The following is a 54484-nucleotide window of genomic DNA, read 5'->3' as shown; positions in this document are numbered from 1 at the left end:
ACGGCCAGAAGACCGGGAACACGCCGGACGGACGCCGCGGCGGCACGCCGTTTGCGCCTGGCGCGAACCCGATGCACGGCCGCGACAGAAAAGGGGCCGTGGCCTCGCTAACGTCGGTGTCCAAGCTGCCGTTCACCTACGCGAAAGACGGGATCTCCTACACCTTCTCCATCGTGCCGCAGGCGCTGGGCAAGGACGAGCTGGTGCGCAAAACCAACCTCGTAGGGCTGCTGGACGGGTACTTCCATCACGAAGCGTCCATTGAGGGCGGGCAGCATCTGAACGTCAACGTCATGAACCGGGAAATGCTCCTCGATGCCATCGCGCATCCCGAGAATTACCCGAACCTGACGATCCGCGTTTCAGGCTATGCGGTGCGTTTTAACGCCCTGACGCGCGAGCAGCAGCAGGATGTGATTTCGAGGACGTTTACGCAATCTATCTGACGACATTCAGGTCTCATGCCCCCTCACCCTGGGGGCATTTTTTTGCCCGCTAAACATACAAAATTGTTTATATAATTACTCACACATATTCATCCGCTCTTGAAAAACAATACGCCTGCTTTTCCCTATCACAGCATGTAAGGACAGTAAGATGATGAAAATGACCCGTATTGCGCTGGTCGCCGCCTCGCTGGCAGCGTGCAGTTTTACGGCACAGGCCGCGAACGTTGAGGCTGCCCCGTCTCCCTCGCAGGATCCGCTGGTACAGCACCTGAAGCTCAGCAATGAGCAGGTTAAGAAGATTGACGATCTGCATAAGCAGCTGGAACAAAATGTCAGCAAGATCCCGATGACGGGAGTGAAGGACGGCGCACTGATCGACATGTTCCAGTCGGGTAAATGGGACGAAAGCACGGTGAAAAGCCAGCTTGCCGCCTTTAGCAAAATTGAAGAGCAGACCCGCTATTACCGCGTGAAATATTACTTCGACGTCAGCCAGGTGTTGACGCCGGAACAGCGTAAGCAGATTAGAACCGATATGGCTAACGCGCTGGCAGAGTGATTTCGTACGTCGAGAACGGCGCCTGATTCTGCGGTGGCTCGATCGGTACCCTCTCCCATTGGGAGAGGGTTAGGGTGAGGGCATTCTCTAAACCGGCAAATCAATCAGCAGCGCGCGCAGCGGCGTATCCGCCACCAGGGTGATATTCGCTTCATCACGAATAAACGCCCCGTCGCCGCAGGTGAGCGCTTCTTTCTCTTCCGTGTGCGTCACCGCATGTACCGTACCGTGAATAGACTGTAAATAGGCGCGCGGACCATGAAGCTGGAAGCTCGCCTGTTCACCTTTCTTCAGTTCGATATGGTGCAGCCACACCTGCTGGCGCAGCTGCAGGCTACCTTTACTGCCGTCCGGCGATGCAATCAGCTGCTGCTTATCACCCGTTAAATCTAACTTCTGCACCAGCGGATTTTCCCGCTCGGGGCAGGCGTCCAGCCACAGCTGCATACGGGTCAGCGTTTTATCTTTGCTGAGGTTATGCTCGCTGTAGCTGATGCCCGGCTGCGTGGAAATTAACAACGCTTCGCCAGCCTTTGCCTGGACATGATTGCCCTCGCTATCGCGGTATTCTGCCTCGCCTTCCAGGATCAGGTTCAGGATATCGACTTTCGGGTACGTACGCGGCTGGAAGGAGGCGCCCGGGGCGAGCACTTCCTGGTTCAACACGCGCAGTGAAGCGTAACCGAGGAGTTTAGGGTCAAAGTAGTGTCCAAAGGAAAAGGTGTAGCGGGCCTGCAGCCAACCGAAATCGGCTTGTCCGCACTGTTTAGCTGTTCTTGTAGTAATCATAAACTTGACCTCTCTTTACACTAAAACAATGGTAAAGGTATGGACGCTGCATTGTTAGCCAGATATTCTGCCCGGTATGTTCAAATTTCCTGAATGAGAACGAGATGGCTAAAGAGAGAGCATTGACGCTTGAGGCGCTTCGCGTCATGGACGCGATTGACCGGCGCGGCAGTTTTGCGGCGGCGGCAGATGAGCTGGGGCGCGTTCCGTCTGCGCTAAGCTATACCATGCAGAAGCTGGAGGAAGAGCTGGACGTGGTGCTGTTTGACCGCTCCGGTCATCGAACAAAATTCACCAACGTGGGGCGAATGCTGCTGGAGCGCGGCCGCGTGCTGCTGGAAGCGGCGGACAAGCTCACGACGGACGCCGAAGCGCTGGCGCGCGGCTGGGAAACCCATCTGACGTTAGTTACCGAAGCGCTGGTGCCGACTGAAGCGCTGTTCCCGCTGGTGGACCGCCTGGCGGCGAAGGCCAATACGCAGCTGTCAATCATCACCGAGGTGCTGGCAGGCGCGTGGGAACGTCTGGAAACGGGCAGGGCGGATATTGTGATTGCGCCGGACATGCACTTCCGTTCCTCATCGGAAATCAACTCGCGCAAGCTCTACAGCGTGATGAACGTCTATGTTGCCGCACCCAATCACCCGATTCACCAGGAGCCGGAGCCGCTCTCTGAAGTGACGCGCGTGAAGTATCGCGGCGTGGCGGTAGCGGATACCGCGCGCGAGCGTCCGGTGCTGACGGTGCAGCTGCTGGATAAGCAGCCTCGTCTGACGGTCACCTCGCTGGAAGACAAACGGCAGGCGCTATTGGCCGGTCTGGGCGTGGCGACCATGCCGTACCCGTTTGTCGAAAAGGACATTGCTGAAGGGCGGCTGCGCGTAGTCAGCCCGGAATATAGCCACGAGGTGGATATCATTATGGCGTGGCGCCGTGACAGCATGGGCGAAGCCAAATCATGGTGTTTACGCGAAATTCCGAAGCTTTTCACGCAATACAATAAATAAAATCGTAATTTGTAGGCCCGGTAAGCGAAGCGCCACCGGGCTTTTTTATGCGCCGATCTTCGGATCCGGACCAAAGCGGTTTTCGCCCGGCGTCCCGCTCTGGCAGTTGAAGATCAAAATCACGATCCAGCCAATAATCGGGATCAGCAGCAGCAATAACCACCACGCTGAACGATCGGTGTCGTGTAGTCGACGGAACAGCACCGCCCACGATGGCAGCAGGACTAACAGGCCATAAATGGTGGTCAGCACGCCTTCACCGCCAGCCCGCTCCCAGCCAAGAATTTTATCCACAATACCCAGCACCATGATGAGAATGAAGTTCACCAGAACGAACATCCAGTACTCTTTGCGGCGGGCACGGCCACCAAATCCAATGTAGTTACGCAGTACTTTTAAATACCAGTCCATTTTCCTTGCCTCAATAGTCGGTCAATCACTTGTTTTCTAAGCAATCAAAGTAAGGATAGATGGAGATTGTGAATTAAAAAAGGGCATCTGGTGATGCCCTTCGTATTTATCCAAATCGGACGTCGCGCCCGTGAGGTTCATCCAGATCCTGCCACGGCCCAATGGAGATAATGCCCGTCGGGTTGATGGTTTTGTGGCTGCGGAAATAGTGGGTGCGGATATGGTCGAAGTCGACCGTGTCGGCAATACCCGGCATCTGGTAGATGTCACGCAGGAAACCATGCAGGTTCAGGTAATCGCTGATGCGGTGCTTGTCGCACTTAAAGTGGGTGACATAGACCGGATCGAAGCGAACCAGCGTGGTCCACAGGCGGATGTCCGCTTCCGTCAGGCGATCGCCCGTCAGGTAGCGATGCTGGCCCAGGATCTGCTCCAGACGCTCCAGCGATTCAAACACCTTTCCAACCGCTTCGTCATACGCTTCCTGGCTGGTGGCGAAACCGGCCTTGTAGACGCCGTTGTTGACGTTGTCGTAAATCCAGCCGTTCAGCTCATCAATCTTATCGCGCAGTTCAACCGGGTAGTAATCCCCGGCACGGGCGCCGTGCGCGTCAAACGCGGTATTGAACATGCGGATGATTTCCGCAGACTCATTGCTGACAATCGTCTGGTTTTTCTTGTCCCACAGCACCGGCACGGTAACGCGCCCGGTGTAGTTAGGATCGGCGCGAAGATAGAGCTGGTAAAGGAAATCGTGGTGGTAAAGATCGTCGCCGGTCGCCGCGGGGAAATCACTGTCAAACGTCCAGCCGTTTTCCAGCATCAGCGGGTTCACGACCGAAACCGGAATTAAGGATTCGAGACCTTTAAGCTTGCGCACAATCAGCGTGCGGTGTGCCCACGGGCAGGCAAGCGAAACATAAAGATGATAACGGTCTTTCTCAGCCGCGAAGCCGCCTTCGCCGCTCGGGCCTGGCGCGCCGTCGGCGGTCAGCCAGTTACGGAAGGCCGAAACTGAGCGCTTGAAGCGACCTCCGGTGGATTTGGTGTCATACCAGACATCCTGCCATACGCCGTCTACGAGTTGTCCCATTTTTTCTCCTCCGTCAGATAGCAAAAGCGAGGAGATGTCTCCTCGCTTTGTGTTCATTCAGTATAGCGTGCTTACCACTTCTTATTCAGAACGCGGTCGATGCTGTATGCGCCCGGGCCAGTGACGGCCAGCAGCAGGAAGCCACCCGCGATGGTCAGGTTTTTCATGAACATCAGAGAGTTCACGCCTTCCGCAAAGTTGCTGTGGAAGATGAACGCTGTCAGCACGGTGAAGCCTGCGGTAAACAGCGCGGTGGTACGGGTCAGGAAGCCGAACAGTACCGCGAGGCCGCCGCCGAACTCAAGAAGAATGGTCAGCGGCAGCAGGAACCCCGGAACGCCCATGGCTTCCATATACTGCTGGGTACCCGCATAACCGGTGATTTTTCCCCAACCTGCCACGATGAACAGAATTGGCATCAGAATACGCGCGACCAGTACACCAACATCTTCTAATTTTTTCATTTTACTCTCCAGGAAACCACATGAGCGGCTGAACATTATTTGTCTGCAATTCCGGGTAGATACCGCGGCGTTGCTGTCGATGGAGAGGATAATAAACGGGGCGGGTGGTAATTGTTAGCAAGGAAAACTGTCAATCTTCTTCAAAGATATTGAGTAAGGGAACGTGCGCGCTGGTGCCCTCACCCCAACCCTCTCCCACGGGGAGAGGGCGCAAAAACAAAAAACGGTAACCAGGGTTACCGTTTTGCTTTTATCACCGCAGCTGCTGCTGCCGTAACGTGGCTTTCACCAGACGCCAGGCGCTCCAGGCGCCGAATCCACGACGAGCCCAGCGGATCAGCATGTTCGGATGACGAACGGACCAGATAGCCATCACGCTGCTGCCGACCAGCGCCCACGAACGCAGGCTCAGGACGGTATTCCAGCCCCGGTCAAACCGTCGCGTCGCGTCGATCCAGTCGCGACGACTGGCCGACAGATCCAGCCGTTGCTGCTGGATCTGGCTTAACAGGTACGCTTTTCGCTTTTGACGTTCGGCTTTATCGCTCACGGCTAGTCATCCTCCAGCAGAGCACGATCGTTCGCCAGTTCCTGACGCGTATGGCGCAGGAAAGTGGACTTGCGCGCTTTACGCAGCGTCCAGATACCGCCTATCAACGCGGCGAGCAGCAGAACGACGGTGGTGGCAATCATCGCGTTAAGACGATACTGCGGATCGATGGCCCAGATGATTAACACCATCAGGCTCATCAGACCAAACGCGGCGAAGAGCATGGTCAGCCCGAGCATCAGCAGCATCTGGAAGAGGTTCGCTTTCTCCTCTTCCAGCTCGACCACTGCCAGCCGGACGCGCGTTTCGGCAATCCCGACCAGCGTGGTTAAAATACGCTGGCCGATGCCGAGGACGTTGTTAGCAGGCCCTTGTGCGTGACGAGGATCTTCCATATCAACGACGCGTCAGAAGGACACCCAGTACCACACCCACTGCGGCACCAATCCCTACACCCGTCCATGGATTATCACGCACATATTCGTCCGCGCGCGCAGCCGCTTCGCGGGTCTGTTTCGCCAGCGCATCACCGGTTTCACCCAGGCGATAGCGGCTCTCTTTCAGCGCCTGCTCCGCTTTGCTGCGCAGCTTGCTGACCTCTTCTTTCGACTTATCGGCAGAGGAGTTCAGCACCTCTTCAAGGGTATCGGCCAGGGATTTCAGTTCAGCGCGCAGATGTTCAGACGTCGTATCTTTTGACATGATTCTCTCTCCTGTTGAGATTTCCGTTAACTCAATAATCGCGAGCTTCCAGCGCTTTCAGGTCGTCCTGCGCCTCTTTCAACTTCTTCTCGCGCTTAGCAATTTTTTCCGCATCCCCTTTCTCTTTCGCTTCCTGCAGGTCTTGACGGCGCTCGGCTATCTCGTCCTTTTGTTCAGCGATTTTCTTCTGGTGATCGGCACGCAGCTTGCTGTCTGAACAGTTCGCTTTCACTTCGCTCAGCGCTTTTTTAAGACCATCAACACGGTGCTGATTGTTATGCTTTTCGGCATAACCGATCTCACGCTGAATATCCTGTTCTTTCTCCTGACAGAGAGAGTTTGCGAAGGATGCTGTGCTTAAAGAAAAAAGGGCCAGAGCCAGAGTCATGCGGAATTTCATTATCGAAACCTTCCATTGTGTTGCGGCGTTAGCCGCTATCCAAAGTTATGCGGAGTACATCGAGGGGTGCTCCGCGTACTTAAGCATAGTAAGTAAACGGGGGATTCACCAAAGTGAGTGAAAAGATTCGGAATCCTGGAAGTTATCCAAACCGATGCGACGTATCGCGAATCAATGACAGCCAGGCTGCAGGCTGGCTGTCATCTTCCTGCTGGGCAATGATATACCCGTGCGGCAGCGTACGGTCGAGAACCACTTTCGCGGCGGCACTTTGCGCACGGGAATCAAACTTGATCAGTAAAACATCGTCCTGCGGGGTAATGCTCTTAAAGCGGATCCCGTTCGCGTCCAGATGATGCCAGACGGAAAAACCGTCAGGCACGCTGGCGCCCTGGTTTACCGGGCGAATAGCCAGCGTCGATTCCTGATGCGAAAGCGCGCTCCATGCCAGCAGCATGGCGCTGAGGACGATCAGCGTAATCACGGCAACGGCAAAACGGCGCAGGGCGAGCGGTGAGATAGCCATCGTTAGCCTCTGGCTCCGTATTTCTTCTTCCACAGGACAACCAGTGAGCCAATCAGGCCGAAGACCAGCAGAACCACAGGCAGCAGCATCAGGCAGGACATCAGCTGGTCTTCATATTTCATAAAGACCGGCGTTTTACCCAGCGCATAGCCGAGCGTCGTCAGAATTAGCACCCATAGCAGGCCGCTCATCCAGTTAAAGAACTGGAAGCGCGTGCTGCTCAACCCCGACAGACCGGCAATGGTCGGCAGCAGGGTGCGAACAAAGGCGATAAAGCGGCCAATCAGCAGCGCGGAAAGCCCGTGCTTGTGGAAAAGGTGGTGCGCCCGCTGGTGATAATGCGCGGGAAGATGAGAGAGCCAGTTCTGGACGATCCGGGTATTGCCCAGCCATCGTCCCTGGATATAGCTCACCCAGCAGCCGAGGCTGGCCGCAACGGTCAGTAATAAAATGGTGTGTGGAAACGCCATCGCCCCTTTGGCACACAGCACGCCGACAAGCACCAGCAAACTGTCACCGGGCAGGAAAGCAGCAGGCAGCAAACCGTTCTCAAGGAACAGGATCATAAACAAGACGAAATAGAGCATGCCAATCATGGAAGGGTTGGCCAGCGTTTCAAAATCCTGCGCCCAGAGGGCATGCAGTAGTTGGGTCAAAAGTTCCATTCAGTGTTCCTGGAAATCGGTTAACGTCACGCCTGTTATCCGGGACAAACAGCACGGCGACATTGTTGTGATTTCATTATGGTCGCTCGCGGACACATTGCGGTGTGGCCAACACTGTTCCCTGTTAATTGGCTGGTTAGCAAGCACTAACTTACAAAATAAGGAATTGAATCCAATTGTAACAAAGCCCAACGTTCTGCGTCACAGAATTTGCAGGGGTGAGTTGATTTTGGCGTAAGCCCAGGAAGTGAGCGAGGGGATTTACAAAGGCTGACACTATATATGTTTTGCTTACTCCTGTAAGCCGGAAGGCGCAACGTAGCGCCTGCCAGCAGAAAGGTCATCTATTTTGCGGCACTGGAAGCCGTATCGAGATGAACAACCGGATTATCGGCAAAAAGATAGCGGTCAGCGTTAAATTCGAAGTCATCGCTGGTTTCGTTGAACAGCATCTGCTTGGTGTTTTCCAGGTGCTGCCACATCGCCAGCTTAGCGGCATGCGGATCTTTACGAATCAGCGCCTTAAGGATTTGGTCGTGATCGTCGCACCAGTTGTCGACGGTACGGGAATCGATATGGTCGTGCAGTTTTTTCCAGTACGGGTTGTGAACGCGCTGAGTCCACATTTTTTCAACGATTGCCGCCAGGGCCGTATTTTGGGTTGCCAGGGCGACCTGAACGTGGAACTGCAGATCCCACTCTGAATCGCGGAAACATTTCTCCTTACGGGCATTCTCCTGGATCTCCATCAGCTTCATGATGTCCTGCTTGGTCACCTGCGTCGCCGCAAATTCAGCAATATTACTTTCGATCAGCTGGCGAGCCTGGAGCAGCTCAAACGGGCCATAGCTGGCAAATTCCAGACTTTCGTCCGCGACGGGAGAGTGTTTCGGCAGATTAGAAATCACGTGAATGCCGGAGCCTTTGCGTACCTCAACGTAGCCTTCCACTTCCAGCATGATAATCGCTTCACGCACCACGGTGCGGCTGACGCTTTTTTCATCCGCGATAAAGCGCTCGGCGGGAAGTTTATCACCGACAAGATAGACCCCTTGCTCGATGCGATCTTTCAGCTCCGCAGCAAGTTGTTGATATAAACGACGTGGTTCGGTGATTTCCATATGCGCTCCAGGCAGGGTACGGCAGATGATTTGTTATACCACTTTTGCGTGCCACTCTCCAGATTTTGCCATTAAAAAAGCCGCTACTGAGCGGCCTTTAAATGCCCGGCGGCGCTTCGCTTGCACGGGCCTACGGGTTTTGTAGGCCGGGTAAGCGTAGCGCCACCCGGCGGAAAAATGGTTGCTAACTCTGCGTAGCCGGTTTGCCGAGGGACTCTTTCGCCAGCTCCTCTGCCGATTTGCTTTTCAGCACCGTCCAGATAACCACCGCACCCATCAGGTCGAAGATCGCCAGCACCGCGAATAGTGGGCTGAAGCCAATGGTATCCGCCAGCGCGCCGACCACCAGTGCAAACATGGTGCTCGCGGTCCAGGCGGCCATGCCGGTCAGGCCGTTGGCGGTTGCCACTTCGTTACGACCAAAGACGTCAGACGAGAGCGTAATCAGCGCGCCGGACAGGGACTGGTGCGCAAAGCCACCGATGCACAGCAGGGCAATGGCGACGTACGGGCTGGTGAACAGGCCGATCATCCCCGGGCCAATCATCAGCAGCGCGCCCATGGTCACCACCATCTTACGGGAAACGATCAGGTTCACGCCAAACCAGCGCTGGAACAGCGGTGGCAGGTAGCCGCCCACGATACAGCCCAGGTCAGCGAACAGCATTGGCATCCAGGCGAACATCGCGATCTCTTTCAGGTTAAAGCCGTAGACTTTAAACATGAACAGGGGGATCCACGCGTTAAAGGTACCCCAGGCCGGTTCAGCCAGGAAGCGCGGCAGGGCGATACCCCAGAACTGACGGGTGCCCAGGATCTGCCAGACGGTCATTTTTTTGCCGTTGTTGGTCTGATGCTGCGCTTCCTGACCGCCAATGATGTATTCACGTTCTTCTTCAGACAGTTTTTTCTGATCGCGCGGGTGTTTGTAGAAAACCAACCACGCCATCGCCCAGGCAAAGCTCAGCACGCCAGAGATGATGAACGCCATCTGCCAGCTGTGCATCACGATCGCCCACACCACCAGCGGCGGCGCTATCATCGCCCCGATGGACGAGCCCACGTTAAAGTAGCCGACCGCAATGGAACGCTCTTTCGCCGGGAACCACTCGGAGCTGGCCTTCAGGCCCGCCGGGATCATCGCGGCTTCAGCCGCACCGACCGCACCGCGCGCCAGCGCCAGTCCACCCCAGCTGCCTGCCAGCGCGGTTGCGCCGCAGAACACCGCCCAGGCGATGGCGAAGAAGGCATAACCGATTTTGGTACCGAGAATATCCAGCACATAGCCCGCAACAGGCTGCATGATGGTATACGCCGCGGAATAGGCGGCAATGATGTAGGAGTATTGCTGCGTGGAGATATGCAGCTCTTCCATCAACGTTGGCGCTGCTGCTGCCACGGTGTTACGCGTCAGGTAGCCCAGCACGGTGCCTAACGTCACCAGTGCGATCATATACCAACGTAACCCTTTAATTTTACGCATCTAAAACCTCATCGTTATGTTATTTCCGCGCCAGAGCACGGCAACCTCTCAACCGTTTCCGGGAGCAGTTGTGTAACGGGAGGGGCGTAACCAGGAGCATGTCCCGGAACGGCCCGAACCTTGCCATAAGTAAGCGTGCATAAGTCGGTATCCGTACCGTTAAACCCGATGTCTCTCACACCGGTAATGCATTCCGTCGGCTTATAGTTTGCGACGGCGAAAAGATAACTTGTCATACAACTTTAAAAGGTGAGTGACATCACAAATGTATGATTCTTTGTGGGGACATTATCTGTTGCGCACAAAGCCAGTACTGGCGGGGGTTGCAGAAGGGTTTACTCCATTGAGGGTAATTTATTTGTAGGCGTTTATTGATCTCACTCACGAAAAAAGCTTCGGTTGGTGGAAATTGGTGTGATAACTTTGCAGCATATGAACATACGCTTTCTGCGCTCCCGTAATGAGGAAGACGATAATGACGCCGTTTATGACCGAAGATTTTCTGTTAGATACCGAATTTGCTCGCCGCCTGTACCACGACTACGCAAAAGACCAGCCGATTTTCGACTACCACTGCCATTTACCGCCGCAGCAGGTTGCCGAAAATTATCGCTTCAAAAACCTGTATGACATCTGGCTGAAGGGTGACCACTACAAATGGCGTGCCATGCGTACCAACGGCGTGGCTGAGCGCCTGTGTACCGGCGATGCGACCGACCGCGAGAAGTTTGACGCCTGGGCGGCAACCGTTCCGCACACCATCGGCAACCCGCTCTACCACTGGACCCATCTTGAGCTCCGCCGTCCGTTTGGCATCACCGGCAAGTTGCTTTCCCCAACGACCGCGGATGAAATTTGGGATCGGTGCAACGCGCTGCTGGCGCAGGATAACTTCTCCGCGCGCGGCATCATGAAGCAGATGAACGTGAAGATGGTGGGCACCACCGACGATCCGATCGACTCCCTGGAGCATCATGCCGTTGTCGCGAAAGACACCTCTTTTGATATCAAAGTGCTGCCAAGCTGGCGCCCGGACAAAGCCTTCAACATTGAGCAGGCCACCTTCACCGACTACATGGCGAAGCTGGCGGAAGTGTCGGATACCGATATCCGTCGTTTCGCTGACCTGCAAACTGCGCTGACCAAACGTCTGGATCACTTCGCGGCGCACGGCTGTAAAGTGTCTGACCACGCGCTGGACGTGGTGCTGTTTGCGGAATCAAACGAAGCCGAGCTGGACAGCATTCTGGCGCGTCGTCTCTCTGGCGAAGGCTTAAGCGAGCACGAAGTGGCGCAGTTCAAAACGGCGGTGCTGGTATTCCTCGGTGCGGAATACGCGCGTCGCGGCTGGGTACAGCAGTACCACATCGGCGCGCTGCGCAATAACAACCAGCGCCAGTTCAAACTGCTCGGCGCTGACGTGGGCTTCGACTCCATCAACGATCGTCCGCTGGCGGAAGAGCTGTCAAAACTGCTGAGCAAACAGAACGAACAAAACCTGCTGCCTAAAACCATCCTGTACTGCCTGAACCCGCGCGATAACGAAGTGCTGGGCACCATGGTCGGCAACTTCCAGGGCGAAGGGATGCCGGGCAAGATGCAGTTCGGTTCCGGCTGGTGGTTTAACGATCAGAAGGACGGCATGGAGCGTCAGATGACGCAGCTCGCGCAGCTGGGCCTGCTGAGCCGCTTTGTCGGCATGCTGACCGACAGCCGCAGCTTCCTGTCCTATACCCGTCACGAATATTTCCGCCGCATTCTGTGCCAGATGATTGGCCGCTGGGTGCACGCGGGCGAAGCGCCAGCGGATATCCAGCTGCTGGGCGAAATGGTGAGAAACATCTGCTTTAACAATGCGCGTGACTACTTCGCCATTGAACTGAACTAAGGCCGTTTGAGGTTGATATGCAATACATCAAAATCCATTCGCTGGATAACGTGGCCGTCGCGCTGACGGATCTCGCTGAAGGCGACGTGGTGACCGTTGATAACCAGAGCGTCACCCTGCGTCAGGCGATCGTCCGTGGACACAAGTTTGCCCTGATCCCCATTGCGAAAGGGGAGAACGTGGTGAAGTACGGGTTGCCCATCGGCCATGCGCTGGCGGATATTGCGCCGGGTGAATACATTCACTCACACAATACCCGCACCAATCTGAGCGATCTGGACGAGTACAGCTATCAACCTGATTTACCGGCGGAAGAGCGTCAGGCGGCGGATCGTGAGGTGCAGATCTACCGTCGCGCCAACGGCGACGTGGGGATCCGCAACGAGCTGTGGATCCTCCCGACCGTCGGCTGCGTCAACGGAATTGCGCGCCAGATCCAGACGCGCTTCCTGAAAGAGACCAACAACGCCGAAGGGACTGACGGCGTGCATCTGTTCAGCCACACCTACGGCTGTTCCCAGCTCGGTGACGACCACATTAACACCCGCACCATGCTGCAAAACATGGTGCGTCACCCGAACGCGGGCGCGGTGCTGGTGATTGGCCTGGGCTGCGAGAATAATCAGGTGGACGCCTTCCGCGACACGCTGGGCGAGTTCGATCCTGAGCGCGTGCATTTTATGGTGTGCCAGCATCAGGACGACGAAGTGGAAGCGGGCGTTGAACAGCTTCACCAGCTTTATGAGGTGATGCGCCACGACGGGCGCGAGCCGGGCAAGCTGAGCGAGCTGAAGTTTGGGCTGGAGTGCGGCGGGTCAGATGGCCTTTCCGGCATTACCGCCAACCCGATGCTGGGCCGCTTCTCGGATTACGTGATTGCCAACGGCGGCACGACGGTGCTGACCGAAGTGCCGGAAATGTTCGGCGCGGAGCGTATTTTGATGAGCCACTGCCGCGACGAAGAGACCTTTGAGAAGACCGTCACCATGGTGAACGACTTCAAACAGTACTTCATCGCCCACAATCAGCCGATTTACGAGAACCCGTCGCCGGGCAACAAAGCGGGCGGGATCACTACGCTGGAAGAGAAATCCCTCGGCTGCACCCAGAAAGCGGGCGCGAGCCAGGTGGTTGACGTGCTGCGCTACGGCGAGCGCCTGAAAACCCACGGTCTGAACCTGCTGAGCGCACCGGGCAACGATGCGGTAGCCACCAGCGCGCTGGCGGGTGCCGGCTGCCATATGGTGCTGTTCAGTACCGGTCGCGGTACGCCGTACGGAGGTTTTGTGCCGACGGTGAAAATCGCCACCAACAGCGAGCTGGCGGCAAAGAAAAAGCACTGGATCGACTTTGATGCGGGCCAGCTGATTCACGGCAAAGCGATGCCGCAGCTGCTGACGGAGTTCGTGGATACTATCGTGGAATTTGCTAACGGCAGGCAGACCTGCAATGAGAAGAACGACTTCCGCGAGCTGGCGATCTTCAAGAGTGGTGTGACGCTTTAATCGGTGCGGCCTGATGCCCTCTCCCTGGCCCTCTCCCAGTGGGAGAGGGTACAAACATTAAAAACGGCAACCTCAGGGTTGCCGTTTTGCTGTTAACCTCGCAGTGCGTTCTTCGCTAAACGCGCGTCTTCCGCCTGACAGGCCGCTGCGGTAAACAGCACGTCGGTAGATGAGTTCAGCGCGGTTTCGCAGGAGTCCTGCAGCACGCCGATGATAAAGCCGACGGCCACAACCTGCATCGCAATCTCGTTCGGGATGCCGAACATATTACACGCCAGCGGGATCAGCAGCAGCGAACCGCCCGCCACGCCGGATGCGCCACAGGCACACAGTGACGCCACCACGCTCAGCAGCAATGCGGTTGGCAGATCCACCGGAATGCCCAGCGTATGCACCGCCGCCAGAGTCAGCACGGTAATGGTGATCGCCGCGCCCGCCATGTTCACGGTTGCACCCAGCGGGATCGACACGGAATAGGTATCGCGGTCCAGGTTCAGCTTCTCCGCCAGCGCCATGTTAACCGGAATGTTCGCCGCAGAGCTGCGGGTGAAGAAGGCATACACGCCGCTCTCGCGCAGGCAGGTCAGCACCAGCGGATACGGGTTGCGGCGGATCTGCCAGAACACCAGCAGCGGGTTGATCACCAGCGCCACCAGCAGCATACAGCCGACCAGCACAACCAGCAGCTGCGCGTAGCCCCACAGCGCGTCGAAACCGGTGGTTGCAAGCGTAGAGGAGACCAGCCCGAAAATACCGATTGGCGCAAAGCGAATCACCAGCTTCACCATAAAGGTCACGGCGTTGGACAGATCGTTGACCAGGTTTTTCGTGGTGTCGTTACCGTGACGCAGCGCGAAGCCCAGACCAATCGCCCAGACCAGGATGCCAATGTAGTTTCCGCTCATCAGCGCGGTAATGGGGTTAGAGACCATGCTCATCAGCAGGCCGCGAAGCACTTCGACAATACCGGATGGCGGCGTGATGTCACCGGCCGCGCTGGTCAGGTGCAGCGTGGACGGGAACAGGAAGCTAAACACCACGGCCGTTAAGGCAGCCGAGAAGGTTCCCAGCAGATACAGGAACAGAATGGGGCGAATGTTGGTTTTTTGTCCGTGCTGGTGGTTGGCAATTGACGCCATGACCAGCATCAGAACCAGTACCGGTGCGACGGCCTTCAGTGCGCCAACGAAAAGGGTTCCGAGCAGCCCCGTAGCCTCCGCAGCAGGTTTTGACACCATCGCCAGCAGAATACCCAGCACCAGACCGACCAGAATTTGTTTAACGAGGCTGCCCTGCGCCAGGCGCGCGAACAGTCCGCTTGATTGTGTGCTCATACGTATTTCCTGAGTGAAATTGCGTTCCATCCCGGATGTGCTCTTAGTCACATTTATGTCCGGATGTAAGTAAATGTTTGCCTGGTCGAGTATAGGGAATGCGCGAAAGGAAGGAAGCGTAAAATGCTGGATTTTACGTGTTGCATCATATTTTTTAACTGCTGCGTTACAAAAGTGTGTACACCCTCTCCCTGTGGGAGAGGGCCGGGGTGAGGGGGATTACTCCACCTGCTGCTTCTTATCGTGCTGGCGGTTAACCCAGGTATTGATAATCAGCGTCACGATCAGAATGCCAAACACCACGCCGAGCGAAATGGCGATCGGGATATGGTAGAAATCGACGATCAGCATCTTGATACCGATAAACACCAGGATCACCGACAGACCGTACTTCAGCATTGAGAAGCGCTCCGCCGCGCCTGCCAGCAGGAAGTACATCGCACGCAGGCCGAGAATGGCGAAGAGGTTAGACGTCAGGACGATGAACGGGTCGGTGGTTACCGCGAAGATCGCCGGAATGCTGTCCACGGCGAAAATCACGTCGCTCAGCTCAACCAGAATCAGTACCAGCAGCAGCGGAGTGGCAAACAGCAGGCCGTTCTTGCGCACGAAGAAGTGCTCGCTCTCGATCTTGTCGGTCATGCGAAGATGCCCACGGATCCACTTTACCAGCGGGCGATCGCCAATTGCGGAGCCGTCCTCTTTCGCCAGCGCCATTTTGACCCCGGTGAACAGCAGGAACGCGCCGAAGACGTACAGCAGCCATTCGAACTGGGTAATCAGCCAGCTGCCGGCGAAGATCATGATGGTACGCAGGATAATCGCACCCAGCACGCCGTACACCAGCACGCGTCGCTGCAGGGCAGCAGGCACGGCAAAGTAGCTGAACAGCATCAGCCAGACGAAGACGTTATCAACCGCCAGGGCTTTTTCAATCAGATAACCGGTGAGGAAGGCGAGCGCCTGAGGGTCGGCCACCGCGCGGCCTTCGGTCGAGGCCAGGTACCACCAGAAGGCGGCACAGAACAGCAGGGAGAGGGTGACCCACACCAGAGACCAGGCCGCAGCCTGTTTGATGCTCATGCCGTGTGCGCCGCGACGCCCCTGCAAAAAGAGGTCGATCGCCAGCATGATGAGCACGACAACCGCGAATCCGCCCCACAACATGGGAGTGCCGACAGAATGCATACTATTTTCCTTACACATAAAAAACAAAAACGGCCATGGTCAGAAGACGATAGCCGTTAGCTTTTTATGCATAGACCTCGCCTTCCGGCAAGGTCTCACTTACAACCACGAGGGTTGCCCGGCGACCGGATGCGTGTTTAACGCATCGTAATGACGATCCACCGGCGAAGAAGTTACTCCCCTTTGCAGGTAACAAAATATGTCAGACCATCGGTTTCGTCAATGGTCTGCGCCGTTTCATTACACAGCTTTACGCGATTGCTTCCGCGCTCACGCCGTCTGCCGGGAACACCACGCCGGTCTGGCGGCGGATCTCCGTTTGCAGCTTCGCCGTGGTGCGGCTCACCGCGAGGCCTGGGTGATTCACTTCGTTGTCTTCCACCAGACGGGCGAAGACCTCTGCCTCATAGAGCATAGTGTTAATATGCTGAGGCTGCGTCAGCTCCTGCGCTTTGCCGCCGCGCGGCACAAAGCTCACTTTCTGGCACTCGGAGATCTTCTCGATAACCAGCGAGCCCGCCTCGCCCTGAATTTCGCTCGGCAGCACGGAATCGCTCACCTTGGAGTGCTGCAGCGTAACGCTGAAATCACCGTAATCCAGCACTACGAGTCCGTGCGCATCCACGCCGCTCTCCAGCAGGCTGGCGGTAGCCGTCACGGCGTGCGGTTCGCCCCACAGGGCCACGGCAGAGGCCAGGCAGTAGAAACCGATATCCATAATCGAGCCGTTCGAAAACGCCGGGTTAAAGGTGTTCGGGTTCTCGCCGTCCAGATAGCGCTGATAGCGCGACGAGTACTGGCAGTAGTTGATAAAGGCTTTACGCACTTTGCCAATTTTCGGCAGGGACTGCTGCAGCAGCAGGAAATTCGGCAGGCTGGCGGTTTTGAACGCTTCGAACAGCACCACCTGGTTTTCGCGGGCAAGCGCAATGGCCGCTTCCACTTCCTCAATATTTGACGCCAGCGGCTTCTCGCAAATCACATGCTTTTTATGGCTGAGGAACAGCTTCGTTTGCGGGAAGTGCAGGGAGTTCGGGCTGGCGATATACACCGCGTCAATGGCGTCGCTTTGCGCCATGTCATCAAGCGAAGTGAAGAGATGCTCAACGAGGTAGTCGTTGGCAAAACTCTGCGCCTGCTCAAGGCTGCGGGAATAGACTGCGGTAAGTTTAAGTTTGCCGGTTTCGTGGGCGGCGTCGACGAACTGGCGCGTGATCCAGTTCGTACCAATGACTGCGAAACGTATCATAAACGTTTACGTACTCCGTAGCGGGGAACCTTTAGCCACTGTAGCACGTCATCATGACAATTCGCGTGCGCTATTCCGCATTACCATTTAACGATAAATGCGTAAGCCACAGGCGGGTATCAAACTCCAGCTGGTGATACTGCGGCTCCATGTGGCAGCACAGAGAATAGAACGCTTTGTCGTGCTCTTTCTCCTTCAGGTGCGCCAGCTCGTGGACCACGATCATCCGCAGAAAGGCTTCCGGCGCGTTACGGAAAACCGTCGCGACGCGGATTTCGGCCTTCGCCTTCAGCTTGCCGCCCTGCACGCGGGAAATCGCAGTGTGCAGGCCGAGCGCGTTTTTTAGCACGTGGATCTTGTTGTCGTACATCACCTTGTTGATCGGCGGCGCGCTCTTCAGATACCGGTTTTTCAGATCCTGCGTATACTGCCAGAGGGCCTTATCGGTCGCGAAATCGTGCGTGCCGGGATAGCGTTTTTCCAGCACCGCGCCGAGCTTCTGCTCGGCTATCAGGCTGCGAACCTGAGTCAGTAAATGCTCCGGATAGCCCTGGAGATAAGTAAGTTGGTTCATCAAAAGCCCAAATTAATGCGAAAACGGGTATACTCACGCACCCTTTTCAGGGATACGCCAAATTTTACCATTCAGGAGGGCCGATGAGCCACTTAGACAACGGTTTCCGTTCACTCAACCTTAAACGTTTCCCGGAAACGGACGACGTTAACCCGCTCATGGCGTGGGAAGCGGCGGATGAATATCTGCTGCAGCAGTTGGATGAGACTGAAATCCGCGGCCCGGTTTTGATCCTGAATGACGCCTTTGGCGCGCTGGGCTGCGCCCTGGCGGAGCACACGCCTTACAGCATCGGCGATTCCTACCTGAGCGAGCTGGCGACGCGTGAAAACCTGCGCCATAACGACCTCGACGAGTCCAGCGTGAAGTTCCTCGACAGCACCGCGGAATACCCCCAGGCGCCGGGCGTGGTGCTGATCAAAGTGCCAAAAACCATGGCGCTGCTGGAGCAACAGCTGCGCGCGCTGCGTAAGGTCGTGACGCCGGAAACGCGCATTATCGCAGGCGCCAAAGCGCGCGATATTCACACCTCGACGCTGGAGCTGTTCGAGAAAGTTCTCGGCCCGACCACCACGACGCTGGCCTGGAAAAAAGCGCGCCTGATCAACTGTACCTTCAGCGCGCCGGAGCTGGCCGACGCGCCGGAGACGCTGAGCTGGAAGCTGGAAGGCACCGACTGGACCATCCACAACCATGCGAACGTCTTCTCCCGCACCGGGCTGGATATCGGGGCGCGTTTCTTTATGGAACATCTGCCGGAAAATCTGGAAGGTGAGATTGTCGATCTGGGCTGTGGTAACGGCGTGATTGGCCTGACGCTGCTGGCGAAGAACCCGGACGCCAGCGTGGTGTTCAGCGACGAGTCGCCAATGGCGGTGGCCTCCAGCCGTCTCAACGTGGAAACCAACATGCCGGAAGCGGTGGATCGCTGCGAGTTTATGATCAACAACGCGCTGTCTGGCGTAGAGCCTTTCCGCTTTAATGCGGTGTTCTGCAACCCGCCGTTCCACCAGAAGCACGCCCTGACGGATAACGTCGCGTGGGAGATGTTCCACCACGCGCGCCGCTGCCTGAAAATCAACGGCGAGCTGTACATCGTGGCGAACCGCCACCTGGATTACTTCCACAAGCTGAAGAAGATTTTCGGCAACTGCGTCACCATTGCGACGAACAATAAGTTCGTGGTGCTGAAGGCGGTGAAGCTGGGACGTCGTCGGTAAGATTGGGGATGTGCGGCCTGATGCCCTCACCCCGACCCTCTCCCACAGGGAGAGGGAGCAAGCGCTAAAAACGGCAACGGGGTTGCCGTTTTGCTTTTACCCTGGCCGCCCGGCAATACCCTAGATCGCCAGAGCCAGCTTCGTCCCCTGCGCAATTGCCCGCCGCGCATCCAGCTCCATCGCCACGTCGCACCCGCCAATCAAATGCACCGTTTTACCGGCTTCGCGCAGCGGATCGGCCAGATCCCGCTTTGGCTCCTGCCCGGCGCACAAAATGACATGATCCACGCGCAGCAGCTGCGGCTCGCCGCCGATCGTGACGTGCAGACCCTCGTCGTCGAACTTCTGGTAGCTCACCGCCGGGATCATTTTCACCCCGCGCGAGAGCAGGGTGGCGCGGTGGATCCAGCCCGTGGTTTTGCCCAGCCCTTCGCCCGGCTTGCTGGCCTTACGCTGGAGCATCACGATCTGGCGCGGGCTTTTCGGCAGCTGCGGCCCTTCCGGGCGTAATCCGCCGGACTGGCTCAGGCTGGTATCAATGCCCCATTCTACGCAAAACTCGGCAATGTTCTGGCTGGTGGCCTCGCCCGGCTGGCTTAAATACATGGCGGTATCAAAGCCGATCCCGCCGCAGCCGATAATCGCCACCTTCTCACCGACCGGCGTTTTGTCACGCAATACATCCAGATAGCTCAATACTTTCGGATGATCGATACCTTCGATCGCAGGCGTGCGCGGTACGATCCCGCTCGCCAGGATCACCTCGTCGAAACCGATCAGATCCGCCGCGCTGACAAACTGATTAAGCCGCAGCTCGACGCCCGTCAGGTCGATCATCCGGCGGTAGTAGCGCAGTGTTTCATAGAACTCCTCTTTGCCGGGGATCTGTTTGGCGATATTAAACTGACCGCCAATCTCCGCCAGCGCATCAAACAGCGTTACGCTGTGCCCGCGCGAGGCGGCATTCACCGCAAACGCCAGGCCCGCGGGGCCAGCGCCCACCACGGCCAGACGTTTTTTATTAACCGCCGGAACGATCGGCATTTTGGTTTCATGGCAGGCGCGCGGGTTAACCAGGCAAGAGGTGACCTTGCCTACGAAGATCTGATCCAGACAGGCCTGGTTACAGCCGATGCAGGTGTTGATCTCGTCCGCACGGCCGCTTTGCGCTTTGGAGAGCAGTTCGGCATCTGCCAGGAACGGCCGCGCCATCGACACCATATCGGCGTCGCCTCGCGAAATCACATCGTCCGCCACCTGCGGATCGTTAATGCGGTTGGTGGTGACCAGCGGAACGGACACTTTGCCTTTCAGCTTCCGTGTTACCCAGCTGAACGCCGCGCGCGGCACCGGCGTGGCGATGGTCGGGATGCGCGCCTCGTGCCAGCCAATCCCGGTGTTGATAATCGTGGCACCGGCGGCTTCAATCGCCTGCGCCAGCTGCACGGTTTCGTCGAACGTGCCGCCGCCTTCCACCAGGTCGAGCATCGACAGGCGGAAGACGATAATAAAGTCTGCGCCCGCACGTTCGCGCACCGCGCGCACTACCTCCACGGCAAAGCGCATCCGGCGGGCGTAGTCGCCGCCCCATTCGTCGTCGCGCTGGTTGGTGCGGGCGGCGAGGAATTCGTTGATCAGGTAGCCTTCCGAGCCCATCACCTCCACGCCGTCATAGCCCGCCTCGCGCGCCAGCGCCGCGCAGCGGGCAAAGTCGTCGATCAGCGCGAGTATCTCATCGTGGGTCAGGGCGTGAGGTTTAAAACGGTTAATCGGCGCCTGAAGAGCCGACGGCGCGACCAGGTTGGGCTGATAGCTGTAGCGTCCGGTGTGCAGGATTTGCAGTGCGATTTTACCGCCCTCGCGGTGTACCGCGTCGGTCACAATGCGGTGGTGCGGCAGCTGTGAAGCATCGTTCAGGACCGCGCCGCCCTCCATGCCCACGCCGGAAGGCGCAGGGGCCACGCCGCCGGTCACAATCAGCGCCACCCCGTGGCGGGCTCGCTCGGCGTAGAAGGCCGCCAGACGCTCGGCCCCGTCCGGATGCTCCTCCAGCCCGGTGTGCATCGACCCCATCAACACGCGGTTTTTGAGTGTGGTGAACCCCAGATCGAGAGGGGCGAATAACGACGGGTAGCGGCTCATAGTCTCTTCCAGTGTAAAATTATTGTTATGTGGTCGGATGAGTTACTAATTTAGCCAGCGGGGAGTAAAAGGGAAAAGGCGAATGCAGTGATTGTGATGGGATTCAAATATTGGTGTGGCCTGATGCCCTCTCTCTAACCCTCTCCCTGAGGGAGAGGGGACGTAATCTCCCTCTCCCTCAGGGAGAGGGCCGGGGTGAGGGGGATGTCCGCACCAGCCCCGGTGCCTGCCACATCGACGTCGTCAGCCCGCTGTCCACCAGCCCAAGCTGGTCCGCGTACACCGCCTGCCATTTCTGCATCATGCCGTCGTACAGTTCACGGTGCTGCGGGTTTGGCGTGAACTCGCGGCTCCACTTCACCAGCCGCTCGCCCGTCGAGGCCATATCCGCAAACAGCCCCGCGCCCGCGCCTGCGGCAATCGCGCAGCCGAGCGCCGTCGCCTCTTTCACTTCCGGCACGCGCACCGGCAGCCCGGTGACGTCGCTTAAAATTTGGCTCCACAGGGCGCCTTTGGCCCCGCCGCCCGCAAACACCAGGCTTTCAAACGTCACGCCGGAGAAGCGCGAAATCTGCGCCAGGTTGCAGGCCGAGACAATCGCCGCGTTCTCCTCCAGGGCGCGGAACAGCGTCGCTTTGTTGCACTTTTCCGGGTCGATGGAGAGGTTAATAAACGACGGCGCGGCGTGGTACCACTGCTTGAAATGCATCGCGTCGGAGAAGATCGGCATCACCCCGTGGGAGCCCGCCGGCACGCGGCTCGCCATCTCCTCCAGCAGGGAATAGGTGTCCATCCCCATCCGCTCGGCAATCAGCTTTTCCTCGGCGCAGAAGGCGTCGCGGAACCAGCGCATGGTCAGCCCGGTAAAGAAGCTGATCGACTCTGCCTGCGCCATGCCGGAAATAACGTGCGGATTCACGCGGATGTTCATGTCGGGGTCGGTGCGCACCTGCGGCAGATTGACCACCTGCTGCCAGAAGGTACCGCCCAGCACCGCCGTCTGTCCGGCGCGGACCACGCCCAGCCCCAGACAGCCCAGCTGCACGTCGCCGCCGCCCATCACCACCGGCGTGCCTTCGCGCAGGCCGCTCTGCTGCGCGGCCTCTTTGGTAATCGCGCCCAGCACGGTGCCGGTCTCTTTCACCGGGGAGAGGATATCGGCGCGCAGCCCGGCCATGTCGAGCAGCGCCGGACGCCAGTCGCGGGAGAAGAGATCCAGCATGCCGGTGGTGCCCGCGTTAGACGGGTCGACCGCCAGCTCGCCGGAGAGCTTCGCCGCCAGCCAGTCGCTGATCATGGTGATGGTCGCGGCCTTGCGGTAAATATCCGGGCGATGGTGCGCCAGCCACAGCAGGCGCGGCATGGCGCTCAGCGCCAGCGTCTGGCCGGAAACCTCATACACTTCCGATTCAAAACGGTCGTCGTGGATCTCTTTGAGTTCGGCCACCTCGCGGCTGGCGCGGGCGTCGACGTTGGCGCAGGCCCAGATGGCCTCGCCGTTGCGGTCATACAGCACGATCCCTTCGCGCATCGAGCAGCAGGCGACGGACTGAATGTCCGCCGCGCTCAGGCGCGCACGTTCCAGCGCCTGATGAATGCACCGGCAGGTCAGGTGCCAGTTGGTCTCCAGATCGAACTCCATCGATCCCGGCACGTTCTCCACGCTCAGGTGCTTCCACTCGGCCTGGCCGACGGCAATCTGGTTGCCCTGTAAATCGAAAATCACGGCGCGAACGCTGCCTGTCCCTGCATCTAACGCTAAAAGGTAACTCATGAGCTTGCCTCGTTGTTAGCGCAGGGCGGCTCTTAGTCGGCCAGAGCCAGCACCGCGCGGGCTGTCGTCTCCTCCGTCACCAGGCCATTGATACGGCGACCCTTCAGTGCGGAATAAATCGCATCGGCTTTCTCTTCTCCTCCGGCCACGCCAACGATGGTGGGCAGCTGCGCCAGTTCATCGAGCGTGACGCCCAGTAGTTCTTTGTGGATCTCCAGCTCCTCGACGCACTCGCCTTCGGCATTGAGGAAATAGCCGAGAATGTCGCCGACCGCGCCTTTACGGGCATACATCAGCTGTTCACCTTCGCTGATATAGCCGGATCGCAGTATTGTGGCGTCACGACGCTGGTTCACTGAACCAATGCCGACCACTGCCACGTCGGCGGCGGTCGCGGCGAGGATCACGTCCCGCACGCTGGTCTCGCGTTTTAAGATCCCGGCAACTTCTGCGGATGACACGCGAAGCGGGGCGGGTATCATGCTGACGCTGCAGGCCGCGTCCAGCTGGCCGATACCGGTCATATAGGGTCCGACGCCGCCGGAGAGCGTCACCAGGCGGATCTGCTGCGAGCTGATAAAGCCGCTCAGGTGCTGCAGGCAGCTCATGGTGGTTTCACCAAACCCCACCGCCAGCAGCTGGCCTGGCTCCAGTACGCCCATCAGCGACTGCGCCGCGCCAATGCCCAGCCGTACGTTCATCGGCGGCGTATTTAACGCGGGCATCACGCGCACCAGCTTCAGGCCAAAGCGCTGCTGTAGCTCGGTCTCCAGCGCCAGACAGCCCTCGTAGCGGGAGTTGATCTGCACGCGGATCACCCCGGACTGACGGCCTTTTTCCAGCAGGCGAGAAATCTTCAAACGCGGCAGCCCGAGCCGCTCGCCGATATCGTTCTGGGTTAATCCGTCGTGGTAGTAGCACCAGGCCACGCGCGCCACGAGTTCCTCTTCCGCCAGTGCCAGCCCGGCAAACCGTCCTTCTTCCGCAGTGCGTTTATCGCTCATAGTTGAACTCTTATAAAAATTTAGATCATATGTTCGTGATGGCGCGAAGGGAAAGTGTGAGCCACGCGACAAAACGGATCTTTTAGATCGTTTCTGCTTTATCTGAATCTCAATCGATAAAACTGTGATCCCTGCACGGTTGTAAATATAGTTCACCGTCTACGCTTTTGAACATTATTAAATCTAAAAATCATTTGTTCAATAGCGGAGCGATGATGACACCACTTCTCGACGCGCGGAATATCAGCAAGCAGTTCTCAGGCGTGCCGGTTCTAAAAGGCATATATTTCACGCTGCTTGCGGGCCAGGTGCACGCCCTGATGGGCGGAAACGGCGCGGGAAAATCGACGCTGATGAAGATCATCGCCGGGGTGGAAACGCCGGACGGCGGTGAACTTTATGTCGAGGGGCAGTCATATGCGCGGCTCACGCCCGCTCAGGCGCACGGGTTAGGCATTTATCTGGTGCCGCAGGAGCCGCTGCTGTTTCCCAACCTGACGGTGCGGGAAAACATCCTGTTCCGCCTGCCGCGCGAGCGCGATCTGGAAAAGCGGCTGTCGGAGAAACTCCAGCAGCTCCAGTGCCAGCTTCACCTCGACGCCGCCGCCAGCACCCTGGAAGTGGCGGATCAGCAGATGGTGGAGATCCTGCGCGGGCTGATGCGCAACGCGAGGATCCTGATCCTCGACGAACCTACGGCCTCCCTCACACCCGGCGAAACCGAACGGCTGTTTCGCCAGATCCGCGCCCTGCAGGATCTTGGCGTCGGGATTGTCTTTATCTCGCACAAGCTGCCGGAAATTCGCATGCTTTCGAGCCACGTCTCGGTGATGCGCGACGGCGCGGTGGTGCTGAGCGGTGAAACCGCGCAGTTTGACGACAGCGCCCTGATCGCCGCCATGACGCCGGTGAGCAGGGAGAAATCCCTCAGCGATACGCAAAAGCTGTGGCTGGCGCTGCCGGGCAACCGGCGCACCCAGGCGCAGGATTTCCCGGTGCTGCGGGTGGAGGATCTTACCGGAGAAGGGTTTATCGATCTCAGCCTTGAGATCTACGCCGGCGAGATCGTCGGCCTGGCCGGGCTGGTGGGATCCGGGCGCACCGAGTTTGCGGAAACGCTCTACGGCCTGCGGCCCGTGCGCGGGGGCCGCGTCTGGCTGGAGAACCAGGAGATCACCGGCGATCCGGTAAGTTCACGCCTGGAAAAAGGGCTGGTCTACCTGCCGGAAGACAGGCAGGTGTCCGGCCTGTTCCTCGACGCGCCGATCCGCTGGAACACCGTGGCGCTCAACGAGCCGTCGATTTGGCAGCAGCGCAAGCGGGAGTCGGCGGTGGTGGAGCGCTATCACCGGGCGCTGGGGATCAAGCTCAACCATGCAGATCAAACCGTGCGCACGCTCTCCGGCGGCAACCAGCAGAAGGTGCTGCTCGCGCGCTGTCTCGAGGCCAACCCTTTACTGCTGATCGTCGATGAACCGACGCGCGGGGTGGACGTCTCGGCGCGCGCCGACATCTACCAGCTGATAAAAAGCGTGGCGGCGCAGAACGTGGCGGTGCTGATGATCTCAAGCGATCTTGACGAGTTCCCGGGCCTTGCGGACCGGGTGCTGGTGATGCATCAGGGCGTGCTCAGCGGCGAGCTGCCGCGCCACGCCGTCAGCCTCGACAGGATGATGGCGCTGGCATTCGGAGGGCAGTCATGAAGACCTTACTGAAAAACCGCGAGCTGAGCGCATTTCTCGCCATTCTGGCGCTGTTCGCCGTGCTGGTGGCGCTGAATCCGTCCTATCTGAGTTTACAGACGCTGGGGATGATCTTCGCCAGCTCGCAGATCCTGATCCTGCTGGCCATCGGCGCGGCGCTGGTGATGCTGACCCGCAATATCGACGTGTCCGTCGGCTCCATCGTCGGGCTGTCCGCCATTGCCGTCGGCGTGGCGCTGAACAGCGGCTACGGCCTGCCCGTTTCCATTCTCTTCGCGCTGTCTATTGGCGCTTTGGCCGGGGCGTTCAACGGGTTTCTGGTGGTGGGGCTGCGCATTCCGGCGATTGTCGCCACCCTCGGCACGCTGGGGCTGTACCGCGGCGCGATGCTGCTCTGGACCGGCGGAAAGTGGATTGAGGGGCTGCCGCCCGGGCTGAAATCCCTCTCTGAGCCTGCCTCCATCGGCATTTCGCCGCTCGGCATGCTGGTGTTGATTATCGCGGTCACGGGCGCGTGGACGCTCTCGCGCACCGCGTTCGGGCGTGATTTCTACGCGGTGGGGGATAACCTCGCCGCCGCGCGACAGCTGGGCGTGGCGGTGAACCGCACCCGCATGATTGCCTTTACCCTGAACGGCATGCTGGCGGCCTGCGCTGGGATCGTCTTTGCCGCGCAGATTGGCTTTGTGCCCAACCAGACCGGCAGCGGGCTGGAGATGAAAGCCATCGCCGCCTGCGTGCTCGGCGGCATTTCGCTGCTGGGCGGCACGGGGACGCTGATTGGCGCGCTGCTCGGGGCCTTCTTTCTGACCCAAATCGACACCGTGCTGGTGCTGTTCAGGCTCCCGGCGTGGTGGAACGACTTTATCGCCGGGCTGGTGCTGCTGGGCGTGCTGGTGCTCGACGGGCGCCTACGCCAGGCGCTGGCGCGCCATCAGCGGGCGCTGAAGTACGGCCGCTTCCAGCCGGGTAACAAAGGGGGAAAGCACGTCACCCCGTTTCCAAAACGCAAAAAAGAGGTGGCGTAAATGAGGCTTAACTGGGAAAGCGCGCTGCTGATTTTACTGGTGCTGGAGATCCTGCTCTTTGGCGCCATCAACCCGCGCATGCTCGACGTCAACATGCTGCTGTTCAGCACCAGCGACTTCATCTGCATCGGCATCGTGGCGCTGCCGCTCACGCTGGTCATCATCAGCGGTGGGATCGACATCTCCCTCGGCTCAACCATTGGACTGTGCGCCATCGCGCTGGGCGTGATGATGCAGGCGGGGTGGCCGATGACGGTCGCTATTCCATTGACGCTGCTGCTCGGCCTGCTGTGCGGACTGCTGAATGCGGCGCTGATCCACTACACCGGCATTAGTCCTTTAGTAATCACCCTCGGCACGCTTTACCTCTACGGCGGCGGCGCGCTGCTGCTCTCCGGCATGGCGGGCGCGACGGGCTACGAGGGCATCGGCGGCTTCCCGGACGGCTTCACGGCGTTCGCTAACCTCACGGTGCTGGGCCTGCCGATCCCGCTGGTGCTGTTCGCGGTGATTACGTTTTTCTTCTGGCTGATTACCCACCGCGGGCGCTTTGGTCGTCATCTGTTTTTGATTGGGCAGAATCCGCGCGCGGCGCGCTATGCGGCGCTGTCGGTGAACGGCATGCCCTACGCGCTGTACGGGCTGGTGGGCGTGGCATCGGCGGTTGCCGCGCTGGTGATGGTCTCCTATTTCGGCTCCGCGCGTTCGGATCTGGGGCGTGATTTGCTGATGCCCGCGCTCACCGCCGCCGTGCTCGGCGGGGCCAATATCTACGGCGGGTCAGGTTCGGTTGTCGGTACAGCGCTGGCGGCGCTGCTGGTGGGCTACCTGCAGCAGGGTTTACAGATGGTCGGTATCCCAAACCAGGTGTCGAGCGCGCTGTCAGGGGCGCTGCTGGTTGTGGTGGTGATGGGACGTTCGCTGAGTCTGCACCGCGAGTGGGTGCGTTCTCTCTTTAGAAAACTATCCGGAGCGTAAGATGAAAACAAAACTGATAGTCCTGGCAATGGCCCTCAGCTTCGCCTCGGCGCAGGCGGCGGACCGCATTGCCTTTATCCCGAAGCTGGTGGGCGTGGGGTTCTTCACCAGCGGCGGCAACGGCGCGAAAGAGGCGGGGAAAGATCTCGGCGTGGACGTGACCTACGACGGCCCGACCGAGCCGAGCGTCTCCGGGCAGGTGCAGCTCATCAATAACTTCGTTAACCAGGGCTATAACGCCATTATCGTCTCCGCCGTGTCGCCGGACGGCCTCTGCCCGGCGCTCAAGCGCGCGATGCAGCGCGGCGTCAAGGTCCTGACCTGGGATTCCGACACCAAGCCGGAGTGCCGCAGCATCTACATTAACCAGGGGACGCCGGAGCAGCTGGGCGGCCTGCTGGTGGAGATGGCGGGCAAACAGGTCACCAAACCGAACGCTAAAGTGGCATTCTTCTACTCCAGCCCGACCGTCACCGACCAGAACCAGTGGGTGAAAGAGGCGAAGGCCAAAATCGAGAAAGATCACCCCCAGTGGCAGGTCGTGACGACCCAGTTTGGCTATAACGACGCCACCAAATCCCTGCAAACCGCCGAAGGGATCTTAAAAGCCTATCCGGATCTGGATGCGATTATCGCCCCGGACGCCAACGCGCTTCCAGCGGCGGCGCAGGCGGCGGAAAACCTGAAGCGGGAAGGGGTGGCGATTGTCGGCTTCAGCACGCCGAACGTGATGCGCCCGTACGTTGAGCGCGGCACGGTGAAAGCCTTCGGCCTGTGGGATGTCGTACAACAGGGCAAAATTGCGGTCAACGTCGCCGATCGCCTGCTGAAAAAAGGCGAGCTTAACGTCGGCGACAGCGTGGACGTAAAAAATATCGGCGCGCTGAAGGTCGAGCCGAACAGCGTGCAGGGCTACCAGTATGAGGCGAAGGGCAACGGCATCGTGCTGCTGCCGGAGCGCGTGGTGTTCACCAAAGAGAACATCAGCAAATACGATTTCTGACGGGGGAGCAAATGGCTGATTTAGACGACATCAAAGACGGCAAGGATTTTGGCATCGGCACGCCGCAGCAGAATGTGCCGTACACCCTGAAGGGCTGCGGCTCGCTGGACTGGGGCATGCAGTCCAGGCTTTCGCGCATCTTCAATCCGCAGAGCAACCGCACGGTGATGCTGGCCTTTGACCACGGCTACTTTCAGGGGCCGACCACCGGCCTTGAGCGTATCGACCTCTCCATCGCGCCGCTGTTTGGTGAAACCGACGTGCTGATGTGTACCCGCGGCATCCTGAGAAGCCAGGTGCCAGCCGCGACGAACAAACCGGTGGTGCTGCGCGCCTCGGGAGGTAACTCGATTCTGGGCGAGCTGTCGAACGAGTGCGTGGCGGTGGCGATGGAGGACGCGCTGCGCCTGAACGTCTGCGCGGTGGCGGCGCAGGTGTACATCGGCAGCGAGTTTGAGCACCAGTCGATTAACAACATCATCAAGCTTGTCGATGCGGGCGCGCGCTACGGTATGCCGACGCTGGCGGTGACGGGCGTCGGCAAGGAGATGGCGCGCGACGCGCGCTATTTCTCGCTGGCCAGCCGCATCGCCGCCGAAATGGGGGCGCAGTTCGTCAAAACCTACTATGTGGACGAGGGCTTTGAGAAAGTGACCGCCAGCTGCCCGGTGCCGATCGTTATCGCCGGGGGCAAAAAGCTGCCGGAGCACGAGGCGCTGGAGATGTGCTGGCGGGCGATCGATCAGGGGGCGTCGGGCGTGGACATGGGACGCAATATCTTCCAGTCCAGCGCGCCGCTCGCCATGCTGAAGGCGGTGAAAAAAGTGGTTCACGAGAACTGGAACGCCCGCGATGCGTTCCAGTTCTGGCAGGAAGAGAAACAGGGAGAAGCAAAATGAACGTGACGCTGGTGGAGATCAACATTAAGCCCGAGCGTGTGGACGAATTTCTGGAGGTGTTTCGCGCCAACCACGAGGGGGCAATCCAGGAGCCGGGAAACCTGCGCTTTGACGTATTGCAGGACCCGAGGGTGAAGACCCGGTTCTTTATCTACGAGGCCTATAAAGACGAAGAGGCGGTGCTGGCGCACAAGCAAACCCCGCACTACCTGGCGTGCGTGGATAAGCTTGAGGAGCTGATGTCGGAGCCGCGCAAGAAACGCAGTTTTGTGGGGCTGTTGCCGGAGTAACGGCTTTGCCGGGTGGCGCTGCGCTTACCGGGCCTACGGGGGCGAGGCTGTGTTGATTTTGTAGGCCGGGTAAGCGCGAGCGCCACCCGGCGTTGTTCAGGCCAGCGCCAGATCCGCAAGTATCGCAGCAAGCGCTTCGCGCGGCTCACCCTGAAGAGCCTGAAGCGGGAAGGGGAGCGCGGGTGTTTCAACTTTCCCCAGCATCTCTGCCGCTGCCGCTACCACCCGTAAGCTGCCGTATCGACGGAACAATTCCCACAGCGGCTCCAGCCGCTCGGATTGTGCCGCCTCTTTCGAACGGGCAATCGCCAGTGCTGCTTGCGGAAACAGCCCGCCAACCACCGAATACCAGACGTCAAACCCGGCCTGCAGGGCGGAGGCCGCTCGCCAGTCACCGGCGATGCCCAGCGTGACGTTGTCAGGAAGACGAGCGCGTACCTGCGACAGGTCCTCCGGCACGCGGCCAAGCTTTATGGACCCTATATTCGGCAGGGCCGCGGCGGCAAATAACAGTTCATCGCTAAACGAAAATCCGGTCGTGGCGGGATTATCGTAAATGCACAGCGGTACGGAGAGCTGGCGGGTCACCGTTTCATAGAGATGAAACACTTCGTCTTCCGTTAATCGCTGGTACGACACGGGTGCCAGCAGCACGCCGGAGACGCCTGCCGATTGCGCGTCGTCAGCTAGACGCAGAATATCGTCCAGCCGTAATGCGCCGATGCTGACGATGACCGGAATGTCATCAGCATGCGCCACCGCGCAGCGTGCGATCCGGCCGCGCTCTTCAACGGTCAGATAGGCATAACTTCCCGTTGAGCCCAAAATGCCCAGTGAATCCACGCCAGCGTCGACAACGGGGCGCAGAAGATTGATGAAGGAGTGCTCGTCAAACGTCCCCTCCTTAAGGGGCGTTAACGGAAACGCGCTTAATCCGTGAAACATCGTGTTGTCCTCTTACAGCGTCAGCAGTTGAACCCGAGCCGTGGATCCCGGCATCAGCCGCTGCAGGTTGTTGACCAGTTCTTCTCCTGCCTCTTCCAGTGCCGCAAGGGGCATCGACGGCAGGCTTTCAAGAATAAACCACATGGATTGTGCCTGCTTGTCCAGACGGGTACGTACCCCCTGTCGCCAGTTCCAGCGGCGGCAGGTGACGCCGAGATCGTCGCGCCAGATAACCTCGCCCGGTTCCGGATGTTCCATCACTGGTTGTCCCTCTTTGAAGGTATCAAACGGCTCGCTGCCGTCGGCCAGCGTCAGACGCGGCGCACCCGAATACGCCGCGAGATTTTCCCCGCCCACCGGAATGGCATAGCGAATACTCACCGCGTTATAGATATCTACGACCGGATCCAGCGACGGCAGCGAACCGTCTTTCAGTACCCGCTTGCGCAGGGCAGATGCCGAGCAGGGCGTGCGTTTCGGTTTCGCGCCGAAGGCTTTAAACACCTCATCCCAGTCTGAAAGGTGTGCATCAGCCCATGGCACATCATCATTCAACATCTGCTGGCAGGCCTGCGCCAGCGCGGCGGGCGCAACCTCGGGGTGGGTTATCGGCGCAGCTTCAACCAGAATGCTCAGCGCCCGAAAGCCCGGGGCAATCCCGGCAAGATGCGAATCTATTGACGGCGTAACGAGAGACATAAATAATCCTGTATTGACTGTTTTATACCATGGTAGTGACCAATGACTGATAAAGTCAATATAATGACTTCGCAGGGTGCCGATGTTGCCCTGGTAAGCCTGGCCGTGGCAAACCGCATACGCAACTGGCGCAAAGAGAAAAAGCTGTCTCTGGACGAGTTGTCCCGCCGGGCAAGCGTTAGCAAAGGCATGCTGGTGGAGATCGAAAAGGGCGCAGCCAACCCCAGTATCGCCATCTTGTGCAAGCTGGCCGCCGCGCTCGGCATCTCCGTAGCGGATATCGTCAACGTATCCAGCGAGCCGCTGGTGCACGTTATCGAAGAGGCCGCGATACCGGTGCTGTGGCAGGGCGCACAGGGTGGACGCGCCAGACTGCTGGCGGGAACCGCAGGCCCGGATATGATTGAGCTATGGCAGTGGGAGATGCAGCCGGGAGAGCGCTTTACCTCTCCGGGGCACCCGGCGGGAACCTTTGAGCTGCTGCACGTGAACGAAGGCGTTTTAACGTTGACGGTGGATGAGACGGTGACCCAGGTTAACGCTGGCGCATCGGCGGTGGCGAAAACGGAAGCGGCGCACGGATATGCGAACGAAGGCGATACCGTGCTTCGCTTCACCATGACGGTGGCGGAATTTCACCGATAAAAAGCAGCCCGGTGGTGCTACGCTTACCGGGCCTGCATGCAGTATTTTGTAGGCCGGGTAAGCGTAGCGCCACCCGGCGTTGATTACGCTTCTTCCACACTTATTCGCAGCGCTGCCAGCGCTTTACGCGCCGCTTTCAGCACCTGCTCACACTGCTCAATCGTCAGCGTCAGCGGCGGTTCAATGCGGATGGTTTTCGAGTTGTTGAGCGTGCCGGCCACCAGCACCCGCTGGCGGAACATCTCGCTCGCGAAGCTATAGCCGGTTTCGTTATCGACAAATTCAATAGCCATCAGCATCCCTTTCCCACGCGCGTCCTGCACCAGGTCCGGATACTCCCGGCCTAGCTGACGGAAGCCGTCCAGCAGAATGTCGCCTTTCTGCTCCGCCTGGGCGGGCAGGTTTTGCTCCAGCAGCACGTTGATGGTTGCCAGCGCGGCCGCACAGGCCAGCGGGTTTCCGCCAAAGGTGGTGGTATGCAGGAACGGGTTGTCGAACAGCACCGAGAACACCTCTTCAGTCGCAACCGTCGCACCAATCGGCATCACGCCGCCGCCGAGCGCCTTCGCCAGGCACAGGATGTCCGGCTGAACGTTTTCGTGCTCGCAGGCAAACATCTTGCCGGTGCGCCCCATCCCGGTCTGGACTTCGTCGAGGATCAGCAGCGCGCCAAACTCATCGCACAGCTGACGCACGGCGGGCAGATAGCCCTGCGGAGGGAGGATCACGCCGCCTTCACCCTGAATCGGCTCCAGGATCACCGCCGCCACGTCATCACCGGTTTTACGGCATTCGCTCAGCACGGTGCGCATGCCGTTAATGTCGCCGAACGGCACGTGGCGGAAGCCCGGCAGCAGCGGCATAAACGGTTTGCGGAAGGTCGATTTGGCGGTAGCAGACAGTGCGCCCAGGGATTTACCGTGGAACGCGCCGCTGGTGGCGATAAAGGTGAATTTCCCGCGCGGCGACTGGTACGCTTTGGCGAGTTTAATCGCCGCTTCGACCGATTCCGTGCCGCTGTTGCTAAAGAAGCTGTACTTCAGTTTGCCGGGCGTTAAGGCCGCCAGCGTTTTCGCGAGCATGGCGCGAAGCGGGTCGAGCAGTTCCTGGCTATGGAGAGGTTGTTTCGCAAGTTGATTCTGTACGGCGGAAACCACAACTGGATTACGGTGCCCCACGTTGAAGATACCAAAACCACCCAGGCAATCGATAAACTCCTGTCCCTGGGTGTCGACAAGCGTGTTAAGACTCCCCGCTTGCCACTCTACGGCTCCGTAATCCCCGCCGGCGGTAACAGATTTGCGATACTCCAGAAAACCTGGATTGACGTGCTCTTTAAAGTAATCGATGACCTCTCGGTTAAGTTGTTTCATCTCCTCATGATCGAGCGTTCGCTTCTCAATGAGATTCAGTGCGTGCGCGGTACAGGCAAGAGCCGAGGCGCTGGAAGGTAACCTGTTCAAAATGTGCTCCCGGGGATCGCGTATCACATGATACTGGTTTAAGTATTGCAGGGATTACGCCACTTCAGATGACTTAACGAAAATCGGGATAAACGCCAGGTTAAAATAATGTTGCACAATATTTAATCATGCCGGAGCAACCGAAACGGGATTTAGCGGTACGGGACAAAAAGGGTAAATGAGGCCGGAAAAGCGCATCTGCACTAAAGAAGTGCATTGGCTGCAACTTAAGTGGGCATTAACTGGTCATGCTTTATAGGTAATTTCTTTGCGAAAGTATTTGAAATCAATGAATTATAAAATCGTACAAAAAGTATGGTTTAAGTGAAATCTGCGATCTTCATCAAGTTTAACAACTAAAGATAAATTGTTTACCGCCGAAAAAACATTGACCCACAAAATTAACATTCAAATAACCTGCAAGGGATGCCCACGATGTCCTCTCCAACCTATGTCACCCAGAATGAATATCCTCTGGACGATGACACCACCTTAATGTCTACCACAGACGTCCACAGCTACATCACACACGCCAACGACACCTTTGTGCAGGTGAGCGGCTACCAGCTTGATGAGCTGACGGGCCAGCCGCACAACCTGGTCCGCCACCCCGACATGCCAAAAGCCGCGTTTGCCGATATGTGGTGCACGCTGCAGCAGGGCGAGCCGTGGAGCGGAATTGTCAAAAACCGGCGCAAAAACGGCGACCACTACTGGGTGCGTGCGAATGCGGTGCCGATGGTGCGCCGCGGGCAGGTGACGGGCTATATGTCCATTCGCACCAAAGCCACGGCGGAAGAGATTGCCGCCGTGGAGCCTCTCTACCGGGCGCTGAACGACGGGAGCTGTAAGAAACGCGTGCACAAGGGGCTGGTGGTTGGAAAAGGCTGGCTGGGTAAACTGCCGGCAATGCCGCTGCGCTGGCGCGTGCGCAGCGTGATGGCGGTGCTCTTTGCCCTGCTCGCCGCCACGCTGGTCGCAACTTCCGCCGGGTGGATGCCGCTCGTTGCTGCCGCGGTGGTGATGCTGCTGGGAACGCTGCTGTTTGAGCAACAGATTGTCCGCCCGGTAGAGAATGTGGCCCGACAGGCGCTGAAGGTCGCAACCGGTGAGCGCAACAGCGTGCAGCATCTGAACCGCAGCGACGAGCTGGGGCTGACGCTGCGCGCGGTCGGGCAGCTGGGCCTGATGTGCCGCTGGTTAATCAATGACGTGTCGAGCCAGGTGGTGAGCGTCCGTGACGGCAGCGACAGGCTGGCGCAGGGGAATGAAGATCTGAACGATCGGACGCGTCAGACCGTGGCGAACGTGCAGCAGACCGTCGCGACAATGAACCAGATGGCCGCTTCCGTTCAGAGTAACTCTGAAACCGCCGCCGAGGTGGACAAACTCTCCGTGGCCGCCAGCAGCGCGGCGACGAAAGGGGGCAACGCGATGCAGACCGTGGTCAAAACCATGGATGACATTGCCGACAGCACGCAGCGAATTGGCTCGATTACCTCCCTGATTAACGATATCGCTTTCCAGACCAATATTCTGGCGCTGAACGCGGCGGTCGAAGCGGCAAGGGCAGGGGAGCAGGGCAAAGGTTTTGCCGTGGTCGCGGGCGAAGTTCGCCATCTCGCCAGCCGCAGCGCCAGTGCCGCCAATGATATTCGTAAACTCATTGATGCCAGCGCCAGCAAGGTGCAGTCCGGCTCTGAGCAGGTTCACGCCGCGGGCCGCACAATGGATGATATCGTGGTGCAGGTGAAAAACGTGACGCAGCTTATCGCCCAGATCAGCCACGCGACCTCCGAGCAGGCAACCGGGCTGTCAGAGTTGACCCGCGCGGTGGCTGAACTCGACAGCATCACGCAGAAAAACGCCGACCTGGTCGAGGAGAGCGCCCACATTTCTGCGATGGTGAAGCACCGCGCCGGACGCCTTAAGGATGCGGTGACTGTGCTTCATTGAGTCAGTAATGTTCTAAAAAGCCGTTTATTCCGTAAGGAATAAGCGGCGTTTTATTTTTCTGATTGTGACTATTAATGTGGTTTATTGTTAATTTAATATTAAATAAGTAAAGAAAGCGCCTCAGTTATTTATCCCTGCCTAAGTCAGTTATCCAGAACGCTATTTTGGAAAATACCCCTCCAGTGGTCTGGTAACGATCGATGGAGCAATATTAATAGTCTCTACCTATCCATTGTGACGGTTATGAAATAAAAAAACGATCAAACTCATAAAGTTAGCGAAATCGTTACCGATAACAGCGATCGTCTGAGAAATAATCACATCGATGGAGAAAATATGTTCTTACATGACGTAAAGATCGGCACGAAATTATTTCTGGCGTTCGGGTTCTTTATTGTCCTGATGGCCATCAGTGCGAGCCTGTCTCTGCTGAGCCTGAACCGGGCTAATAACGGGATGCAATCGATTATTACCAGCGATTATCCGACCACGGTAAAAGCGAACCAGTTAATCGATAACTTCCAGGAATTTATTAGCACTCAACAGCTGATGCTGCTGGACGAGCAGGGCACCTATACGGGGCAATCTCAGCAGCGCCTGAAAGAGATCAGCGAGCACATCACGGTGATCCTGGGCGAGCTGAACAACGCGTTGCAGGATCAAAAGTCTCAGCAGGTGCTGGAGGAGATCCGCAGCGTGCGCCAGCAGTATCTGGACTCGCGCTACCGCATTTTGCAGGCGGTGCAGAACAACAATCGTGCGGGCGCTATTCAGGAGATGATGACCACCACCCTCGCCGTGCAGCAGGCTTATAAAGCGAAGGTGAAGGAGCTGATTACCATTCAAAACAGCGAGATGCAGAGTGCCGGCGCGCAGGTGGAAGGGGATTTCAGGTCTAACCGTCTGCTGCTGATCCTGCTCACGCTCTTTAGCGTTGCGGCAGGCAGCCTGATTGGCTGGTTTATCGTGCGCGCTATCACTCGTCCGCTCGGCGAGGCGGTGCATTTTGCAAAAGCCATTTCTGAGGGCGATCTCACGGGCAGCATCACGCCACACGGAAAAGACGAAACGGGTCTGCTGCTGCATGCGCTAATGGAGATGAAAACGCGACTGCTGGACATCGTGCAGCAGGTGCAAACCGGCTCGGAGAATATCTCCAGCGCAGCCGCGCAGATTGTCGCCGGAAACCAGGATCTGGCCGCGCGCACGGAAGAGCAGGCAAGTTCTGTAGAACAGACCGCCGCCTCGATGGAGCAGATTACCGCGACGGTGAAAAATACCGCCTCGCATACAGGGGAAGCGACCAACCTCTCGGCCGATGCCGCCACGGTGGTTAAAAACAACGGCGAGATGATGAAGCAGGTGACCAGCAAAATGCGCCTGATTAACGAGACGTCGAACCGAATGTCCGACATTATCGACCTGATTGACGCTATTGCTTTCCAGACCAATATTCTGGCGCTGAACGCGGCGGTGGAAGCGGCGCGCGCCGGCGAGCACGGTCGCGGCTTTGCGGTGGTGGCGGGTGAAGTTCGCCAGCTTGCCCAGAAGAGCGCGTCATCTGCCAGCGAAATCCGCGAGCTGATTGAGAGCTCTACCAGCCAGACCCAGGACGGGATGAACCTGGTTGAAAAAGCGAGTGCGCTGATCAACGGGATGGTCGGCAACGTGGAAGAGATGGACGCGATCCTGCGCGAAATCCGCCAGGCCAGCCACGAGCAGACGGAAGGTATCTCGCAGATTAACAGCGCGATTGGCCTGATTGATGCCACCACCCAGCAGAACTCCGCGCTGGTGGAGGAGTCTGTGGCGGCGGCAGCATCGCTTAACGAACAGGCGATGCACCTGAAGGAACTGGTACGCGTCTTCCGCGTGAGCGAGCACGCTCCGGCTTAGTCCAGCTGGGAGATCTCGAGCGCCGCGCGGTCAATAACGCCGATAATCTGCTTGAGCTGCGCGTCGCTGAGCTCTCCCTGATTCACCTTCAGGTCTAACACCGCTTTGAAGTTATCCAGCGCCCGCTTCATCTGCGGGTTTTTGCGCAGCTGAAACCGACGGAACGGGCTTTTATACGCACCTGGATCTGTTCCAGCTGTTCCCTGTTTTCGTCCAGCCAGCGTTGTCCTTCAGCGGTAATCGTAATCGTCTTACGACCGTTCTCTTCTTCCGTAATGGTGATAAAGGTTTGATCCTGAAGATAATCCAGGGTCGGGTAGATCACTCCTGGGCTCGGGGTATAATTCCCCTGGGTCAGATTCTCGATCTCTTTGATCAGCTCGTAGCCGTGGCTCGCGCTGCGGGTCAGGATATCCAGAATCACCAGCCGCAGATCGCCGTGGCCGAAAAAGCGCGGTCGGCGCCCGCCGCTGTCGTGTTCGTGTCGCATAGAAGCCTCTTTAATTTGATATATCTAAACTATATCTAAGATATATTCAGATGCAATCTAAAAGATCTTGCATTTTTGCTTATTAGTAATCATTATCATTTGAAAATTGATTTAGATATATCGTATTCACCAGAAAAGGGGCTAAAAATGGCATCTACCCGTTACCCACAGCGTGTTCGTAATGACCTGCGCTTTCGCGAGCTGACGGTGCTCCGCGTTGAGCGCCCCAGCGCGGGTTTCCAGCGCATTGTTTTAGGCGGCGAGCAGCTGGAGGGCTTTAGCTCCCGCGGTTTCGACGACCATACCAAAGTCTTTTTCCCGGCACCCGGGACGACGTTTACGCCGCCGGTGGTCACCGATGAAGGCATCGACTGGGGCGACGGCGTGCGTCCGCAGGCGCGCGACTATACGCCGCTATACGATGAGGCAAATCATGAGCTGGTTCTCGATTTCTTCATTCATGACGGCGGCATTGCCAGCAGCTGGGCGGTTGAGGCGAAAGCGGGAGACAAGGTGACCATCGGCGGCCCGCGCGGTTCGCTGGTGGTGCCGGAGGATTACGCCTGGCAGCTGTACGTGTGCGATGAATCCGGCATGCCCGCGCTGCGCCGACGCTTAGAGAGCATTGCTCAACTGCCGGTTCGCCCGGACATACACGCGGTCGTGACGGTTGGGGATGAATCGTACCAGGACTATCTGGCGGACCTGAGCGCGTTCAATATCACGTGGGTGGTGGGCCACAGTGAGCAGGCAGTCGCTGACCATCTGGCGGCGCTGACCGTTCCGGGGGACGATTACTTTATCTGGCTGACCGGGGAAGGGAAGGTGGTGAAACGCTTGAGCCGTCAGTTTGAAACCGACGCAATTGACCCACAGCTGGTGCGTGCCAGCGCATACTGGCACGCCAAATAATCAGGCTGCCGAATCCAGCTGCGCTTCGCTCACCTGATGTTCGAGCGAGGCGCGGACCTCGTGGAGCGCTTTCTCCTGCTGAGCAAAGTACGCTTCCATATTGCTCAACGACGAGACCAGCAGCCAGGACTCCTCTTTCTCCAGCTCCGCCAGCTCGTTCACTAAAATGTCGATTTGCTCGCGAACCTGCGCCATTTTTTTGCGGATACGTTCCAGATCGTTCAGCCTGTCGCTTGCCATCAATGGCTCGAAGCCCTGCTGCAGGCGGGCCACCAGCGAACGAATGGCTTTCACATCGCCGCGCTGCTTCGCCTGGTTAAGCTGTACCATCATGTTGTTGGCTTCTTCTTTCAGATCGTCCGCCACCAGATCCGGGTGGCAGAGCTTGCTCGCCTGCCGCCAGAGACGCTTGAGTTCGTTCTGGTCCTCTTGTGAAAGATGCTTACCTTTGCGCAGCCGCACTTCGGCATCGTGATGCTGTTCGCGATACTTCTCGTACTCTTCGTTCGCCTCGTCGCGCGCCTGACGCGCAGGCTCCTCTTCGCGCGTTAAGCCGCTCTCCAGCTCCAGCGCTTCGGCCAGCAGGTTGGCAATCAGATTGCTTTGCTGCTCCAGATGCTTACGCGCCTCGGCGGCCTGCACGGAGTCCGCCGGGAGATCGCGCCAGCGCTGGGTCAGCGTCGCCAGCACCTCTACCGCCTGCGCCATATAGCGCTGGCAGCGACGGTAATCTTCCTCGCGACGACGCGCTTCCGCCTGCTGACGGCGCAGATTGAGCTCGGCCAGCGTTTTACGCAGGGCGAGGATCTGCTGCATCAGCGGTCCGAGGCGAGAAAAATAGAGATCGTTGAACTCATCAAGCTGCTGCACCCGGGCGTTGCGCCGGTCAATCAGATCGCGCAGACGCTCTTCCAGCGCCTTCAGCTCCAGCTTGCTGGCGGCCACCTGCGGATCGCGCCATTGAGTCACGGCGCGCTGGCCCTGCAGCCAGGCGGTAATTGCCGCCATCGCAGAGGTGTAGTTCTTCTCCTCAAGCGCCACGACGATTGCCTGTAGCTCATCGTCAAACGCTTCATTTTTCAGGCGTGTCAGCTGGCTCTGGATGATGTCGTCATCTTCCAGTTCAATGGCATTTTTAATGATTTCTAGCCGTTTGATCGGTGTGCTCATGATGCCTTTCGCTTTGGCGCTTAAGTATTTGAGTTAAGGTTAGTTGTTGTAAAAGCTACAGGAAATAATACACACGGATGATGATCGGCGCGATGGGGGATTTCTTTAGTTTTTAGGGTTTGTGAGGGTGAGCGGCAGGCCGGGCTACGTGTGATTGATTCCGAATGTGCTCGCATAGGGTGCAACAAAAATCAGAGGCGGGATACAGCCTGGCGAATGCCTGGGGAAAAGTCAGGGGACAACAAGGGGGCATCCATCATTCGCCCAACAAAAAAAGCCACTCAATCGAGTGGTTTAATCTTATGATTCTAAAACTAAAATTTGGTGGCCCCTGCTGGACTTGAACCAGCGACCAGGCGATTATGAGTTCCTAACGGAACAACCGAAAATCAATAGTTTGCGTTATTTATCATTGACATAGATTGCCATTGTTTGCCAATGATTACCCATTATCCGCCATTTCTACCGCCACTTTATCGCCATTTATTCCTGGCTCCTCAAGCTAGGATAGTGTTCGTGCTGCAGATGATATCAGAAAAAACTATAGGTTATATTACATGAGTATATGCGTAACTATGAATGTTGGTTGTCTGTTATAAGAGCTTACATTAAGGAGATATTCACTAAGTATTATATTATTGAAAATGTGAGAGTTGGTGTGCTTTAACAACTCTCACAATTTTAAACACAACAGTATTTAAATAGTTATATTTGGAATTTTGTATTCTAGGGATACTGCTTTTGAAATGGCATCCCATAAAACCTGAACTAACGCATTCCACAGTTTTTCAATTGTAACCATCATCAGTCCTCTTAAAGTGTTAGCAAACTTCAAAAGCATATCATCTAGACTATCTAAAAAAAACTGTTGAGTTTCTTTAGTGATTTGGCCACTTTTAATTCCAATGGCTACAAACTGTGCTTGCTGGGCTATTGCAATAAGTTGATCTTGGCTAAATCCACGGACATAGCTAACATCTACTTTTAATATATCTTTAGCTTTATCTTTAAAATTATTAACTAATTCATCTATATCAATCGACATGGTGACCTCTATTTATTTTTCAAGAAATTTTCATAAGTAATGGCTTGTGACATGTATATGTTGATTTGATTCTTGAATGCTTGTATTTCAAAAGATGTCAACCCCTGTGATTTATCTGTACTTTCCATTTGTTTTATTGTCTTTGAAACTGATAATACTGACTCAACACTTGGCGGGGAATTCATATCATTAGGCAATATTGGAATTTTATTTGCTTTTAATATGGCATTTATCGCCTCCATATTATTTATGGAAGGTGTTGGCCTTGACTTTAAATCTATTACGAGAGCTTCTAACTTTCCTTTTATTTTGGAGTAGGTTTGTTTTCTATCCCCAAAGTTTGTGCTATGGGTTCCTTCATCAATGGAAGCAAAAAAAACCATCATTTCGGTATTAATTGATGACAAAGATGTAGATAAATCCTTATCATAGTCAGGTGATAACTTTACTGTGCATGATGCAGTCATGAAAAGAAATATAAAAATTAATGTAAGCATTACTTGCTGTCGGGCAATTTTGAACATAATTCCTCCGAGCATTTATTTATATAACATTATCTACTGCAGTTGAAATTATGGTTTGTGTTTGGTCGTTGTCAATTGCATTGTCAATAATTTTTTGCGTAAAGGAGGAGGTATGCTTTTTATCTATGATTATCAATGGATGTATGCGTAAATATGAATGTTTTATAATCAAGGATATTGATAGCAGCATCTTTCATTGGATTGGTTGAAACCATTTTGTTTGTCTGGTCCAGACTCCTTATTTGTAAGTTTCATGTTTGAAATCTATAGGGTTTAATTTTACAGCATCCTCCAAAAGTTCAGGGAAAAAGTGCGCATAGCGCATCGTCATTTTTATATCTGTATGCCCAAGCACGCGCTGCAAGACCAGAATATTACCACCATTCATCATAAAGTGACTGGCGAAGGTGTGGCGTAAAACATGGGTAAGTTGCCCTGCCGGTAATTCGATGCCTGTTCTTTCCAGCGCAGACCGGAACGCGCCATAGCAATCATTAAACAACCGACCTTTTTTATCATCAGGTAGAGAGTCATCAAGCTCTTTGCTAATGGGAACAGTGCGGTTTTTTCTGCCTTTCGTGTTGGTATATGTGATTTTGTATTTCGCGAGCGGGCTTTTTCTCTGTCTCTCGGCCTCAGACCACCGTGTGCCAGTGGCGAGACAGATTCGTGCCACGGTTTCTAAATCAAGGTGGTCATGCCGTTTGCACTTTCCTAAAAGTAGCGAAATTTGGTCGTGAGTTAGCCAGGCCATTTCCATTTCTTCTGTGCGGAATGGGCGCATATTTTTCAGTGGGTTTTCATCCTTCCATTCTCCGAGGCGGTGTAACTCATTGAACACTGCCCGGAAGTAGGCCAGCTCTGGATTAAGCGTGCGAGGCGATACCTCTTTGACTCTGTTTGAACGGGCATACTCACCTTTTAATCGTTTTTCACGGTAGCGGGAAAACATCTGCGCATCGAAATCGCGTGCGAGTGGTTCGCCCATACACTCAAAAGCATGGTACATCGCTAACTGGCGTTTTAAGCCATGTTTTAAGGTAATGCCACGAGCGCTATACCACGAGTCAACCAACTCTTTTAACGTGCGCCTGTCTTCCTTTTTATTCCTGCCACGGGTTTTGGACGGTGTACTGTACAAACGCCAGCGCCTCGCCTTTGGTGGCGAATTTGTTTCTGATACGTTTGCCTTTTGCACCGTCTGGTAAGTGCTCGCAAATCCAACCGCCGGTAGGATTCTCACGACCCACCCTCAATTAACCTCGCTGTAAATCCCCACCACGCGACCCACCGTTTTTATCTCGTCGATACCGCATTCAAACGGAACCTTGCCGCCCGCCACGTGGAGCTTTTTACCCGGCAGCAGCGTGAGGTCGCGGATGCTGGCGGTGCCTTCAATCTCAACCAGCCACAGGCCGTCGGTTAACGATGCTTCTTTTTCAACAAAGTGCAGCTTCCCCTCCGCCCGAACGGCGATGCCGCGAGCCAGCGGCTTGCTAAAGAAACCAGAGTCGATACTCAAAGTGGTATTTTCTTCCAGCCTTCCATCACTCAGTGTGAATGTGGAAACCGAAACCGGATCGCCCGGCGCGGGATGACCTTCAAACTGTGCACCTTGTCCGGTCATCAGCCAGCGAAGGCTGGCACCGGTGTCCAGCGCGCACTGAACCGCAAAGTCGTAAGAGACGGTACCGCGCGCGTAGCGGTTCTGAAGCGAGCTGGCGGCGATATTAAAGTGCCGGGCCAGCTGGATTTTCTGCGTGAAACCATATACCTGACAGATTCTATCGAGTAACTCTTCATTATTCACTTGAGAATCTAAAATCAAAATATATTCCTTTGGGTGTTTACTAATACTCATTTGGGTATTAATATCATTGCAAATTCGGGCAATCAGCGGCAGACGTTGGCAAGCAGAGGCTAATGATTGCAGACATTATCAAAATGGGAATCATGCAGCATGGCATCTGAAATCGCAATCATCAAACGGCGGAAAAAACCGTGCTCTGCCCGATTTCAGCGCACTGGCGTGCGTGAGTTTACGCGAGGGGAGATATGGCGATAGAAGCTGCCCGTGCAAGGGTTCCACTTAGCGTGGGAGCTCGCCTTAGCGGGCTTAACCACGTCGCTGAACTGCGCGCCCGATACGGGTGCGATAGCGGAAAAGAGCTGGCGCGGTTTATGGCTGAGCTGCGCGATAAGCGCGATCCCTGTTTTGAGGAGAACAGCAGGGCGCTGGCCGCCCTCTTTTTCCTGGCGAGATTGCCCGTCGCCCGTCATGAGTGCGAGCTCAGTGAGCTAACCACAGAGGAGAAAAGGGCGCTGATTAACGCCATGAATCATTTTCGTGCTGTTGTGAGTTTATTTCCTGAACGGCTGACCATGCCGATATAACCCAACCAGAAACCTAATGGCGTAAACCCGCCAGGCATCCTTTTGCCTGAATTTAAGGAGAACGCGTGATGCGAAACAGTGAAAACCGCCCTTATCCGACCGGAAGTGAAGAACTGAAGCGTCTGCTGGCAGAGGCAAAAACAGAGGAACGATGCGCGCGAGCCCTCGCGGTCTCCCTGCGTCTGGAGGCGCTGGCGAGCCATATCTACAAAACCGGCATGAGCGGAGAAGACGTTGCCGAACTGCTGTGCCACGAGGCGGCTCGCTACGAGCGTGAATCCCAGGAGCTGCACTGATGGCCGATTTTATCGATCTTGCGCAGGCGCGCGAGCAGGAAGACAGAGAGCGATACATTAATCGCGCCCGCAGACGACCCGTATCGCCTTCGCGTTTCCTCTGCGAGGACTGCGAGGCGCCGATACCGGAGGCGCGCCGAATAGCGGTGCCCGGCGTAGCGCTGTGCGTAACCTGCCAGGAGATCGCAGAGATAAAAAATAAACACGTCCGGGGAGGATAAGTTGGCTACGTCATTTGCTTATCCGTGGAATGCCCCACGGTCGGCCATTGCCAGCCCTTATCTCACCCACGCCCAACAGCAGCGCCGCGATCGCCTTTTCGCGGCGCTGCAGGAGGCAAGAATTTCCCTCTCACAGCAGCCTGACTGCGTACGCTTCGAGGTCTGGCGCACGGTTGACGCCCTCGAACAGCATAGGGGCAGCCCGCAGGCTAACGCCTTTTTGATCCGCTTCTGCAAAAGGATGTTACCCCGTCTGAGGCGGGTCTCTGAACGCTATGCCTGCACAGGCCTGCACGACGAGGTCTCGAGGGCCGTGTTTGACGGCCATTTCGACACCAAGCTTCTGCAATACCTCGCCTCGCGGATGGTCGAACTGGTGGCCCGCTATAACCGCCTTCCGGATATGTCCCGCGCGGACATCGACCTGCTGGCCGCAGATATCGCCAGCTTTATTCGCGGCGAGCTGGCGAATATTAACGATGCCGAAATGGGCGAATACCAGACGCTGTACGTCTGGTATCAGCGCGCCGGACTGATCGCCCGACAGTTCAACGTGTCGCCTCCGCACTGGGAGCGGGTGTCGAAGACGTTTTTCAACAAAGATGACGTTGCCGCGGCGGTGATCCGCATGTTTTCCGAGGCGTGGTGGCGCGGGCGCCTGCGTCGGATCGCGGCTGCCTGGCGCGAGCATTTGCAGATTGCCCTCGGCAACGTCAGCAAACGGAGAACGGCGTATGCGAGCAAACGCTGCGTGACCGAGTGGCGCGAGCAGAAGCGCCGCACGCGCGAATTTCTCAAGGGCATGGAGCTGGAAGATGAAGAGGGCAACCGCATCAGCCTGATTGAAAAATACGACAGCTCGGCGGCCAACCCGGCGATACGTCGCTGTGAACTGATGACCCGCATCCGCGGGTTTGAAAATATCTGTGAGGCGCTGGGCTACGCGGGCGAGTTCTATACCTTAACCGCGCCCGCGCAGTATCACGCGACGCTGAAATCAGGCTTCCCCAACGCGAAGTGGAACGGGGCCAGCCCGGCGGATACGCAACTCTACTTTACCCGACTGTGGGCGCGCATCCGGGCAAAACTGCACCGGGACGGGCGCCGTATCTTTGGTATCCGCGTTGCGGAACCCCATCACGACGGTACGCCCCACTGGCACATGCTGATGTTTATGCTGCCGGAAGACGTCGAATGCGTTCGCCGGATTATCGGGGATTACGCCCGGCAGGAGGATGGCGCTGAGCTGCAGAGCGAAAGCGCCAGACAGGCGCGCTTTCACGCGGACGCGATCGATCCGCAGAAAGGCAGCGCTACCGGCTATATCGCCAAATACATCTCAAAGAATATCGACGGCTATGCGCTCGATGGCGAGACCGATAACGAAAGCGGCGGGCTGCTGAAGGAGACGGCGTCCGCCGTGTCGGCCTGGGCAGGGCGCTGGCACATTCGCCAGTTTCAGTTCATCGGCGGCGCGCCGGTAACGGTCTACCGCGAGCTGCGGCGTCTGGTGGATGCCGAGGCGCGCGCGGTCTGAGCGTTGAGTTTGCTGCCGTCCAGGAGGCTGCCGACGCCGGGGACTGGGCGGGTTACGTTACTGCGCAGGGCGGGCCGTTTGTGCGTCGCGATGATTTACAGGTGCGCACGCTGTATGAGCCGCGCGCCGGGTTTAACCAGTACGGCGAGGAAACGGTCCGCATCCGCGGCGTATACGATTCTGCCGTTGGCGCGGGCAGCCCAGTTTTAACCCGGCTCACGCAGTGGAAAATTGTGCCGAAGCGGGCCGCGGATCTTAAGGACGCGCCCGTATCCTCTCGGAGTTCTGTCAATAACTGTACGCAGACCGATCTTTCTCAACCCCTCAGCCGACGTGCGAGGCGGGCGTTAACCGAACGCATCAAATTCATCCGCCCTGGCGCGACAGCGCCCGTCGTCTTCGCGAGCGACCCGCAGAACGGGGTACCGGAGAAGGTGATCGATGAGATACGGCTCGCCACCGGGATAGCCATCAGCCGGGCAGAAGCCCTGCATCTGATGGCGGGAGGCATCAGCCGCTTTAACGATAAATGGTGCAGGGGCGCAGCTGACGGATCGCTATTTCCGGCACCGTGTTCTTACCAGCAAAAGGCGCGGAAAATCCTTGAACGTATTGGGCTTTTAACGGATCTCTTCGCTCAGAGGGCACGCTAATCTCCATCCATATCATGTACATACCGTGAAGGGTTCTGATTTTTCGCTTCACTCTTTTTGTGAATACGTGCTACTGTATGTTTATACAGTATCTCGTGGTGGAGGTTGTGTGGACAGAGAGTTGAACGAGCAGGTCATGATTGAACGAGTCGAGCTGATTGCGCGACTGACGACGGAAGGAACGTGTCAGGAAAGAGATCGTGAGATTGCCCTGAATTTGATTGCTGAGATTGCGCGGGGAAATTTAATCAAGAACAACGCATTTACCGTTGTATTCTCAGCATCGCCTGTTCCGGAACGAATCAAAAAAGAGGGCAACGTTCGGGTGAACATTACTCTCGATAAAGATCAGCAGATCGATCATGCCGTCGTTGAGGCCTTTCAGTGCGAACTGACCCGCAGAATACGCTCCCTGTTTCCGTCATCGCGGGTGAACGTGAAAATCGGATCGGTGACGGGTGTCGAGCTCCAGGGGCTTGAAAAAGAAGCCGATCGCGAGGCGCTGGACGCTATCCTCCGGGAAGTCTGGGAAGACGAGAGCTGGCGCTAGCCCCGGCGTCATCACCCGTACCAACACCCTCATTCCTGTTTTGCGCTTCCGTTGAACCACGCTTCGCCGCTCGCGGACGATCTGTTGTGCCCGCGATTGTCCATCCGACAGCGATAGCGAAAAGCCTGCTGGCCCGGGAAACTCTACTGTACCTGGAAACCGGATGTTGGGAGCGTCTGATGAAAATCTATGCAATGCAGGGGGACACGCTTGATGCCGTTTGCGCCCGCTTTTATGGGCGCACGGCTGGCGTCGTGGAAGCCGTTCTGAAGGCCAATCCTGGCCTCGCGGAGTTAGGCGTTATCTTGCCTCACGGCACGCCGGTAGAGATGCCGGAGGTGAATAGCGCCCCCACAAAAGAATCCGTAAACCTATGGGACTGAGCCTGGAGAAAATCACCACGTTTATCGCCTACTGGCTGGCCGTGGCGCTGGCCTGGTTCGGGGCGATGTCTCCTGAAAAAGTCGCGCTGTACGTGGGGAGTCTGTGCGCCATTTTTACCGCATTAACGAATTACTGGTTTAAGCGAAAAACCTGGCGCTATCTCCAGTCTCTTGGCCTCGATAAGAAGAGCATTCGTGAACTCAATCATTAAGCGTTGCAGCGTCGCCGGCGTGCTGGCCCTGGCGGTGCTGATGCCTGACTTTCGATTACTGAAAACGTCCCCGGAAGGATTGGCGTTGATTGCCGATCTCGAAGGATGTCGCCTCTCGCCCTACCGGTGTAGCGCCGGCGTATGGACGTCCGGCATTGGCCACACGGCAAACGTTGTGCCGACGCGGGACATTACCGAGCGTGAGGCTGCGGTAAATCTGGTCGCTGATGTGCTCAACGTTGAGCGGCGTCTGGCGGCGTGTGCGCCGGTGGAGATGCCACCCAGGGTCTATGACGCGCTGGTGAGTTTTACCTTTAATGTCGGCGCAGGCGCCGCCTGCCGTTCGACGCTGGTGTCCTTTATCAAACGTAAACAGTGGCCGCAGGCATGCGGGCAGCTTACCCGCTGGGTGTACGTCAACGGCGTCAAAAATGCCGGTCTGGAAAACCGTCGCGTCCGCGAGAAGGCCTGGTGCATGAAGGGGCTGCCGTGAGAACGCTCATGCTGGCGCTGGCCGGGCTGCTGGCCATCACGCTGTGGCTTCGTCATGACAACCTGAACCTGTCCCGTTCCTTAGCCACGGCCAACCGGGTCGCCAGCGAGCAAAAAACGGCCCTCGCCACGCTTAACCAGCAGCTGTCCCTGTCGCAGCGGATGGCCAGAGCAAATGAAAATGCCCAGGTCAGGCTCCGTGAGGAGCTTGTCACCGCGGGCGAGGAGAGGGCAAGACGGGAAGCGACTATCGGGAGATTACTCAATGAAAATGAAGCGTTACGCCGCTGGTATACCGCTCAGCTGCCTGATGCTGTCCGCAGGCTGCACACCCGCACCGCCTGCGCCTCCGCAGCCCATTGTTTACAACGCCTGCCCGAAGGTGAGCCGATGCCCGATGCCGGGAAGCGAACCCGCCACTAACGGCGATCTCAGCGCGGATATTCGCAGGCTGGAATACGCCCTTATCGCCTGCGCGCTGCAGGTTGAAACCATTAAAGACTGTCAGGATAAACTCGATGCACAAACTCAAGAGCCTGCGTCAGGCATTAATTGACGCGATCCCCCAACTCAATGCCAACCCGGAGCGCCTGCAGATGTCGGTCGGAGGCGGCAATATTGACGCCCGACAGGCCTCCTCGCTCTCCTTTGAAAAGCGGTATGCGCTGAACGCGGAGGTCAGCGGCTTCACCGGCGACAGCGAGGGATTTTTCGTCCCGGTGCTGGCCTGGCTTCGGGAAAACCAGCCGGATATTTTTACCCTCGATGAAGGACGAAAAAACGGCTACACCTTCGCGGTCGTCTTAAACGATGACGATACGATGGATATCACCATCAGCGTGCAATTAACCGAGCGTATTCTTGTTTCCCAGGAGCAGGGCGCTCTGCACGCGACGTATTCCCCCGAGCCGCCGCTGCCGGAGCCCGTCACGCGGCCGAAGGCGCTGTACGTCAACGGCGAGCTGGTCAGCCAGTGGGAGGAGTAATTTACCCGCGTTGAAGGCCGCCTGGCGCCTGCCGTCTGGACCGCTTGTTGTATCATCCCGCAGAAAACCCCGTCTCGTTGCTGCCGTTCCTCCTGAACGGCATTCTCTTCTCATGAATACATTAACTTCCATGAACGGCATCGCTCGCGCGATCCGCAATCTTATTCGTATCGGTGTTGTGACCGATGTTGACCTCAGCAGAGGGCTTTGTCGTGTCCAGACCGGCGGGATGAAAACCACCTGGCTGAACTGGCTCACCTGTCGTGCGGGACGTTCGCGCGTCTGGTGGGCCCCTTCTGAAGGGGAACAGGTGCTGCTGCTGGCCATCGGCGGCGAGCTTGATACCGCCTTTGTGCTGCCCGGCATTTTCTCTGACGACCATCCGGCGCCGTCCGGGTCGCCTGACGCGTTCCACGTCTCGTTCCCAGACGGCGCGGTGATCGAGTACGAACCCGGTCGCGGGGCGCTGACGGTTGCAGGCATTAAAACGGCCGACATTACCGCCACTGAATCGCTGACCGCCACCGTGCCGGAGGTGAGGGTGACGTCAACGTCCCGCATCACGCTGGATACGCCTGAAGTGGTGTGTACCAACAAGTTAATTACTGCCTCTCTTGAAGTGCAGAAGGGCGGTGTGATGGCCGGAAATATTGAGCATTCCGGCGGTAAATTCACCTCCAACGGGGTGCAGGTGGATAACCACGCGCACGGCAGTGTGCAAAGCGGCGGAAGCTGGACTAAGGGGACACAATGACGGTGCGTTACAGGGGGATGAACAGGCAGACCGGGCTGAGCATTTCAGAGGCGGAACACATCCGGCAAAGCGTGCGCGACATTCTGGTTACGCCGATTGGCTCGCGGGTCATGCGGCGGGATTACGGCTCGCTGCTGGCGGCGATGATCGACAGGCCGCAGAGTCCGGCGCTGCGTCTGCAAATCATGGCCGCCTGTTATTCCGCCATCCAGAAATGGGAGCCGCGAATAAGCCTGACGGCCATCACTTTCGAGCGTTCGGAGAACGACGGGACGTTGTATGTCGATATCACCGGCACGCGTCCGACCTCCGGGCAATCCTTTTCTATCACCATTTCACTGAGTTAAACGCTATGGCTATTGTTGATCTGAGCCAGCTCGCCGCGCCTGATGTCGTGGAGGAGGTGGATTATGAAACGCTGTTGGCAGAACGAAAGGCCACCTTTGTCTCCCTCTATCCGGAAGAGGAGCGAGAAGCGATTGCACGGACGCTGACGCTGGAATCCGAGCCGATTGTGAAGCTGCTGCAGGAGAATGCCTACCGGGAAGTCATCTGGCGCCAGCGGGTTAATGAGGCTGCGCTGGCCGTGACGCTGGCCTATTCTTCCGGTCGCGATCTGGACGTTATTGCGGGAAACAATAATACCGAACGCCTGACCATCACCCCGGGCGATGACACTACCATTCCGCCAACGGCTGCCGTCATGGAGTCTGATGCTGACCTGCGGCTGCGTGCGCAGCAGGCATTTGAAGGATTGAGCGTCGCGGGGCCGGTTGGAGCCTATGAATATCATGGTCGAAGCGCCGACGGACGGGTCGCTGACGTTTCAGTTGAAAGCCCTCAGCCCGCATACGTGACGATTTCGGTGTTATCCCGTGAGGGTGATGGTACCGCTCGTCCTGAACTACTGGCGGTTGTTGAAAAAGCGCTTAACGCTGAAACCGTCCGCCCGGTCGGCGATCGTGTAACTGTCCAGTCAGCAGAAATTGTGCCTTACAAGATAAACGCAACGCTCTACGTTTATCCCGGACCAGAAGCTGAACCCATCAGGCAAGCTGCAGAGCAGAAGCTGCAGAATTATATCAGCGCACAGCATCGCCTTGGACGCGATATTCGTCTCTCGGCCATCTATGCAGCACTTCACGTTGAAGGCGTGCAGCGCGTTGAACTGGAATCTCCCCACTCTGACATTGTACTGAGTAAGTCGCAGGCCTCGAACTGTACCTCGTATCAGATAGCGATCGGGGGTTCGGATGAGTGAAAGGCTGTTACCCGTTGGGTCCTCACCGCTGGAAGTCGCCGCTGCCGCTGCGCTCTCGAAAATTGAGCGTGTGCCTGTACCGCTACGCACCTTATGGAACCCCAGCGCGTGCCCGGTGAATTTACTTCCCTACCTGGCATGGGCGCTGTCGGTAGACCGTTGGGATGAGGCGTGGCCGGAGAGCACCAAGCGCAGCGTCTGTGCGTCCTCGTTTTTCGTCCATCAGCACAAAGGAACCATCAGCGCATTGCGTCGTGTGGTGGAACCGCTTGGCTTTTTGATTGAGGTGCGCGAGTGGTGGCAGCTCGGTGAGGAGCCTGGCACATTCCGTCTGGTTGTCGGTGTGCTTGATAACGGCATCACTGACGAAATGTATCAGGAGCTTGAACGGCTCATTGAGGATGCCAAACCGGCAAGTAGACACATGACCGGGCTGGCTATCAGCCTGAGCTCAACGGGAGAGTTTTATGTCGGCGCAGGATGCTATCACGGCGATGCGCTGGCTGTTTACCCCTATACCACTGAGGAACTTATTGTCGGTGGTGATTATTACCCGGCCTCGGCCATCCATTTGATTGATAACCTGAGAGTGAACGCATGACCGCAAAATATTTTGCCATACTGACGAATCAGGGCGCGGCGCGGCTAGCTAACGCGACGGCACTTGGTACGCAACTCAACCTGACGCAAATGGCGGTAGGCGACGCCAACGAAACGTTGCCAACCCCCGACCCGGCGCAGACGAAGCTCGTCAACCAAAAACGCATAGCGCCGCTGAACCTGCTCGCTGTTGACCCAAACAATACCAGCCAGATCATCGCTGAACAGATTATTCCCGAGAATGAGGGCGGTTTCTGGATCCGAGAGATCGGTCTCTACGACGACGACGGCATTCTGATCGCCGTGGCTAACTGCCCGGAGACATACAAGCCTCAGCTGCAGGAAGGCAGTGGCCGCACGCAGACCATCCGCATGATTCTGATTGTGTCGAGCACATCGTCAATTTCCCTGAAAATTGATCCGTCGGTTGTGCTGGCAACGCGTCAGTACGTTGACGATAAAGTTATTGAGGTAAAGGGCTACGCTGATGATCAGATGAAAAAGCATATTGCTGCTGATAATCCGCATAAACAGTACCCTTTAATCGCCAATGCGTTAAAAGAAATTGCCGCTGCAGGGTTGAGCGCAGAGGTTCTCAAAAACCTTGGTTTGGGAGAAGCTAAATACGTAACCAGTCGAGGAAGTAACGCAAATGGAGTCTGGGTAATATGGTCGGATGGAGCCATTGAGGTTATGGGGTATGGTGTAATCCTTGATAACGGCCTGGCAACGGTTAATTACCCAATTGCGCTGCCAGGTATAAGCCGCTATATCAGCATTGCCGAACGTCTTTCTGCTGATCCCGGCACTACGCCAAACTATGCTCATTCATCGATGATCATTGATGCTTTAACAACAAATGTCGGTTTCAAAGCTCGTTGCACAATGGCCGCAACGGGTGCCCCATCAAATAATGGTTTTTCGTGGAGAGTTTACTATGCGCCTATTTAATCCGATCACAATGACGGAGGTCATTCATGGTTTCCACGATATTGGAGGTGCTATTCAACTCCCTGAGGATAACTGGTTTTTCAGAATACAAGAAATACCGGAGGGAATGCGGCTTGCAGTTAATGAAAAAGGCGAACCAATCCTTGTGGAAATTAAATCTGATGTCTCTGGCAACGAATAAATGAATACGTTTTCTGGCTGAGTGCTGAAAATATCAGGTGCTGCTGATGGTTATTGACACATCAAAAGCACCCGATATTGAATGACCTATACCTCGGGTTTCGGTGGAAGGTTAAGATTCGGAGCGGTATCGGTATCAACCTTAGTTAGCGTATAACGATACCGCTGCCATTCAGTCAGACGTGGGATATCTTTATCATCAATGTAGCCTCCAGCCTGAGCATCTACCAATGGTGCGATAATTGCAGACGCTTCCGCTAGCAATGCAGTTTTCTGCTGTTCAGCCTTTACCACATCCGCAAAGTGTTTCGCTTTTGCGTCGGTTATCCACTCTCTGCCATTCCACTTATCATATGGCGTTCCAGGGGCTTGTGTCGTCGTATCTTTCGGATAATCACCCGGTAGTGAAATCGTGACTTTCTCACCTGACTTTGTGCTATATACAGTTTTACCGCGATGATCTGCGATGTACTCCCATCCGTTTAAGTCAAAGGTGCGGCAAATTGTAAAACCTTCTTTAATTTCACCAGGCGCATCAATGCATGACAAGGCTGGAATACCTACACCTTCCGCTAAATATTCAACCGAGGAGGAAATATATTCGCGCGTCTCACCATCGTAGTTAAACACAGTGATATCACCGGTCACTGTAGCAATAAGCTCATTGTTTAATTTTGCCTTCGCCATTATGCGGCCCTCACGATGTAGTTAAATGCGATGTTGCGCGGACGAGTTTCTGCTGCAGAACGCGCGACAAGGGATGAATCAAAGACAAGATCGACCCCCTGATAATCGGAATTCTGTCCGTTAGTATTTGGGTAAATAGAACTTCCGCGTTTAAAAACCCCGATAACATTAGACGTGCTGCTATTCACGAAGCCAGTTGCAGCACCATTACTTGCTGAACCAGTCATTTTTTGAAGGGCATCAAGCTGCAGAGAAAGCAGCGTTCGACCAGCATCAATACCACGTACATCATCCCAGCCACGGATAAACTCCCCTCGTAAGTCTGGAAGTTTCAGGGTTGGGTATGCCAGAGCCAGATTCGGATATTGGGAAGCCGCGAACGCCGCTCCGTTGCATTTAAGCCACCCCGTCGGTGGAGTTGCTGACGGCCACGGAACGGGGACGCCAACCGGCAAAGCAGAGCCTTCTCCCAAACCAAGGTTTTTGAGAACCTCTGCGCTCAACCCTGCAGCGGCAATTTCTTTTAACGCATTGGCGATTAAAGGGTACTGTTTATGCGGATTATCAGCAGCAATATGCTTTTT

60 protein-coding genes, 1 tRNA gene and 3 pseudogenes (1 of these 64 cut by a window edge) are annotated in these 54484 nt (G+C 56.8%); 33 read left to right on the top strand and 31 right to left on the bottom strand.

Annotated elements, in window-relative coordinates:
• Window positions 1-446: the 3' end of a formate C-acetyltransferase gene (pflB, locus tag ACZ6J2_RS14070; RefSeq protein WP_471726005.1), read on the top strand. It extends 1849 nt beyond the left edge of the window; only the last 446 of its 2295 coding nucleotides appear in the window; its start codon lies beyond the left edge, outside the window; its stop codon occupies window positions 444-446.
• A gap of 151 nt (window positions 447-597) precedes the next feature.
• Window positions 598-1008 (top strand): Spy/CpxP family protein refolding chaperone, encoded by a 411-nt coding sequence (locus tag ACZ6J2_RS14065; protein ID WP_471726004.1) that lies wholly within the window; start codon window positions 598-600, stop codon window positions 1006-1008.
• An 87-nt stretch (window positions 1009-1095) separates the two neighbouring features.
• Here ACZ6J2_RS14065 and ACZ6J2_RS14060 read toward each other — a convergent pair whose 3' ends face one another.
• Entirely contained in the window at window positions 1096-1797 is a 702-nt protein-coding gene (locus ACZ6J2_RS14060; protein WP_023309295.1) for a pirin family protein, read from the bottom strand.
• A 104-nt stretch (window positions 1798-1901) separates the two neighbouring features.
• Between ACZ6J2_RS14060 and ACZ6J2_RS14055 the strand changes: the two genes are divergently transcribed.
• Window positions 1902-2804: a LysR family transcriptional regulator gene (locus ACZ6J2_RS14055; RefSeq protein WP_029739659.1), complete on the top strand. Its 903-nt coding sequence runs from the start codon at window positions 1902-1904 to the stop codon at window positions 2802-2804.
• Between the two features lie 45 nt (window positions 2805-2849).
• On the opposite strand, the gene ACZ6J2_RS14050 is transcribed toward ACZ6J2_RS14055, so the two are convergent.
• The 11 genes from ACZ6J2_RS14050 to ACZ6J2_RS14000 all read right to left on the bottom strand — a co-directional run bounded on the left by ACZ6J2_RS14050 (window position 2850) and on the right by ACZ6J2_RS14000 (window position 10219).
• A complete protein-coding gene (locus ACZ6J2_RS14050; protein WP_029739660.1) occupies window positions 2850-3215 on the bottom strand; it encodes a DUF805 domain-containing protein in 366 nt (121 codons plus the stop codon).
• Window positions 3216-3321: 106 nt separating this feature from the next.
• On the bottom strand, window positions 3322-4308 hold the full coding sequence (locus tag ACZ6J2_RS14045) for a glutathione S-transferase family protein (RefSeq protein ID WP_471726003.1): 987 nt from the start codon (window positions 4306-4308) through the stop codon (window positions 3322-3324).
• Between the two features lie 71 nt (window positions 4309-4379).
• Window positions 4380-4772: a DoxX family protein gene (locus tag ACZ6J2_RS14040; protein WP_023309292.1), complete on the bottom strand. Its 393-nt coding sequence runs from the start codon at window positions 4770-4772 to the stop codon at window positions 4380-4382.
• A gap of 253 nt (window positions 4773-5025) precedes the next feature.
• Window positions 5026-5322, bottom strand: a complete 297-nt coding sequence (locus tag ACZ6J2_RS14035) for a YqjK-like family protein (RefSeq protein ID WP_039260464.1) — start codon at window positions 5320-5322, stop codon at window positions 5026-5028.
• 2 nt (window positions 5323-5324) lie between these two features.
• Window positions 5325-5717, bottom strand: a complete 393-nt coding sequence (locus ACZ6J2_RS14030) for a phage holin family protein (protein WP_471726002.1) — start codon at window positions 5715-5717, stop codon at window positions 5325-5327.
• 1 nt (window position 5718) lies between these two features.
• Window positions 5719-6024 (bottom strand): ElaB/YgaM/YqjD family protein, encoded by a 306-nt coding sequence (locus ACZ6J2_RS14025; RefSeq protein ID WP_008503141.1) that lies wholly within the window; start codon window positions 6022-6024, stop codon window positions 5719-5721.
• A gap of 31 nt (window positions 6025-6055) precedes the next feature.
• Complete coding sequence (locus ACZ6J2_RS14020) at window positions 6056-6424, bottom strand: DUF1090 domain-containing protein (protein WP_471726001.1); 369 nt, start codon at window positions 6422-6424, stop codon at window positions 6056-6058.
• A gap of 142 nt (window positions 6425-6566) precedes the next feature.
• Window positions 6567-6950 (bottom strand): EnvZ/OmpR regulon moderator MzrA, encoded by a 384-nt coding sequence (gene mzrA, locus ACZ6J2_RS14015; protein ID WP_039260467.1) that lies wholly within the window; start codon window positions 6948-6950, stop codon window positions 6567-6569.
• A 2-nt stretch (window positions 6951-6952) separates the two neighbouring features.
• The gene (gene yqjA, locus ACZ6J2_RS14010; protein ID WP_024906405.1) at window positions 6953-7615 is read right to left on the bottom strand and encodes a DedA family general envelope maintenance protein YqjA; all 663 of its coding nucleotides are present in this window, start codon (window positions 7613-7615) and stop codon (window positions 6953-6955) included.
• Between the two features lie 344 nt (window positions 7616-7959).
• Window positions 7960-8736, bottom strand: coding sequence for a transcriptional regulator ExuR (exuR, locus tag ACZ6J2_RS14005; protein WP_023309288.1), 777 nt, complete (start codon window positions 8734-8736; stop codon window positions 7960-7962).
• A 184-nt stretch (window positions 8737-8920) separates the two neighbouring features.
• Window positions 8921-10219, bottom strand: a complete 1299-nt coding sequence (locus ACZ6J2_RS14000; RefSeq protein ID WP_023309287.1) for an MFS transporter — start codon at window positions 10217-10219, stop codon at window positions 8921-8923.
• Window positions 10220-10694: 475 nt separating this feature from the next.
• Here ACZ6J2_RS14000 and uxaC point away from each other — a divergent pair, with 475 nt between their 5' ends.
• Together uxaC and ACZ6J2_RS13990 are read left to right on the top strand one after the other, a co-directional pair.
• Entirely contained in the window at window positions 10695-12107 is a 1413-nt protein-coding gene (gene uxaC, locus ACZ6J2_RS13995; RefSeq protein WP_047060289.1) for a glucuronate isomerase, read from the top strand.
• A gap of 17 nt (window positions 12108-12124) precedes the next feature.
• Window positions 12125-13612 (top strand): UxaA family hydrolase, encoded by a 1488-nt coding sequence (locus ACZ6J2_RS13990; protein ID WP_471726000.1) that lies wholly within the window; start codon window positions 12125-12127, stop codon window positions 13610-13612.
• A 92-nt stretch (window positions 13613-13704) separates the two neighbouring features.
• On the opposite strand, the gene sstT is transcribed toward ACZ6J2_RS13990, so the two are convergent.
• From sstT to ACZ6J2_RS13970, 4 genes are all read right to left on the bottom strand, one after another.
• Window positions 13705-14946 (bottom strand): serine/threonine transporter SstT, encoded by a 1242-nt coding sequence (sstT, locus tag ACZ6J2_RS13985; protein ID WP_087823155.1) that lies wholly within the window; start codon window positions 14944-14946, stop codon window positions 13705-13707.
• Between the two features lie 219 nt (window positions 14947-15165).
• The gene (locus ACZ6J2_RS13980) at window positions 15166-16134 is read right to left on the bottom strand and encodes a TerC family protein (protein WP_029739669.1); all 969 of its coding nucleotides are present in this window, start codon (window positions 16132-16134) and stop codon (window positions 15166-15168) included.
• Window positions 16135-16384: 250 nt separating this feature from the next.
• Complete coding sequence (locus ACZ6J2_RS13975) at window positions 16385-17383, bottom strand: Gfo/Idh/MocA family protein (protein WP_471725999.1); 999 nt, start codon at window positions 17381-17383, stop codon at window positions 16385-16387.
• Window positions 17384-17453: 70 nt separating this feature from the next.
• On the bottom strand, window positions 17454-17957 hold the full coding sequence (locus ACZ6J2_RS13970) for a YgjP-like metallopeptidase domain-containing protein (protein WP_059355748.1): 504 nt from the start codon (window positions 17955-17957) through the stop codon (window positions 17454-17456).
• Between the two features lie 83 nt (window positions 17958-18040).
• Here ACZ6J2_RS13970 and rlmG point away from each other — a divergent pair, with 83 nt between their 5' ends.
• Window positions 18041-19177, top strand: a complete 1137-nt coding sequence (gene rlmG, locus ACZ6J2_RS13965; RefSeq protein WP_471725998.1) for a 23S rRNA (guanine(1835)-N(2))-methyltransferase RlmG — start codon at window positions 18041-18043, stop codon at window positions 19175-19177.
• Between the two features lie 120 nt (window positions 19178-19297).
• On the opposite strand, the gene ACZ6J2_RS13960 is transcribed toward rlmG, so the two are convergent.
• The 3 genes from ACZ6J2_RS13960 to lsrR form a co-directional block, all read right to left on the bottom strand.
• A complete protein-coding gene (locus tag ACZ6J2_RS13960) occupies window positions 19298-21319 on the bottom strand; it encodes an oxidoreductase (protein WP_471725997.1) in 2022 nt (673 codons plus the stop codon).
• A gap of 178 nt (window positions 21320-21497) precedes the next feature.
• Window positions 21498-23093 (bottom strand): autoinducer-2 kinase, encoded by a 1596-nt coding sequence (gene lsrK, locus ACZ6J2_RS13955; protein ID WP_471725996.1) that lies wholly within the window; start codon window positions 23091-23093, stop codon window positions 21498-21500.
• 32 nt (window positions 23094-23125) lie between these two features.
• Window positions 23126-24097, bottom strand: a complete 972-nt coding sequence (gene lsrR / locus ACZ6J2_RS13950; RefSeq protein ID WP_471725995.1) for a transcriptional regulator LsrR — start codon at window positions 24095-24097, stop codon at window positions 23126-23128.
• A gap of 215 nt (window positions 24098-24312) precedes the next feature.
• On the opposite strand from lsrR, the gene lsrA reads away from it, so the two are divergent.
• From lsrA to lsrG, 6 genes are read left to right on the top strand one after another with little or no spacing between them, the layout of a single operon-like run.
• Window positions 24313-25800: an autoinducer 2 ABC transporter ATP-binding protein LsrA gene (gene lsrA, locus ACZ6J2_RS13945; protein ID WP_471726047.1), complete on the top strand. Its 1488-nt coding sequence runs from the start codon at window positions 24313-24315 to the stop codon at window positions 25798-25800.
• Window positions 25797-26828, top strand: a complete 1032-nt coding sequence (gene lsrC / locus ACZ6J2_RS13940; protein ID WP_471725993.1) for an autoinducer 2 ABC transporter permease LsrC — start codon at window positions 25797-25799, stop codon at window positions 26826-26828. Before lsrA ends, lsrC begins: the two co-directional genes overlap by 4 nt.
• Complete coding sequence (gene lsrD / locus ACZ6J2_RS13935; protein ID WP_471725992.1) at window positions 26829-27806, top strand: autoinducer 2 ABC transporter permease LsrD; 978 nt, start codon at window positions 26829-26831, stop codon at window positions 27804-27806.
• Window position 27807: 1 nt separating this feature from the next.
• On the top strand, window positions 27808-28809 hold the full coding sequence (gene lsrB, locus ACZ6J2_RS13930) for an autoinducer 2 ABC transporter substrate-binding protein LsrB (protein ID WP_471725991.1): 1002 nt from the start codon (window positions 27808-27810) through the stop codon (window positions 28807-28809).
• Between the two features lie 11 nt (window positions 28810-28820).
• Window positions 28821-29708, top strand: coding sequence for a 3-hydroxy-5-phosphonooxypentane-2,4-dione thiolase (lsrF, locus tag ACZ6J2_RS13925; RefSeq protein WP_023333522.1), 888 nt, complete (start codon window positions 28821-28823; stop codon window positions 29706-29708).
• Window positions 29705-29998: a (4S)-4-hydroxy-5-phosphonooxypentane-2,3-dione isomerase gene (gene lsrG, locus ACZ6J2_RS13920; protein WP_008503162.1), complete on the top strand. Its 294-nt coding sequence runs from the start codon at window positions 29705-29707 to the stop codon at window positions 29996-29998. Before lsrF ends, lsrG begins: the two co-directional genes overlap by 4 nt.
• 96 nt (window positions 29999-30094) lie before the next feature.
• On the opposite strand, the gene ACZ6J2_RS13915 is transcribed toward lsrG, so the two are convergent.
• Window positions 30095-30943, bottom strand: coding sequence for a dihydrodipicolinate synthase family protein (locus ACZ6J2_RS13915; RefSeq protein ID WP_471725990.1), 849 nt, complete (start codon window positions 30941-30943; stop codon window positions 30095-30097).
• A gap of 12 nt (window positions 30944-30955) precedes the next feature.
• On the bottom strand, window positions 30956-31642 hold the full coding sequence (locus tag ACZ6J2_RS13910; RefSeq protein ID WP_240608670.1) for a B3/B4 domain-containing protein: 687 nt from the start codon (window positions 31640-31642) through the stop codon (window positions 30956-30958).
• Between the two features lie 42 nt (window positions 31643-31684).
• Here ACZ6J2_RS13910 and ACZ6J2_RS13905 point away from each other — a divergent pair, with 42 nt between their 5' ends.
• Window positions 31685-32287 carry a helix-turn-helix domain-containing protein gene (locus ACZ6J2_RS13905; RefSeq protein WP_039260488.1) on the top strand — a complete coding sequence of 201 codons (603 nt, stop codon included), beginning with the start codon at window positions 31685-31687 and terminating at the stop codon, window positions 32285-32287.
• 83 nt (window positions 32288-32370) lie between these two features.
• On the opposite strand, the gene ygjG is transcribed toward ACZ6J2_RS13905, so the two are convergent.
• The gene (gene ygjG, locus ACZ6J2_RS13900) at window positions 32371-33750 is read right to left on the bottom strand and encodes a putrescine aminotransferase (protein WP_471725989.1); all 1380 of its coding nucleotides are present in this window, start codon (window positions 33748-33750) and stop codon (window positions 32371-32373) included.
• Between the two features lie 435 nt (window positions 33751-34185).
• Between ygjG and ACZ6J2_RS13895 the strand changes: the two genes are divergently transcribed.
• Entirely contained in the window at window positions 34186-35706 is a 1521-nt protein-coding gene (locus ACZ6J2_RS13895) for a methyl-accepting chemotaxis protein (protein WP_471725988.1), read from the top strand.
• Between the two features lie 336 nt (window positions 35707-36042).
• Window positions 36043-37602, top strand: a complete 1560-nt coding sequence (locus tag ACZ6J2_RS13890; RefSeq protein WP_471725987.1) for a methyl-accepting chemotaxis protein — start codon at window positions 36043-36045, stop codon at window positions 37600-37602.
• On the opposite strand, the pseudogene ACZ6J2_RS13885 reads toward ACZ6J2_RS13890, so the two are convergent.
• Window positions 37599-38092: pseudogene (locus ACZ6J2_RS13885) on the bottom strand (PadR family transcriptional regulator). The gene ACZ6J2_RS13890 and the pseudogene ACZ6J2_RS13885 sit on opposite strands and share 4 nt — an antisense overlap.
• Window positions 38093-38239: 147 nt before the next feature.
• Here ACZ6J2_RS13885 and ACZ6J2_RS13880 point away from each other — a divergent pair.
• Window positions 38240-39004, top strand: coding sequence for a siderophore-interacting protein (locus tag ACZ6J2_RS13880; protein ID WP_471725986.1), 765 nt, complete (start codon window positions 38240-38242; stop codon window positions 39002-39004).
• On the opposite strand, the gene ACZ6J2_RS13875 is transcribed toward ACZ6J2_RS13880, so the two are convergent.
• The 6 genes and pseudogenes from ACZ6J2_RS13875 to ACZ6J2_RS13850 all read right to left on the bottom strand — a co-directional run bounded on the left by ACZ6J2_RS13875 (window position 39005) and on the right by ACZ6J2_RS13850 (window position 43571).
• Complete coding sequence (locus ACZ6J2_RS13875) at window positions 39005-40174, bottom strand: DNA repair protein (RefSeq protein WP_471725985.1); 1170 nt, start codon at window positions 40172-40174, stop codon at window positions 39005-39007.
• Between the two features lie 322 nt (window positions 40175-40496).
• A tRNA-Met gene (locus tag ACZ6J2_RS13870) sits at window positions 40497-40611 on the bottom strand.
• Between the two features lie 260 nt (window positions 40612-40871).
• Window positions 40872-41219 carry a hypothetical protein gene (locus ACZ6J2_RS13865; RefSeq protein WP_087823167.1) on the bottom strand — a complete coding sequence of 116 codons (348 nt, stop codon included), beginning with the start codon at window positions 41217-41219 and terminating at the stop codon, window positions 40872-40874.
• An 8-nt stretch (window positions 41220-41227) separates the two neighbouring features.
• Window positions 41228-41743, bottom strand: a complete 516-nt coding sequence (locus ACZ6J2_RS13860) for a hypothetical protein (RefSeq protein ID WP_251854123.1) — start codon at window positions 41741-41743, stop codon at window positions 41228-41230.
• A gap of 238 nt (window positions 41744-41981) precedes the next feature.
• Window positions 41982-42993: pseudogene (locus tag ACZ6J2_RS13855) on the bottom strand (phage integrase).
• A 2-nt stretch (window positions 42994-42995) separates the two neighbouring features.
• Complete coding sequence (locus tag ACZ6J2_RS13850; protein WP_059446178.1) at window positions 42996-43571, bottom strand: phage repressor protein CI; 576 nt, start codon at window positions 43569-43571, stop codon at window positions 42996-42998.
• Between the two features lie 227 nt (window positions 43572-43798).
• Here ACZ6J2_RS13850 and ACZ6J2_RS13845 point away from each other — a divergent pair, with 227 nt between their 5' ends.
• The 17 genes and pseudogenes from ACZ6J2_RS13845 (at window position 43799) to ACZ6J2_RS13765 (ending at window position 53214) form a co-directional block, all read left to right on the top strand.
• Window positions 43799-44137, top strand: coding sequence for a DUF5347 domain-containing protein (locus ACZ6J2_RS13845; RefSeq protein ID WP_471725984.1), 339 nt, complete (start codon window positions 43799-43801; stop codon window positions 44135-44137).
• Window positions 44138-44205: 68 nt separating this feature from the next.
• Window positions 44206-44433: a DUF2732 family protein gene (locus tag ACZ6J2_RS13840; RefSeq protein ID WP_029741400.1), complete on the top strand. Its 228-nt coding sequence runs from the start codon at window positions 44206-44208 to the stop codon at window positions 44431-44433.
• Window positions 44433-44654, top strand: coding sequence for a TraR/DksA family transcriptional regulator (locus ACZ6J2_RS13835; RefSeq protein ID WP_059347618.1), 222 nt, complete (start codon window positions 44433-44435; stop codon window positions 44652-44654). The genes ACZ6J2_RS13840 and ACZ6J2_RS13835 overlap by 1 nt, the downstream gene beginning before the upstream one ends.
• Window position 44655: 1 nt before the next feature.
• Window positions 44656-46844: pseudogene (locus tag ACZ6J2_RS13830) on the top strand (replication endonuclease).
• Window positions 46845-46953: 109 nt separating this feature from the next.
• Entirely contained in the window at window positions 46954-47394 is a 441-nt protein-coding gene (locus ACZ6J2_RS13825; protein WP_033146693.1) for a DinI-like family protein, read from the top strand.
• A 179-nt stretch (window positions 47395-47573) separates the two neighbouring features.
• Entirely contained in the window at window positions 47574-47777 is a 204-nt protein-coding gene (locus ACZ6J2_RS13820; RefSeq protein ID WP_023309248.1) for a tail protein X, read from the top strand.
• Window positions 47768-47989, top strand: coding sequence for a phage holin family protein (locus tag ACZ6J2_RS13815; protein ID WP_029741404.1), 222 nt, complete (start codon window positions 47768-47770; stop codon window positions 47987-47989). Before ACZ6J2_RS13820 ends, ACZ6J2_RS13815 begins: the two co-directional genes overlap by 10 nt.
• A complete protein-coding gene (locus tag ACZ6J2_RS13810) occupies window positions 47973-48482 on the top strand; it encodes a lysozyme (protein ID WP_048981243.1) in 510 nt (169 codons plus the stop codon). Before ACZ6J2_RS13815 ends, ACZ6J2_RS13810 begins: the two co-directional genes overlap by 17 nt.
• Window positions 48483-48490: 8 nt before the next feature.
• Window positions 48491-48904: an Rz-like lysis system protein LysB gene (gene lysB / locus ACZ6J2_RS13805; RefSeq protein ID WP_471726046.1), complete on the top strand. Its 414-nt coding sequence runs from the start codon at window positions 48491-48493 to the stop codon at window positions 48902-48904.
• Complete coding sequence (gene lysC, locus ACZ6J2_RS13800; RefSeq protein WP_229226321.1) at window positions 48792-49037, top strand: Rz1-like lysis system protein LysC; 246 nt, start codon at window positions 48792-48794, stop codon at window positions 49035-49037. The genes lysB and lysC overlap by 113 nt, the downstream gene beginning before the upstream one ends.
• Window positions 49000-49467, top strand: coding sequence for a phage tail protein (locus ACZ6J2_RS13795; protein ID WP_471725983.1), 468 nt, complete (start codon window positions 49000-49002; stop codon window positions 49465-49467). Before lysC ends, ACZ6J2_RS13795 begins: the two co-directional genes overlap by 38 nt.
• 112 nt (window positions 49468-49579) lie before the next feature.
• The gene (locus tag ACZ6J2_RS13790; RefSeq protein ID WP_471725982.1) at window positions 49580-50221 is read left to right on the top strand and encodes a phage baseplate assembly protein V; all 642 of its coding nucleotides are present in this window, start codon (window positions 49580-49582) and stop codon (window positions 50219-50221) included.
• Window positions 50218-50568: a GPW/gp25 family protein gene (locus ACZ6J2_RS13785; protein WP_023309241.1), complete on the top strand. Its 351-nt coding sequence runs from the start codon at window positions 50218-50220 to the stop codon at window positions 50566-50568. Before ACZ6J2_RS13790 ends, ACZ6J2_RS13785 begins: the two co-directional genes overlap by 4 nt.
• A 5-nt stretch (window positions 50569-50573) precedes the next feature.
• Window positions 50574-51482 (top strand): baseplate assembly protein, encoded by a 909-nt coding sequence (locus ACZ6J2_RS13780; protein WP_471725981.1) that lies wholly within the window; start codon window positions 50574-50576, stop codon window positions 51480-51482.
• Window positions 51475-52083 carry a phage tail protein I gene (locus ACZ6J2_RS13775; RefSeq protein WP_471725980.1) on the top strand — a complete coding sequence of 203 codons (609 nt, stop codon included), beginning with the start codon at window positions 51475-51477 and terminating at the stop codon, window positions 52081-52083. The genes ACZ6J2_RS13780 and ACZ6J2_RS13775 overlap by 8 nt, the downstream gene beginning before the upstream one ends.
• Window positions 52080-53033 carry a phage tail protein gene (locus ACZ6J2_RS13770; RefSeq protein WP_471725979.1) on the top strand — a complete coding sequence of 318 codons (954 nt, stop codon included), beginning with the start codon at window positions 52080-52082 and terminating at the stop codon, window positions 53031-53033. Before ACZ6J2_RS13775 ends, ACZ6J2_RS13770 begins: the two co-directional genes overlap by 4 nt.
• Entirely contained in the window at window positions 53020-53214 is a 195-nt protein-coding gene (locus ACZ6J2_RS13765; protein WP_471725978.1) for a hypothetical protein, read from the top strand. The genes ACZ6J2_RS13770 and ACZ6J2_RS13765 overlap by 14 nt, the downstream gene beginning before the upstream one ends.
• Before the next feature lie 86 nt (window positions 53215-53300).
• Here the strand turns inward: ACZ6J2_RS13765 and ACZ6J2_RS13760 are convergent, their stop codons facing one another.
• Both ACZ6J2_RS13760 and ACZ6J2_RS13755 read right to left on the bottom strand, forming a co-directional pair.
• Window positions 53301-53900 (bottom strand): tail fiber assembly protein, encoded by a 600-nt coding sequence (locus ACZ6J2_RS13760; protein WP_471725977.1) that lies wholly within the window; start codon window positions 53898-53900, stop codon window positions 53301-53303.
• On the bottom strand, window positions 53900-54484 hold a 585-nt coding region (locus ACZ6J2_RS13755), incomplete at its 5' end, for a phage tail protein (protein WP_471725976.1). The genes ACZ6J2_RS13760 and ACZ6J2_RS13755, both read right to left, overlap by 1 nt.

This window comes from Enterobacter sp. E14S, from assembly GCF_055666685.1.
Note: the sequence above shows the minus strand (reverse complement) of the source record. Positions and strands in the feature narration are given on the sequence as shown.

Excerpts from the sequence above, each read along its gene's own strand:
- ACZ6J2_RS13970 (WP_059355748.1), bottom strand. The coding sequence starts at position 17,957 with ATGAACCAACTTACTTATCTCCAGGGCTATCCGGAGCATTTACTGACT.
- ACZ6J2_RS13980 (WP_029739669.1), bottom strand. The coding sequence starts at position 16,134 with ATGCATTCTGTCGGCACTCCCATGTTGTGGGGCGGATTCGCGGTTGTC.
- ACZ6J2_RS13840 (WP_029741400.1), top strand. The coding sequence starts at position 44,206 with ATGCGAAACAGTGAAAACCGCCCTTATCCGACCGGAAGTGAAGAACTG.
- lsrB (WP_471725991.1), top strand. The coding sequence starts at position 27,808 with ATGAAAACAAAACTGATAGTCCTGGCAATGGCCCTCAGCTTCGCCTCG.
- lsrA (WP_471726047.1), top strand. The coding sequence starts at position 24,313 with ATGACACCACTTCTCGACGCGCGGAATATCAGCAAGCAGTTCTCAGGC.
- ACZ6J2_RS13915 (WP_471725990.1), bottom strand. The coding sequence starts at position 30,943 with ATGTTTCACGGATTAAGCGCGTTTCCGTTAACGCCCCTTAAGGAGGGG.
- ACZ6J2_RS13785 (WP_023309241.1), top strand. The coding sequence starts at position 50,218 with ATGACGGTGCGTTACAGGGGGATGAACAGGCAGACCGGGCTGAGCATT.
- ACZ6J2_RS14065 (WP_471726004.1), top strand. The coding sequence starts at position 598 with ATGATGAAAATGACCCGTATTGCGCTGGTCGCCGCCTCGCTGGCAGCG.
- ACZ6J2_RS14055 (WP_029739659.1), top strand. The coding sequence starts at position 1,902 with ATGGCTAAAGAGAGAGCATTGACGCTTGAGGCGCTTCGCGTCATGGAC.
- ACZ6J2_RS14030 (WP_471726002.1), bottom strand. The coding sequence starts at position 5,717 with ATGGAAGATCCTCGTCACGCACAAGGGCCTGCTAACAACGTCCTCGGC.
- ACZ6J2_RS14025 (WP_008503141.1), bottom strand. The coding sequence starts at position 6,024 with ATGTCAAAAGATACGACGTCTGAACATCTGCGCGCTGAACTGAAATCC.
- ACZ6J2_RS13975 (WP_471725999.1), bottom strand. The coding sequence starts at position 17,383 with ATGATACGTTTCGCAGTCATTGGTACGAACTGGATCACGCGCCAGTTC.
- ACZ6J2_RS13990 (WP_471726000.1), top strand. The coding sequence starts at position 12,125 with ATGCAATACATCAAAATCCATTCGCTGGATAACGTGGCCGTCGCGCTG.
- ACZ6J2_RS13780 (WP_471725981.1), top strand. The coding sequence starts at position 50,574 with ATGGCTATTGTTGATCTGAGCCAGCTCGCCGCGCCTGATGTCGTGGAG.
- uxaC (WP_047060289.1), top strand. The coding sequence starts at position 10,695 with ATGACGCCGTTTATGACCGAAGATTTTCTGTTAGATACCGAATTTGCT.
- mzrA (WP_039260467.1), bottom strand. The coding sequence starts at position 6,950 with ATGGCTATCTCACCGCTCGCCCTGCGCCGTTTTGCCGTTGCCGTGATT.
- ACZ6J2_RS14050 (WP_029739660.1), bottom strand. The coding sequence starts at position 3,215 with ATGGACTGGTATTTAAAAGTACTGCGTAACTACATTGGATTTGGTGGC.
- ACZ6J2_RS13775 (WP_471725980.1), top strand. The coding sequence starts at position 51,475 with ATGAGTGAAAGGCTGTTACCCGTTGGGTCCTCACCGCTGGAAGTCGCC.
- rlmG (WP_471725998.1), top strand. The coding sequence starts at position 18,041 with ATGAGCCACTTAGACAACGGTTTCCGTTCACTCAACCTTAAACGTTTC.
- ACZ6J2_RS13895 (WP_471725988.1), top strand. The coding sequence starts at position 34,186 with ATGTCCTCTCCAACCTATGTCACCCAGAATGAATATCCTCTGGACGAT.
- ACZ6J2_RS13765 (WP_471725978.1), top strand. The coding sequence starts at position 53,020 with ATGCGCCTATTTAATCCGATCACAATGACGGAGGTCATTCATGGTTTC.
- ACZ6J2_RS13960 (WP_471725997.1), bottom strand. The coding sequence starts at position 21,319 with ATGAGCCGCTACCCGTCGTTATTCGCCCCTCTCGATCTGGGGTTCACC.
- lsrG (WP_008503162.1), top strand. The coding sequence starts at position 29,705 with ATGAACGTGACGCTGGTGGAGATCAACATTAAGCCCGAGCGTGTGGAC.
- lsrC (WP_471725993.1), top strand. The coding sequence starts at position 25,797 with ATGAAGACCTTACTGAAAAACCGCGAGCTGAGCGCATTTCTCGCCATT.
- yqjA (WP_024906405.1), bottom strand. The coding sequence starts at position 7,615 with ATGGAACTTTTGACCCAACTACTGCATGCCCTCTGGGCGCAGGATTTT.
- ACZ6J2_RS13875 (WP_471725985.1), bottom strand. The coding sequence starts at position 40,174 with ATGAGCACACCGATCAAACGGCTAGAAATCATTAAAAATGCCATTGAA.
- lsrD (WP_471725992.1), top strand. The coding sequence starts at position 26,829 with ATGAGGCTTAACTGGGAAAGCGCGCTGCTGATTTTACTGGTGCTGGAG.
- lysB (WP_471726046.1), top strand. The coding sequence starts at position 48,491 with ATGCTGGCGCTGGCCGGGCTGCTGGCCATCACGCTGTGGCTTCGTCAT.
- ACZ6J2_RS13890 (WP_471725987.1), top strand. The coding sequence starts at position 36,043 with ATGTTCTTACATGACGTAAAGATCGGCACGAAATTATTTCTGGCGTTC.
- ACZ6J2_RS13845 (WP_471725984.1), top strand. The coding sequence starts at position 43,799 with ATGGCGATAGAAGCTGCCCGTGCAAGGGTTCCACTTAGCGTGGGAGCT.
- ACZ6J2_RS14000 (WP_023309287.1), bottom strand. The coding sequence starts at position 10,219 with ATGCGTAAAATTAAAGGGTTACGTTGGTATATGATCGCACTGGTGACG.
- ACZ6J2_RS14020 (WP_471726001.1), bottom strand. The coding sequence starts at position 6,424 with ATGAAATTCCGCATGACTCTGGCTCTGGCCCTTTTTTCTTTAAGCACA.
- ACZ6J2_RS13790 (WP_471725982.1), top strand. The coding sequence starts at position 49,580 with ATGAATACATTAACTTCCATGAACGGCATCGCTCGCGCGATCCGCAAT.
- ACZ6J2_RS13860 (WP_251854123.1), bottom strand. The coding sequence starts at position 41,743 with ATGTTCAAAATTGCCCGACAGCAAGTAATGCTTACATTAATTTTTATA.
- ACZ6J2_RS13770 (WP_471725979.1), top strand. The coding sequence starts at position 52,080 with ATGACCGCAAAATATTTTGCCATACTGACGAATCAGGGCGCGGCGCGG.
- lysC (WP_229226321.1), top strand. The coding sequence starts at position 48,792 with ATGCTGTCCGCAGGCTGCACACCCGCACCGCCTGCGCCTCCGCAGCCC.
- ACZ6J2_RS13760 (WP_471725977.1), bottom strand. The coding sequence starts at position 53,900 with ATGGCGAAGGCAAAATTAAACAATGAGCTTATTGCTACAGTGACCGGT.
- ACZ6J2_RS14040 (WP_023309292.1), bottom strand. The coding sequence starts at position 4,772 with ATGAAAAAATTAGAAGATGTTGGTGTACTGGTCGCGCGTATTCTGATG.
- lsrR (WP_471725995.1), bottom strand. The coding sequence starts at position 24,097 with ATGAGCGATAAACGCACTGCGGAAGAAGGACGGTTTGCCGGGCTGGCA.
- ACZ6J2_RS13815 (WP_029741404.1), top strand. The coding sequence starts at position 47,768 with ATGGGACTGAGCCTGGAGAAAATCACCACGTTTATCGCCTACTGGCTG.
- lsrK (WP_471725996.1), bottom strand. The coding sequence starts at position 23,093 with ATGAGTTACCTTTTAGCGTTAGATGCAGGGACAGGCAGCGTTCGCGCC.
- ACZ6J2_RS13865 (WP_087823167.1), bottom strand. The coding sequence starts at position 41,219 with ATGTCGATTGATATAGATGAATTAGTTAATAATTTTAAAGATAAAGCT.
- exuR (WP_023309288.1), bottom strand. The coding sequence starts at position 8,736 with ATGGAAATCACCGAACCACGTCGTTTATATCAACAACTTGCTGCGGAG.
- ACZ6J2_RS13820 (WP_023309248.1), top strand. The coding sequence starts at position 47,574 with ATGAAAATCTATGCAATGCAGGGGGACACGCTTGATGCCGTTTGCGCC.
- ACZ6J2_RS14045 (WP_471726003.1), bottom strand. The coding sequence starts at position 4,308 with ATGGGACAACTCGTAGACGGCGTATGGCAGGATGTCTGGTATGACACC.
- ACZ6J2_RS13835 (WP_059347618.1), top strand. The coding sequence starts at position 44,433 with ATGGCCGATTTTATCGATCTTGCGCAGGCGCGCGAGCAGGAAGACAGA.
- ACZ6J2_RS13910 (WP_240608670.1), bottom strand. The coding sequence starts at position 31,642 with ATGTCTCTCGTTACGCCGTCAATAGATTCGCATCTTGCCGGGATTGCC.
- ACZ6J2_RS14060 (WP_023309295.1), bottom strand. The coding sequence starts at position 1,797 with ATGATTACTACAAGAACAGCTAAACAGTGCGGACAAGCCGATTTCGGT.
- lsrF (WP_023333522.1), top strand. The coding sequence starts at position 28,821 with ATGGCTGATTTAGACGACATCAAAGACGGCAAGGATTTTGGCATCGGC.
- ACZ6J2_RS13795 (WP_471725983.1), top strand. The coding sequence starts at position 49,000 with ATGCACAAACTCAAGAGCCTGCGTCAGGCATTAATTGACGCGATCCCC.
- ACZ6J2_RS13905 (WP_039260488.1), top strand. The coding sequence starts at position 31,685 with ATGACTGATAAAGTCAATATAATGACTTCGCAGGGTGCCGATGTTGCC.
- ACZ6J2_RS13880 (WP_471725986.1), top strand. The coding sequence starts at position 38,240 with ATGGCATCTACCCGTTACCCACAGCGTGTTCGTAATGACCTGCGCTTT.
- sstT (WP_087823155.1), bottom strand. The coding sequence starts at position 14,946 with ATGAGCACACAATCAAGCGGACTGTTCGCGCGCCTGGCGCAGGGCAGC.